General features: G+C 59.6%; 51 protein-coding genes, 2 tRNA genes and 2 pseudogenes (1 of these 55 running past the window's edge). 34 read left to right on the top strand and 21 right to left on the bottom strand.

Annotated features, from left to right (window positions below):
- The 12 genes from CKW38_RS27620 to CKW38_RS27565 form a co-directional block, all read left to right on the top strand.
- Positions 1–247 carry the final stretch of an NAD(P)/FAD-dependent oxidoreductase gene (locus tag CKW38_RS27620; protein ID WP_007912846.1) on the top strand. 740 nt of this gene lie to the left of the window's left edge, so only the last 247 of its 987 coding nucleotides appear in the window; the start codon falls outside the window, past its left edge; it ends in the stop codon at positions 245–247.
- Positions 244–462 (top strand): TIGR02450 family Trp-rich protein, encoded by a 219-nt coding sequence (locus tag CKW38_RS27615; protein ID WP_095114384.1) that lies wholly within the window; start codon positions 244–246, stop codon positions 460–462. The genes CKW38_RS27620 and CKW38_RS27615 overlap by 4 nt, the downstream gene beginning before the upstream one ends.
- Positions 463–644: 182 nt before the next feature.
- A complete protein-coding gene (locus CKW38_RS27610) occupies positions 645–1607 on the top strand; it encodes a DUF523 and DUF1722 domain-containing protein (RefSeq protein ID WP_095114383.1) in 963 nt (320 codons plus the stop codon).
- A complete protein-coding gene (locus CKW38_RS27605; RefSeq protein ID WP_007912849.1) occupies positions 1607–2548 on the top strand; it encodes a MerR family transcriptional regulator in 942 nt (313 codons plus the stop codon). Before CKW38_RS27610 ends, CKW38_RS27605 begins: the two co-directional genes overlap by 1 nt.
- A 20-nt stretch (positions 2549–2568) precedes the next feature.
- Complete coding sequence (gene phrB / locus CKW38_RS27600) at positions 2569–4014, top strand: deoxyribodipyrimidine photo-lyase (RefSeq protein WP_176472382.1); 1446 nt, start codon at positions 2569–2571, stop codon at positions 4012–4014.
- Positions 4007–4429, top strand: a complete 423-nt coding sequence (locus CKW38_RS27595; RefSeq protein ID WP_007912852.1) for a nuclear transport factor 2 family protein — start codon at positions 4007–4009, stop codon at positions 4427–4429. The genes phrB and CKW38_RS27595 overlap by 8 nt, the downstream gene beginning before the upstream one ends.
- Positions 4426–5208, top strand: coding sequence for an SDR family oxidoreductase (locus tag CKW38_RS27590; RefSeq protein ID WP_007912854.1), 783 nt, complete (start codon positions 4426–4428; stop codon positions 5206–5208). Before CKW38_RS27595 ends, CKW38_RS27590 begins: the two co-directional genes overlap by 4 nt.
- Complete coding sequence (locus CKW38_RS27585; protein WP_095114381.1) at positions 5205–6452, top strand: NAD(P)/FAD-dependent oxidoreductase; 1248 nt, start codon at positions 5205–5207, stop codon at positions 6450–6452. Before CKW38_RS27590 ends, CKW38_RS27585 begins: the two co-directional genes overlap by 4 nt.
- Positions 6449–7264 (top strand): DUF1365 domain-containing protein, encoded by an 816-nt coding sequence (locus tag CKW38_RS27580; protein WP_095114380.1) that lies wholly within the window; start codon positions 6449–6451, stop codon positions 7262–7264. Before CKW38_RS27585 ends, CKW38_RS27580 begins: the two co-directional genes overlap by 4 nt.
- Positions 7251–8516, top strand: coding sequence for a cyclopropane-fatty-acyl-phospholipid synthase family protein (locus CKW38_RS27575; RefSeq protein WP_007912863.1), 1266 nt, complete (start codon positions 7251–7253; stop codon positions 8514–8516). The genes CKW38_RS27580 and CKW38_RS27575 overlap by 14 nt, the downstream gene beginning before the upstream one ends.
- Positions 8509–9000, top strand: a complete 492-nt coding sequence (locus CKW38_RS27570) for a DUF2878 domain-containing protein (RefSeq protein ID WP_007912864.1) — start codon at positions 8509–8511, stop codon at positions 8998–9000. Before CKW38_RS27575 ends, CKW38_RS27570 begins: the two co-directional genes overlap by 8 nt.
- A gap of 53 nt (positions 9001–9053) precedes the next feature.
- The gene (locus CKW38_RS27565; protein ID WP_007912865.1) at positions 9054–9359 is read left to right on the top strand and encodes a YkgJ family cysteine cluster protein; all 306 of its coding nucleotides are present in this window, start codon (positions 9054–9056) and stop codon (positions 9357–9359) included.
- 95 nt (positions 9360–9454) lie between these two features.
- Here CKW38_RS27565 and CKW38_RS27560 read toward each other — a convergent pair whose 3' ends face one another.
- From CKW38_RS27560 to hemA, 6 genes are all read right to left on the bottom strand, one after another.
- A complete protein-coding gene (locus CKW38_RS27560; protein WP_095114379.1) occupies positions 9455–9973 on the bottom strand; it encodes an acyloxyacyl hydrolase in 519 nt (172 codons plus the stop codon).
- Between the two features lie 112 nt (positions 9974–10085).
- Positions 10086–10877 (bottom strand): glutamate racemase, encoded by a 792-nt coding sequence (murI, locus tag CKW38_RS27555; RefSeq protein WP_095114378.1) that lies wholly within the window; start codon positions 10875–10877, stop codon positions 10086–10088.
- A complete protein-coding gene (locus tag CKW38_RS27550; RefSeq protein ID WP_007912884.1) occupies positions 10870–11625 on the bottom strand; it encodes a molybdopterin-synthase adenylyltransferase MoeB in 756 nt (251 codons plus the stop codon). Before CKW38_RS27550 ends, murI begins: the two co-directional genes overlap by 8 nt.
- Entirely contained in the window at positions 11619–12449 is an 831-nt protein-coding gene (gene prmC, locus CKW38_RS27545; RefSeq protein WP_095114377.1) for a peptide chain release factor N(5)-glutamine methyltransferase, read from the bottom strand. The genes CKW38_RS27550 and prmC overlap by 7 nt, the downstream gene beginning before the upstream one ends.
- Entirely contained in the window at positions 12450–13532 is a 1083-nt protein-coding gene (gene prfA / locus CKW38_RS27540) for a peptide chain release factor 1 (protein WP_095114376.1), read from the bottom strand.
- Positions 13529–14815 (bottom strand): glutamyl-tRNA reductase, encoded by a 1287-nt coding sequence (gene hemA, locus CKW38_RS27535; protein WP_007912890.1) that lies wholly within the window; start codon positions 14813–14815, stop codon positions 13529–13531. The genes prfA and hemA overlap by 4 nt, the downstream gene beginning before the upstream one ends.
- Before the next feature lie 182 nt (positions 14816–14997).
- On the opposite strand from hemA, the gene CKW38_RS27530 reads away from it, so the two are divergent.
- The 8 genes from CKW38_RS27530 (at position 14998) to ychF (ending at position 21919) form a co-directional block, all read left to right on the top strand.
- Positions 14998–16722, top strand: a complete 1725-nt coding sequence (locus CKW38_RS27530) for a tetratricopeptide repeat protein (protein WP_095114375.1) — start codon at positions 14998–15000, stop codon at positions 16720–16722.
- A 3-nt stretch (positions 16723–16725) separates the two neighbouring features.
- The gene (gene lolB, locus CKW38_RS27525; protein WP_095114374.1) at positions 16726–17343 is read left to right on the top strand and encodes a lipoprotein insertase outer membrane protein LolB; all 618 of its coding nucleotides are present in this window, start codon (positions 16726–16728) and stop codon (positions 17341–17343) included.
- Between the two features lie 3 nt (positions 17344–17346).
- Positions 17347–18198 (top strand): 4-(cytidine 5'-diphospho)-2-C-methyl-D-erythritol kinase, encoded by an 852-nt coding sequence (gene ispE, locus CKW38_RS27520; RefSeq protein WP_095114373.1) that lies wholly within the window; start codon positions 17347–17349, stop codon positions 18196–18198.
- A gap of 36 nt (positions 18199–18234) precedes the next feature.
- Positions 18235–18309 (top strand) — tRNA-Gln (locus tag CKW38_RS27515).
- A gap of 45 nt (positions 18310–18354) precedes the next feature.
- Positions 18355–19296, top strand: a complete 942-nt coding sequence (locus CKW38_RS27510; protein WP_003171603.1) for a ribose-phosphate pyrophosphokinase — start codon at positions 18355–18357, stop codon at positions 19294–19296.
- A gap of 141 nt (positions 19297–19437) precedes the next feature.
- Positions 19438–20040: a 50S ribosomal protein L25/general stress protein Ctc gene (locus CKW38_RS27505; protein WP_007912900.1), complete on the top strand. Its 603-nt coding sequence runs from the start codon at positions 19438–19440 to the stop codon at positions 20038–20040.
- Positions 20041–20211: 171 nt separating this feature from the next.
- On the top strand, positions 20212–20796 hold the full coding sequence (gene pth, locus CKW38_RS27500) for an aminoacyl-tRNA hydrolase (protein ID WP_007912902.1): 585 nt from the start codon (positions 20212–20214) through the stop codon (positions 20794–20796).
- Between the two features lie 22 nt (positions 20797–20818).
- The gene (ychF, locus tag CKW38_RS27495) at positions 20819–21919 is read left to right on the top strand and encodes a redox-regulated ATPase YchF (protein ID WP_007912904.1); all 1101 of its coding nucleotides are present in this window, start codon (positions 20819–20821) and stop codon (positions 21917–21919) included.
- 185 nt (positions 21920–22104) lie between these two features.
- On the opposite strand, the gene CKW38_RS27490 is transcribed toward ychF, so the two are convergent.
- The gene (locus CKW38_RS27490; RefSeq protein ID WP_095114372.1) at positions 22105–23322 is read right to left on the bottom strand and encodes an MFS transporter; all 1218 of its coding nucleotides are present in this window, start codon (positions 23320–23322) and stop codon (positions 22105–22107) included.
- 421 nt (positions 23323–23743) lie between these two features.
- On the opposite strand from CKW38_RS27490, the gene CKW38_RS27485 reads away from it, so the two are divergent.
- Positions 23744–25801: a methyl-accepting chemotaxis protein gene (locus CKW38_RS27485; protein WP_095114371.1), complete on the top strand. Its 2058-nt coding sequence runs from the start codon at positions 23744–23746 to the stop codon at positions 25799–25801.
- A 115-nt stretch (positions 25802–25916) separates the two neighbouring features.
- Positions 25917–25993: transfer RNA gene (locus CKW38_RS27480), tRNA-Met, on the top strand.
- Between the two features lie 333 nt (positions 25994–26326).
- Here the strand turns inward: CKW38_RS27480 and CKW38_RS27475 are convergent.
- The 3 genes from CKW38_RS27475 to CKW38_RS27465 form a co-directional block, all read right to left on the bottom strand.
- On the bottom strand, positions 26327–26551 hold the full coding sequence (locus CKW38_RS27475; RefSeq protein ID WP_039761255.1) for a SymE family type I addiction module toxin: 225 nt from the start codon (positions 26549–26551) through the stop codon (positions 26327–26329).
- An 81-nt stretch (positions 26552–26632) separates the two neighbouring features.
- A complete protein-coding gene (locus CKW38_RS27470) occupies positions 26633–27025 on the bottom strand; it encodes a helix-turn-helix domain-containing protein (protein ID WP_224790100.1) in 393 nt (130 codons plus the stop codon).
- A 361-nt stretch (positions 27026–27386) separates the two neighbouring features.
- The gene (locus CKW38_RS27465; RefSeq protein WP_095114369.1) at positions 27387–28496 is read right to left on the bottom strand and encodes a DUF2817 domain-containing protein; all 1110 of its coding nucleotides are present in this window, start codon (positions 28494–28496) and stop codon (positions 27387–27389) included.
- Between the two features lie 260 nt (positions 28497–28756).
- Here CKW38_RS27465 and ggt point away from each other — a divergent pair, with 260 nt between their 5' ends.
- Positions 28757–30589 (top strand): gamma-glutamyltransferase, encoded by a 1833-nt coding sequence (gene ggt / locus CKW38_RS27460; protein ID WP_095114368.1) that lies wholly within the window; start codon positions 28757–28759, stop codon positions 30587–30589.
- 81 nt (positions 30590–30670) lie between these two features.
- On the opposite strand, the gene CKW38_RS27455 is transcribed toward ggt, so the two are convergent.
- The 4 genes and pseudogenes from CKW38_RS27455 to CKW38_RS30760 all read right to left on the bottom strand — a co-directional run.
- Complete coding sequence (locus tag CKW38_RS27455) at positions 30671–31303, bottom strand: LysE family translocator (RefSeq protein WP_095114367.1); 633 nt, start codon at positions 31301–31303, stop codon at positions 30671–30673.
- Positions 31304–31377: 74 nt separating this feature from the next.
- Positions 31378–31977 (bottom strand): flavin reductase family protein, encoded by a 600-nt coding sequence (locus CKW38_RS27450; RefSeq protein WP_007912933.1) that lies wholly within the window; start codon positions 31975–31977, stop codon positions 31378–31380.
- A 182-nt stretch (positions 31978–32159) separates the two neighbouring features.
- Positions 32160–32597 (bottom strand): annotated as a pseudogene (locus tag CKW38_RS30765) (methyl-accepting chemotaxis protein); the annotation flags it as partial.
- 102 nt (positions 32598–32699) lie between these two features.
- Positions 32700–33476: pseudogene (locus CKW38_RS30760) on the bottom strand (PAS domain-containing protein); the annotation flags it as partial.
- Between the two features lie 238 nt (positions 33477–33714).
- On the opposite strand from CKW38_RS30760, the gene CKW38_RS27440 reads away from it, so the two are divergent.
- Entirely contained in the window at positions 33715–35085 is a 1371-nt protein-coding gene (locus CKW38_RS27440) for a gluconate:H+ symporter (RefSeq protein ID WP_007912937.1), read from the top strand.
- Positions 35086–35124: 39 nt separating this feature from the next.
- On the opposite strand, the gene CKW38_RS27435 is transcribed toward CKW38_RS27440, so the two are convergent.
- Positions 35125–36438: an MFS transporter gene (locus CKW38_RS27435; RefSeq protein WP_007912938.1), complete on the bottom strand. Its 1314-nt coding sequence runs from the start codon at positions 36436–36438 to the stop codon at positions 35125–35127.
- 351 nt (positions 36439–36789) lie between these two features.
- On the opposite strand from CKW38_RS27435, the gene CKW38_RS27430 reads away from it, so the two are divergent.
- The 6 genes from CKW38_RS27430 to CKW38_RS27405 all read left to right on the top strand — a co-directional run bounded on the left by CKW38_RS27430 (position 36790) and on the right by CKW38_RS27405 (position 45621).
- A complete protein-coding gene (locus tag CKW38_RS27430; RefSeq protein ID WP_095114366.1) occupies positions 36790–38208 on the top strand; it encodes a short-chain fatty acid transporter in 1419 nt (472 codons plus the stop codon).
- Positions 38209–38393: 185 nt separating this feature from the next.
- Complete coding sequence (locus tag CKW38_RS27425) at positions 38394–40091, top strand: molecular chaperone HscC (RefSeq protein ID WP_007912942.1); 1698 nt, start codon at positions 38394–38396, stop codon at positions 40089–40091.
- Positions 40092–40102: 11 nt separating this feature from the next.
- Positions 40103–41830: a J domain-containing protein gene (locus CKW38_RS27420; protein ID WP_095114365.1), complete on the top strand. Its 1728-nt coding sequence runs from the start codon at positions 40103–40105 to the stop codon at positions 41828–41830.
- A gap of 98 nt (positions 41831–41928) precedes the next feature.
- Positions 41929–43623: an acid phosphatase gene (gene acpA, locus CKW38_RS27415; RefSeq protein WP_095114364.1), complete on the top strand. Its 1695-nt coding sequence runs from the start codon at positions 41929–41931 to the stop codon at positions 43621–43623.
- 120 nt (positions 43624–43743) lie between these two features.
- Positions 43744–44916, top strand: a complete 1173-nt coding sequence (locus CKW38_RS27410) for a hypothetical protein (protein WP_095114363.1) — start codon at positions 43744–43746, stop codon at positions 44914–44916.
- 180 nt (positions 44917–45096) lie between these two features.
- A complete protein-coding gene (locus tag CKW38_RS27405; RefSeq protein ID WP_007949698.1) occupies positions 45097–45621 on the top strand; it encodes an SET domain-containing protein-lysine N-methyltransferase in 525 nt (174 codons plus the stop codon).
- Between the two features lie 8 nt (positions 45622–45629).
- On the opposite strand, the gene can is transcribed toward CKW38_RS27405, so the two are convergent.
- Positions 45630–46274: a carbonate dehydratase gene (gene can, locus CKW38_RS27400; protein WP_007912954.1), complete on the bottom strand. Its 645-nt coding sequence runs from the start codon at positions 46272–46274 to the stop codon at positions 45630–45632.
- A 141-nt stretch (positions 46275–46415) separates the two neighbouring features.
- Between can and CKW38_RS27395 the strand changes: the two genes are divergently transcribed.
- Positions 46416–46820, top strand: coding sequence for a hypothetical protein (locus CKW38_RS27395; RefSeq protein ID WP_007912958.1), 405 nt, complete (start codon positions 46416–46418; stop codon positions 46818–46820).
- A 103-nt stretch (positions 46821–46923) separates the two neighbouring features.
- Here the strand turns inward: CKW38_RS27395 and rimI are convergent, their stop codons facing one another.
- Positions 46924–47376: a ribosomal protein S18-alanine N-acetyltransferase gene (gene rimI / locus CKW38_RS27390; protein ID WP_007912963.1), complete on the bottom strand. Its 453-nt coding sequence runs from the start codon at positions 47374–47376 to the stop codon at positions 46924–46926.
- A complete protein-coding gene (locus CKW38_RS27385; protein WP_095114362.1) occupies positions 47369–48115 on the bottom strand; it encodes an energy transducer TonB in 747 nt (248 codons plus the stop codon). Before CKW38_RS27385 ends, rimI begins: the two co-directional genes overlap by 8 nt.
- A gap of 218 nt (positions 48116–48333) precedes the next feature.
- Between CKW38_RS27385 and mksB the strand changes: the two genes are divergently transcribed.
- The 3 genes from mksB to mksF are packed head-to-tail and all read left to right on the top strand — an operon-like array spanning position 48334 to position 53139.
- The gene (gene mksB, locus CKW38_RS27380) at positions 48334–49611 is read left to right on the top strand and encodes an Mks condensin complex protein MksB (protein ID WP_007912967.1); all 1278 of its coding nucleotides are present in this window, start codon (positions 48334–48336) and stop codon (positions 49609–49611) included.
- Complete coding sequence (gene mksE / locus CKW38_RS27375) at positions 49601–50302, top strand: Mks condensin complex protein MksE (RefSeq protein WP_095114361.1); 702 nt, start codon at positions 49601–49603, stop codon at positions 50300–50302. Before mksB ends, mksE begins: the two co-directional genes overlap by 11 nt.
- Positions 50299–53139, top strand: a complete 2841-nt coding sequence (mksF, locus tag CKW38_RS27370) for an Mks condensin complex protein MksF (protein ID WP_095114360.1) — start codon at positions 50299–50301, stop codon at positions 53137–53139. The genes mksE and mksF overlap by 4 nt, the downstream gene beginning before the upstream one ends.
- Positions 53140–53321: 182 nt before the next feature.
- Here the strand turns inward: mksF and CKW38_RS27365 are convergent, their stop codons facing one another.
- Genes CKW38_RS27365 through CKW38_RS27355 form a run of 3 tightly spaced genes read right to left on the bottom strand, consistent with a single transcriptional unit; the run spans position 53322 to position 56887 of the window.
- Positions 53322–55625, bottom strand: coding sequence for an intermembrane transport protein PqiB (locus CKW38_RS27365; protein WP_007912970.1), 2304 nt, complete (start codon positions 55623–55625; stop codon positions 53322–53324).
- Positions 55618–56241, bottom strand: a complete 624-nt coding sequence (locus CKW38_RS27360; RefSeq protein WP_095114359.1) for a paraquat-inducible protein A — start codon at positions 56239–56241, stop codon at positions 55618–55620. Before CKW38_RS27360 ends, CKW38_RS27365 begins: the two co-directional genes overlap by 8 nt.
- Entirely contained in the window at positions 56228–56887 is a 660-nt protein-coding gene (locus tag CKW38_RS27355; RefSeq protein ID WP_007912972.1) for a paraquat-inducible protein A, read from the bottom strand. Before CKW38_RS27355 ends, CKW38_RS27360 begins: the two co-directional genes overlap by 14 nt.
- Positions 56888–57116: the final 229 nt, after the last annotated feature.

Genomic DNA, 57116 nt, shown 5'->3' with positions numbered 1-57116 from the left:
AGCGGTGATCGAGCAACTGCACGGTGCCTTTGCCGAATTGCTGCACAGCGCCATGCCTGCGCCGACCTTCAGCCTCGCCCACCGCTGGCTCTATGCGCGACCCGCGACGGGCCACGAATGGGGCACGCTGGCCGATGCCGATCTGGGCCTCTACGCTTGCGGCGACTGGTGCCTGTCCGGGCGCGTCGAAGGCGCTTGGCTCAGTGGCCAGGAAGCTGCACGACGCTTGCACGAACACCTGCAATGAACCGCATCAATCCGCAAAAATTGCTGCTGTCGAAATGGACAGCAGCTCAACCGCTGAATCGTGAAAAACATTTTCTGGTGACCGAACTGTTCCGAGATGAGGAAGGTACGGTGCTGGAAGTCGAATTGCAGGCGGTGTTGACCAAGCGTGCCGAACGACTCGATTGGCAAGCGCTACAAAACAGCACTCACTGGAAAATCGGTTGGCTCATGTAGGAGCTGCCGAAGGCTGCGATCTTTTGATTTTGCTTTACAACCACAACATCAAAAGATCGCAGCCTTCGGCAGCTGCTCCTACAGAAAGTTGTACAAATAATTTGACTTGTACACCCATGAATCTATGCTGACGAAAGTTGTACAGAGATCTACCTCTGTACAGGTATAGATTCGAGGTGCCCATGTCAGATACTTGCGTAGCCAAGCCAAAAATCGCCATCAGCGCCTGCCTGCTGGGTGCCGAGGTGCGCTTCAACGGTGGGCACAAGGAATCGCGACTGTGCAGCCGCACCCTCACCGAGCATTTCGATTTTGTCCCGGTATGCCCTGAAGTCGCCATCGGCCTGGGCATCCCGCGCGAACCGATCCGCCTCGTTGGCGAGGCCGAGCATCCGCAAGCGGTCGGCACGGTCAACCCGGCGATCAACGTCACCCAGCCATTGGCCGAGTACGGCACGAAAATGGCCGCCGAGCTTGATGACATCTGCGGCTACATCTTCATGCAGCAATCGCCGTCCTGCGGCCTCGAACGGGTCAAGGTCTACCACACCAACGGCGCCCCGATTAACGGCGGTGGGCGCGGTATTTACGCCCAGGCGTTCTGCGCGCGCCATCCGGATTTGCCGGTGGAAGAAGCCGGGCGACTCAACGATCCGGTGCTGCGCGAGAACTTCATCACCCGCGTGTTCGCCTACAGCGAATGGCAACACGTCCTTGCCGGTGGCCTGAGTCGTCGCGCCCTCACCGAATTCCATTCGCGCTATAAATATTTGTTGATGGCGCACAATCCGCCGCAATACAAAGCGCTGGGCAAAATGCTCGGCAACATGGCCGACACCGATCCCGCCGAACTCGGCCCGCGCTATTTCAGCGAACTGATGGCGGCATTGAAGAAATGCGCCACCCGTGGCACGCACTGCAACGTTTTGCTGCACATCAGCGGTTATCTGAAACAGGCAATCAGCGCCGAAGACAAACAGGAAATGCAACACGTCATCGGCCAGTACCGCCAAGGCATCGTGCCGCTGGTGGTGCCGTTGACGCTGCTCAAGCACCACTTTCGCCTCCATCCGGATTCGTACATCGCGCAACAGGTTTACCTGCAACCGCACCCGGAAAACCTCAGCCTGCGAAACGCAATCTAATGAACGACAAAATGGATACCAGCGCCCAGGAAGACCTTGGCGCTGATTTTAAAAAAGCCCTCGACGAGGGCTGGCTGCCGATCCGCGAAGTCGCCCGGCAGACCGGCGTCAACGCGATTACCCTGCGTGCGTGGGAACGCCGCTACGGGCTGGTCGTGCCGCAACGCACGCCCAAGGGCCACCGGCTGTATTCGGCCGAACATGTGCAGCGGATTCTGACCATCCTTACCTGGCTCAACCGTGGCGTCGCGGTCAGCCAGGTCAAACCTCTGCTCGACACACCACAGGCGTTCAGCGAAACCGTGGAAAACGACTGGCAGCGGTTGCGCCAGACACTGCTGACGGCCGTCACGCAACTCAATGAACGCAGCCTCGACGACAGTGTCAATCAGGCCATGGCGCTCTACCCGCCACGCACATTGTGCGAGCAATTGCTGATGCCGCTGTTGGCGGAACTGGAGCAGCGCTGGCAAGGCCAGTTCGGCGCACAGATGGAGCGGGTGTTCTTTTATTCGTGGTTACGCAGCAAATTCGGCACACGCATCTACCATAACAATCGTCAGTTGCATGGCGCCCCGCTGCTATTGATCAATCATTCCGACCTGCCACTGGAACCTCATCTGTGGCTGTGCGCGTGGCTGATCAGTAGCGCTGATTGTCCGGTGCAAGTGTTTGACTGGCCGCTGCCTGCCGCCGAACTGGCGCTGGCGGTCGAACATCTGCAAGCCCGTGGCGTACTGCTGTATTCCAGCAAAGCCATGAACCTTGCGCAGTTGCCCAAACTACTGAACGGAGTCGGTTGTACCAAGATGCTGGTCGGACCAACGGTATGCATCCACCACGCCGAGTTGTCCGTAAAAACCTCAGAGATGGCTGATGTGTTCCTGGCTGAAGACGCGCTTGTAGCGCACCAGGTGCTCGTTCAGCGTGGGCTGATCTAATGGACGCAGTGAGTTCCGACATGCAATTGATCTGGCTGCGCAGCGACTTGCGCCAACATGACAACACCGCCCTCGCGGCCGCCGCAGCGCGCGGCCCGACGGTCGCCGTGTACCTGTTGAGCCCGCAGCAGTGGCTGGAACATGACGATGCGCCGTGCAAGGTCGACTTCTGGTTGCGCAACCTGCGTGAGTTGAGCGCCAGCCTTGACCAACTGAATATCCCGTTGCTGATTCGCACTGCAAGCCATTGGGATCAAGCCCCGGCAGAACTGCTCAAACTCTGCCGGCAGCTGAAGATAGCGGCGGTTCACGCCAATGAAGAATATGGCGTTCATGAAAGCCGTCGCGATGCAGCGGTAGGCGAAACACTAAAGGCCGAGGGCATCACCTTTCACAGCTATCTCGACCAGTTGCTGTTCAAACCTGGCAGCGTGCTGACCAAGACCGAGAGTTACTTCAAGGTGTTCAGCCAGTTCCGCAAAGTCTGTTACGAACGCCTGCATCGCTCGGTGCCGGCGCTGGTCAAGGCCCCCGGCAAACAGGAAAAACTTGAGCTCAGCAGCGATCCGATTCCCGACTCGGTTAAGGGCTTCTCGACGCCGAGCCAGACCTTGCGCGATCTATGGCCCGCCGGCGAAAACGAAGCCCGGCGCCGTCTCGACACCTTCACCGACGCGCAGATCGACTACTACCAGAGCGAACGCGACTTCCCGGCCAAACCCGGCACCAGTCAGCTCTCGGCGTATCTCGCGGCCGGCGTGATTTCGCCGCGCCAATGCCTGCACGCCGCCCTGCAAAGTAATCAGGGCGAGTTCGAGAGCGGCAAGGTCGGTGCGGTCACCTGGATCAACGAGTTGCTGTGGCGTGAGTTCTACAAACACATTCTGGTCGGCTATCCACGGGTCTCGCGGCACCGTGCATTTCGCCCGGAAACCGAAGCGCTGGCCTGGCGTGATGCGCCGGACGATCTTGCCGCATGGCAAGAAGCGCGCACCGGTCTGCCGATCATCGACGCGGCCATGCGCCAATTGCTCGAAACCGGCTGGATGCACAATCGCCTGCGCATGATCGTGGCGATGTTCCTGACCAAAAACCTGCTGATCGACTGGCGCGAAGGCGAACGCTTTTTCATGCGCCACTTGATTGATGGCGATCTGGCGGCGAACAACGGTGGCTGGCAATGGAGTTCGTCGACGGGCACCGATTCGGCGCCGTACTTCCGCATCTTCAATCCGCTGAGCCAATCGGAAAAATTCGACAGCGAAGGCTTGTTCATCAAGCACTGGCTACCAGAACTGGCCGGCCTCAACAAAAAAGAAGTGCACAACCCGGCCAACCTCGGCGGCTTGTTCGGCGCCGCAGACTATCCGTCGCCGATCGTCAACCTCAGCACCTCGCGGCAACGGGCGCTGGCAGCCTTCAAGAATCTGCCTTCGCGTACGTCTTCAGGAGGTGATGATGAGTGAATTCCTGCGCCGCTTCGCCCGGCAATTTTCAGCGTTGAACAAAGACAACCTGCAAAGCCTGGGCGAGCTGTACAGCGATGACATTCACTTCACCGACCCGCTGCATGAGGTGCAGGGGCTGGCGCAGTTACGCGACTATTTCGGCGAGTTATACGCCAACGTCAGCGAACTGCGCTTCGACTTTCATGGTTTCGACCAGATCAGCGACTGCGAAGGCTATTTGCGCTGGGTCATGAGCTATCGTCATCCGCGCCTGGCGAATGGCCGCGTGATTCGCGTCAGCGGCTGCTCGCATCTGCTCTGGCGTGACAAGGTTTATCGCCACCGGGATTATTTCGATGCCGGGGCGCTGCTGTATGAACACTTGCCAGTATTGGGCCGGGTCATTGCCTGGCTGAAAAGGAGAATGGGATGAGTCGTACACCTCCACGGCGTTATTGGTTGACCGGGGCCAGCAGTGGCATCGGCGCTGCGCTGGCTGAAGAGATCCTGAAAACCGGTGCGCACCTGGCAGTCAGTTCCCGTCAGGTTGCTCCGCTCAAGGTCTTGTCGCAACGCTATCCGGGGCAGGTTCTGGTCGTGCCGGGAGATCTGACCAACAGCCAGACTGTGCGCGAAATCGGTGAGCAGATCGCCGAGGACTGGGGTTCGCTGGACTCGGTGATTCTCAACGCCGGCACCTGCGAATACGTGGACGCCAAGCAGTTCGACTCATCGATCATCGAACATGTGGTGCGCACCAACCTGCTCGCCAGCAGTTATTGCATTGAGGCCGCACTGCCGCTGCTGCGCAAAGGCACTGCGCCGCACCTGGTCGGCGTCGCCAGTTCGGTGACCTATCTGCCGCTGCCACGGGCCGAAGCCTACGGTGCCTCGAAGGCCGGTTTGCGTTACCTGTTCGAGTCGTTGCGCATCGATCTGGCCGACGAAGGCATTGAAGTCACCGTGGTCAGCCCCGGTTTTGTCGAAACACCGCTGACCGCCAAAAACGATTTCCCCATGCCGTTGAGCTGGCCTGTGGATAAAGCCGCGCGGCACATCTTCGCCAAGCTCAAGGATCGGCCGCTGGAGATCGCCTTTCCGGCGCTGTTCATGGCCGCGCTGTGGCCGCTGTCGAAACTGCCGGCACGGGTACAACTGGCGATCGGCAAGCGCATGGTGCGCAAGTCGCCTCCACTGACGGATCCGACATGAAAATTGCCATCGTCGGCAGCGGCATCGCCGGGCTTACCTGCGCTTACCTGCTCAATCGTCGCCATGACATCACGGTGTTCGAGGCGGGCGATTGGGTCGGTGGCCACACGCACACCGTGGACGTTACGGTCGCTGGACGGCAGTACGCCGTGGACACCGGTTTCATCGTCTTCAACGACTGGACCTACCCGAATTTCATCCGACTGCTCGGCCAGCTCGGCGTGGCGTTCAAGCCGACGGAAATGAGTTTCTCGGTGACCGACCCGGACACCGGTCTGGAGTACAACGGCAACAACCTCAACAGCCTGTTCGCCCAGCGCAGCAACCTGTTGTCGCCGGGGTTCTGGGGCATGTTGCGCGATATTCTGCGCTTCAACAAAGAAGCCCAGCGCGATCTTGTCGAACTGCGCATTGCCGCCGACACCACCCTCGACGACTACCTCAAGGCCGGTGGTTACGGCGAACGTTTCATCCTGCATTACATCGTGCCGATGGGCTCGGCGATCTGGTCGATGCCGATGGCGGAAATGCTCAACTTTCCGCTGCAGTTTTTTGTGCGCTTTTTCAAAAACCATGGCCTGTTATCGGTCAGTGATCGTCCGCAGTGGCAAGTCATCGAAGGCGGTTCCAGTGCCTATATCGCGCCGCTGACGGCTGCGTTCAAAGACAGGATTCGGCTCAATTGCCCGGTCACTCGGGTTGATCGCGATGTGCATGGCGTAGTTATCCACAGCCCGGCAGGCCTTGAGCATTTCGATCGGGTGGTGTTCGCCTGCCACAGCGACCAGGCGCTGAAACTGCTGGCAGTCCCCAGCGATGCCGAACGCGCGATCCTCGGTGCCCTGCCCTACGCCGACAATGAAGTGGTGCTGCACACCGATACGCGTTTGCTGCCGACGCGCAAACTGGCCTGGGCCAGCTGGAATTATCGGCTCAGCGGCGCCGGTCACACCCACGCCGCCGTCACCTATGACATGAACATTCTGCAGGGCATTCAGAGCGACACCACGTTCTGCGTCAGCCTCAATCAGAGCGCCGGCATAAGCCCGGACAAAGTGCTCGCCCGCTACACCTACGCCCACCCACAGTTCAGCCTCGCAGCAGCGGCCGCACAGCAACGCTGGGGCGAACTTGATGGCGCGCAACACACGCATTATTGCGGCGCCTACTGGGCCAATGGTTTTCATGAGGACGGTGTTGTCAGCGCCTTGCGCGTGGCCGCCGCGTTCGGGGAAACCTTATGAACAGCGCCCTCTACAGCGGCTGGATCGGTCATCGGCGCTTCTCGCCGCGCCGCCATGAGTTCCGCTACCGGATCGGTTTGCTCTACCTCGACCTCAGCGAACAGGACGCGGTGCTTGCACTGTCGCCGCTGGCCGGACGCAGTCGCTTTGCGCCCTTCTCGTTTCGCGAGACGGACTATCTCAAGGCATTCACTGGCCGAGGCATACGCCTGATCGATGCCGTGCGTCAGCAGGTCGGCATCGCCATCGGCCACGAACCGCAAGGCTCGATTTGCCTGCTGACCCAGGCGCGCAGTTGGGGATTGTCGTTCAATCCGGTGAGTTTCTTTTACTGCCATGAAGCCGACGGGCAACTGGCGGCGATTGTCTGTGAAGTCACCAACACGCCGTGGCGCGAGCGTTATCACTATGTGCTGCCGGCGCGTGCGCCCGCCAATCTGCAGGATTTTCACCAGCACTTCGCCGTGGCCAAGGCCTTTCACGTTTCGCCGTTTTTGCCGCGCGATCTCGAATACCGCATGAGCTTCAGCCCCGCTGCGCAGAACCTCGGCGTGCACATGGCCGACTGGCAAGGCGAGCACAAACTGTTCGACGCCACGCTCAATCTGCAACGCGAAAGTCTCGATCGTCGCAGCCTGCACCGCTACTTGCGGCGGTTTCCGTGGATGACCGCAAAAACTGCCTTGGCGATTTACTGGCAAGCGCTGCGACTGCTGCTCAAACGCGCACCGATCTTTGCTCATCAGACTGCCGACGGCAGCTTTCAAACCGCCACTGTGCTTCCCAAGGAGCAGCGCCATGAAATCCTCTAGTCTGTCGGTCAGTCGGTTCAGCGCCAACGGTTTGACCGGATCGCTGCTGCGCCGTGGCGTGTTGCGCCAATTGGCTCAACTCAAACACGGGCAATTGCTGGTGGTCGAGGACGGCGAACGGCTGATGTTCGGTACGCCGGGCAGTGCGTTGCTGGGGGAAATCCATGTGACGGATGCGGCCGTCTGGGGCATGGTCGCCGGCAATGGTTCGATTGGTGCCGGCGAGGCGTTTATCCACGGCTATTGGAGCTCGCCGGATCTGACAGCGGTGGTGCGTGTGTTCGTCAGCAATCTCGACGTGCTCGACGCCATGGAGGGTGGCCTGGCCCGCCTCGGCCGGCCGTTGGTGCAAGGTCTGCACTGGCTCAATCGTAATACGCGCAAGGGTTCGCAGAAAAACATCGCTGCGCATTACGACCTTGGCAACGATCTGTTCGAACAGTTTCTCGACCCGACCATGATGTATTCGGCGGCGCAGTTCCTTACGCCCGAAGACAGTCTGGAGCAGGCGCAGTTGAACAAACTGGAGCGGATCTGCCAGAAGCTTGCGCTCAAACCCGATGATCATTTGCTGGAGATCGGCACCGGTTGGGGCAGCATGGCGCTTTACGCCGCCCAGAATTACGGTTGCCGGGTCACCACCACGACGCTGTCGAAAGAGCAGTACGCGTTTACCGCGCAACGCATCGAACAACTGGGCTTGCAGGATCAGGTCACGCTGCTGCTCAAGGACTATCGCGACCTGACCGGCGAATACGACAAACTGGTGTCGATCGAAATGATCGAAGCGGTCGGTCACCGCTTCCTGCCGACCTATTTCAAACAATGCGCGCACCTGCTCAAGAGCAACGGTCTGATGCTGATCCAGGCGATCACCATCCGCGAGCAGCGCTATGAACAGGCCAAGCGCGGCGTCGATTTCATCCAGCGTTACATCTTCCCCGGCGGCGCCCTGCCCTGCGTGCAGAAAATGCTCGAAGTGGTCAGCCGCGACACCGACATGAACCTGTTGCACATGGAAGATTTCGGCCTGCACTACGCCCGCACCCTGCGCCTGTGGCACGAGAACTTCCGCCGCGCCCACGGCCGCTTGAGCGAGTTGGGTTACGACGATTATTTCCTGCGGCTGTGGGAGTTCTACCTGTGTTACTGCGAGGGTGGCTTCCTCGAACGCACCATCGGCACCGCGCAATTGTTGCTGGCCAAACCGGCGGCGATGACCGCGCCGCTGCTCGGACGCTTCGATGCTTGAGCGTGTCGCCAATGCCGTGCTGTTCCAGATCGGCTGGCTGACCTGCGTGCTCGGCGGCAACAGTTTGTGGTTGCTACTGGCGTTGGCGGTGCTGGTGATTCATCTGCGCTGGATCAGCAGTTGGGCGGCTGAGGGTCGCCTGGTGTTGAGCGTGGTGATTGTCGGCACGGCGGTGGACAGCGTTTTGCGCGCGCTGGGTGTATTCGAGTTTCAGGATCTGTCGCCGCTGATTCCGTTGTGGCTGATGCTGCTCTGGGCGTTGCTCGCGACCACGTTGCGTCACTGCCTGGCCTGGAGCGCGCGGCCGTGGTGGCTGGCGAGTTCGCTGGGGGCCGTCGGTGGCGCAATGTCGTACTACGCCGGCGGGCGGCTAGCCGGCGTGCAATTTCCCTATGGTGAACTGCCGACACTGATCGGTATCGGCCTGCTCTGGGCGCTGCTGTTTCCGCTGTTGCATACGATGGCGCGGCGACTGACGCACTGAGCGTCTGTCAGACCTTTCACACGCATGCCGGCCACTGCCTTACACTGCCGGCCATGAAGACCATTCCCCACCAACAAATCACGGAACCGGCGGTCACTTGTTCGACCTGCGCGGCGTGCTGTTGCCAGCTCGAAGTGATGCTGATCACCGACACTGGCGTGCCTGATCGCTTTATCGATACCGATGAGTGGGGCGGCGAAGTGATGCTGCGTCTGGACGACGGCTGGTGCGCGGCGCTGGATCGCGACAGCATGATGTGCACGATCTATGAGAAACGCCCGTTGATCTGCCGCGAATTCGAGATGGGCGCGCCCGAGTGCATTGAAGAGCGCAAAGGCATCACCACGGCTTACCGGTGATCCCAAAAACAAAAGATCGCAGCCTTCGGCAGCTCCTACATGGGAATGTGTTTCACCTGTAGGAGCTGCCGAAGGCTGCGATCTTTTGATCGTGCTTACAACGGCATCGTGTAATGCAGCGAGTAACTTTCTACGCCGTCGTTGTCACTGGCCAAGCCAGCGTTGGAATAGTGCGTCGCACGAATCCCGACTTCATGCCCGCCATTGAAACGCAGACCAAAACCGAAGCGGTCTTCAAACTGGAAAGAACCGCCGAGGTTGTTGGATTCGTACTTGGTATTGGAGAACGCCGCGACGCCGATCCCCGCTTCCACATACGGTTTGACCGATTGACCGGCGAACTCGTAAACAAATACCGGCGAGAACGACAGGCTGTTGTTACTGGAAGTCTTGTCACCTTCCCAGTAGGTGTACGCCCCGCTCCAGTAACCGGTCAGGCGACCGACGTCACTTTGCAGCCAGCTCTTGTCCCAGTCGAAATTCATGCCCAGGCGGTACGTCATGGTCGAGTCGCTGGTGGCCCCCACGGCGAACTCAACACCTGCCGCTTGCGCAGTAATACTTTGCCCCATCAATGCGGCCGCAATCGCGGCCAAGCAGAATAGTCGCTTCACGTTGAAACTTCCTTTTCCGGAACGATCGTTTGGTTTTCTAGGTAACTCTTCGCTATAGAAGCTAGCGCCTACTCAGAAGTTCAGCTGAAGTTTTAGTTATTTCACAATTTTTTTACAAGCTGAAGTTTTGCACTTCGCCAGCACTTTGCCCCAGTAGCGGCAGGATGTTTTTGAAGTACGCAGGATCGGCGCTGGTCCAGAATCTGACCGGCTGGTTCGGGCCGCCAGCGAGCAAATCGCGCTCCGCCAAAAGCCGCTGAAGTTGCCGTGCTACAGCCGCGCCAGTATCGATCAGACTTATGTCCGCTGGGATCATCGACTTGAGCATCGGCTTGAGAAAGGGATAGTGGGTGCAGCCCAAAATGATCGTGTCGCAACCGCTGGCCAACAGTGGCTCGACATACCCTTGCAGCAACTGGCGCAACTCGGCGCTGTGCAGATCGCCGCTTTCAATCAGCTCGACCAGGCCGGGGCATGGCTGGGTAATCACGCGAACGTCGGTGGCAAAGCGATCAAGCAGCGCGGCGAACTTGGCGCTCTGCAACGTGCCAGTGGTGGCGAGCACGCCGACCACACCGCTGCGGGTCGCGGCAGCGGCAGGTTTGACCGCAGGCTCCATACCGACAATCGGCCAGTCGGGAAAATCACGTCGTAAATCGGCAACGCCTGCGACCGTCGCGGTATTGCAGGCCAGCACCAACGCCTTGGCGCCCTGCTCACGGAAAAACCCGGCCATCACGCTGCAGCGCTGACGGATGAATTCAGGGGTTTTCTCACCGTAGGGAATGTGCCCGCAATCGGCGACATAGAGCAGTGATTCATTGGGCAGCAAACGCTGGATTTCCGCCAGCACCGACAAGCCGCCGACGCCGGAGTCGAACACGCCGATCGGCGCTTCACGCATGGCGCGAACCACAGACACTGCAACCCGGATCGCGCTTGACGCGCAACTCACGGAAACGCGAACCAAGGGCATCGATCAGCAACAAGCGGCCCACCAACGGCTCACCGAAACCGACCAGAACCTTCAAGGCCTCGAGCGCTTGCAGGCTGCCGACCAGCCCCACCAAAGGCCCGACCACACCGGCCTCACTGCAAGTCAGTTCGGCTTCACTGCCATGCCCGTATAAACAGTGGTAGCACGGGCTCTCGGCGCGACGCGGGTCGAACACCGACAACTGCCCTTCCAGCCGAATCGCCGCGCCGCTGACCAACGGTTTACATGCGGCCACGCACGCCGCGTTGACTGCCTCGCGCGTGGAAAAATTATCGGAACAGTCGAGCACCAGATCCACCGCCGCCACGGCTGCGGCGAGAGAATCCTCATCCAGCGCCTGACGGTGAGCGATCAGTTGGATCTCAGGATTGATCGCACCCAGACGCTTGAGCGCCGAGTCGACCTTGCTCATGCCGACGCTGTCGGTGTCATGGATGATCTGGCGTTGCAGGTTGGTCAGATCGACCGTGTCGAAATCCGCCAGATGCAATTCACCGACACCCGCCGCTGCCAGATACAAGGCAACCGGTGCACCGAGACCGCCAAGGCCGACGATCAGCACGCGACTGTCCTTGAGCTTCAGTTGCCCGTCGATGTCGATGTGTTGCAGCAGAATCTGCCGGCTGTAGCGCAGCAATTCCTGATCATTCAGCACGGCAGGCGCCCCAGACTGATGCGTTGATGACCGCCCAGATCGGTGCGGCTGTGGACTTCTTCGAAACCACGCGTCAGCAACAAATCGCGTACGGCTTCGGCTTGATCATAGCCGTGTTCGAGCATCAGCCAGCCACCTGCTTGCAGATGATCCGGGGCTTGCGCAACGATCAGACGCAGATCGTCCAGACCGTCTTCACCGGCCACCAGCGCACTCGCCGGCTCGAAGCGCACATCGCCTTCGACCAGATGCGGATCGGCCGCAGCGATGTACGGCGGGTTGCTGATGATCAACTGGAAACGCTGACCTTCCAGCGCGCTGAACCAATGGCTGCTCAGCACGGTGGCGTTGTTCAAATGCAGGCGCTGGCGATTGCGTTCGGCGAGAGCCACGGCTTCGAGTACGCGATCTACGGCGGTGACTTTCCATGCCGGGCGCTCGCTGGCCAGGGCCAATGCGATTGCGCCGCTGCCGGTGCCGAGGTCGAGCACTTTGGCCGGGGTCGCGGGCAGCAATTCCAGCGCCGCTTCCACTAGCAATTCAGTGTCCGGACGCGGGATCAGCGTGTGCGGCGCGACTTCAAGATCGAGTTTCCAGAAGCCCTGCTGCCCGAGAATATAAGCCACCGGTTCACCGCTACGGCGGCGTTGCAGGTATTCAGCAAAGGTTAGCGCCGCTTCACTGGGTACGATGCGCTCGGGCCAGGTGTGCAGAAAGCTGCGTGATTTGCCCAGTGCCGCCGCGAGAAGCAACTCGGCGTCCAGATGCGCGGTGGGCGAGTCCGGCAATTCGGCGGCGCGCAACAGGCTGGCAATGATGGTCATTTATTCACCTATCGCAGCGAGTTGGTCAGCCTGATATTCGGCCAACAACGGCTCGATCACCGCTTCAACGCCACCGGCGAGGATTTCATCCAGCGAGTACAGGGTCAGGTTGACGCGATGGTCGGTAACCCGGCCCTGAGCAAAGTTGTAGGTGCGAATCCGCTCGGAACGGTCACCGGAACCCACCAGCAATTTACGCTCGCTGGCAATCGCATTGGCCGCCGCGGCGGTTTGCTGGTCGTTGAGTTTGGCCGACAGCCAAGCCATCGCCCGGGCACGGTTCTTGTGCTGGGAACGTTCTTCCTGACACTCGACGACGGTGCCGGTCGGTATGTGGGTGATGCGGATCGCCGAGTCGGTGGTGTTGACGTGCTGACCACCGGCCCCGGAGGAGCGGTAAGTGTCGACGCGCAAATCCGCCGGGTTGATCTCGATGGCTTCGCGCTCGTCCGGCTCGGGCAACACCGCCACGGTGCAGGCCGAGGTGTGGATACGGCCCTGGGATTCGGTGGCGGGTACACGCTGTACGCGGTGCGCGCCGGATTCGAATTTCAGCTTGCCGTAAACGTTGTCGCCTTCAATGCGCGCGATGACTTCTTTATAACCGCCGTGTTCGCCTTCGTTTGCCGAAAGGATCTCGACACGCCAGCCACGCCGTTCGGCGTAACGCGAGTACATGCGGAACAGGTCGCCGGAGAAGATCGCCGCCTCGTCGCCACCGGTGCCGGCGCGAATTTCGAGATAGACGTTGCGGCCGTCATTCGGATCCTTGGGCAGCAACATGCGTTGCAGATCGCCTTCCAGGGTAATCAGCAATTCCTTGGCTTCACGGACTTCTTCCACGGCCATTTCACGCATGTCCGGGTCGCTGTCCTTGAGCAGCGCCTGGGCGCCTTCAAGATCGCTTTGTACGCTGAGCAGCTTTTTATAGGTTTGCACGACCGGCTCGAGTTCGGCGTATTCCTTGGAATAGGCGCGGAATTTGGTCTGATCGGCAATGACTTCGCCGTCGCCGAGCAGCGCGGTCAGTTCCTCGAAACGGTCCTGGAGGATGTCCAGCTTATTGAGCAGTGACGCTTTCATTGCGATTTTTTATCCGAAAAGCTATCCGGTGAGCCCTCAAGGGCAAAGAGTTCCTGGGCCATGGCCAGCGCATCGAGGCGGCCTTCGGCAGAAAGCTTTTTCAATTGCACGCTGGGCGCGTGCAACAGTTTATTGGTCAGGCCACGGGCCAATTGTCCGAGCACGTCTTCAGCGTTGCCGCCGTTGGCCAGCAGACGCAGGGCTTTTTGCAGCTCTTCGTCGCGCAGGCGTTCGCTCTGTTGACGATAGGCCTTGAGCACATCGACCGCCGCCAGTTCGCGCAGGCGCACCATGAAATCATCGGCGCCGACCGAAACCATCTCTTCCGCGGCCTGGGCTGCGCCCTGACGACTCTTGAGGTTCTCGGCGACCACTTCGTGGAGATCGTCGACGCTGTAGAGGTAAACGTCGTCCAACTCGCCGACTTCCGGCTCGATATCCCGGGGAACGGCGATGTCGACCATGAAGATCGGCTTGTGCTTGCGTAGCTTCAGCGCGCTTTCCACCGCACCCTTGCCGAGAATCGGCAACTGACTGGCGGTCGAACTGATCACGATATCGCTGCGCACCAGTTCTGCCGGGATGTCCGAGAGCAACACCGCGTGAGCGCCGAACTGTTCAGCCAACAGACTGGCGCGTTCCAGCGTGCGGTTGGCGACGACGATGCGCTTGACCCCCAGCTCGTGCAAATGGCGGGCGACCAAAGTAATGGTCTCGCCGGCGCCGATCAGCAAAGCCTGACTACGCTGCAAATCGCTGAAAATCTGTTTCGCCAGGCTGACCGCGGCAAATGCCACGGACACCGGGTTTTCACCGATCGCCGTGTCGGTGCGCACCTGTTTGGCGGCATTGAACGTGGCTTGAAACAGTCGTCCCAGCAGCGGACCAATGGTGCCGGCCTCGCGGGCCACGGCGTAGGCCGATTTCATCTGGCCGAGAATTTGCGGTTCGCCGAGCACCAGCGAGTCGAGCCCGGAGGCGACGCGCATCATGTGACGAACTGCCGCATCATCTTCATGCACATAAGCACTCGCGCGCAGCTCATCAAGGCTTAAATGGTGATAGTCGGCCAGCCAGCGCAGCACGATATCGGCAGAAAGCTGATCCTGTTCTATATAAAGCTCACTGCGATTGCAGGTCGAGAGGATCGCAGCTTCGCGGCTGTCGGTCAGTCGGCAGAGCTGCTGCAAGGCTTCCACCAGCTGCTCAGGGGTAAAGGCCACGCGCTCGCGGACGTCTACTGAAGCAGTCTTGTGGTTGATACCGAGTGCAAGGAAGGCCATTCAAGGTCGCTGATGGTGACGTGAAGCCGGCAATTGTCCACCTTCGAAAGATTCAGAACAACTACCGCTGACTATTGTCCCAATCGTCAGCCCCTATAATGGGCACAATTGAGTCTCGGTTATGTTTGGCCGAAGGCTTGTGTCATGATGATCCGACCGCAGGTTAGTCGTCCTCTTCCTATATGAATAGATCTTCCGCGTTGTTCCTCGCTTTTGTCTTCCTCAGCGGCTGCCAGGCCTTGGCTCCCGTTTCGCCAGACGGTACGCCGTCGGTTGAAGACACCACGCCCGCGCCTGAAAAGCCCAAGGTTTACAGCTCGTTCAGCGAGGAAACCGTTTTCAGCCTGTTGAGCGCCGAACTCGCCGGCCAGCGCAATCGTTTCGACATTGCCCTGGACAACTACGTGACCCAGGCCATCAACACCCAGGATCCGGGCGTCTCCGAGCGCGCATTCCGTATCGCCGAATATCTGGGCGCCGATCAACCGGCCCTTGATACCGCGCTGATCTGGGCGAAAAACGCCCCGGACGACCTCGAAGCGCAACGCGCCGCTGCCGTGCAACTGGCGCGCGCCGGGCGTTATGACGACTCGATGGTCTATATGGAGAAAGTCCTGCAGGGCAAGGGCGATACCCATTTCGACTTCCTCGCGCTGTCGGCAGCGGATACCGATCAGGAAACCCGCAACGGCCTGATGAAAAGTTTTGACCGTTTGTTGCAGCGTCATCCGAACAACAGCCAGCTGATTTTCGGCAAGGCCCTGTTGTTGCAACAGGATGGCGACAACAAAGCGGCACTGGCATTGCTTGAAGACCATCCGCCGGAAGAAGGCGAGATTGCGCCGATTCTGCTGCGCGCACGCCTGCTGCAATTGCTCAACCGCGGCGACGAAGCCCTGCCCCTGCTGCAAAAAAGCATCAAGAAGTACCCGGACGACAAACGCCTGCGCCTGACTTACGCACGCATGCTGGTTGAGCAAGACCGCATGGACGACGCCAAGGCCGAGTTTTCCAGCCTTGTTCAGCAATATCCTGAAGACGACGAACTGCGTTATTCGCTGGCACTTGTATGCCTGGAAGCCAAGGCCTGGGATGAGGCCAAGGGTTACCTGGAAGACTTGATCGCCCGGGAAAGCCATGTCGATTCGGCGCACCTGAACCTCGGTCGCATCGCCGAAGAACGCAACGACCCGCAAGGCGCGCTCATCGAGTACGCCCAGGTCGGCCCGGGCAACGATTATCTGCCGGCGCAATTGCGTCAGGCCGATATCCTGATGAACAACGGCAAAACCGCTGAAGCGCAAAGCAAACTCGCCGCTCAGCGCGACGAACAACCGGACTACGCGATTCAGTTGTACCTGATCGAATCGGAAACCCTGTCGGCCAATAAACAGGACGACAAGGCCTGGAAAGTCTTGCAGCAAGCCTTGCTGCAATACCCGGACGATCTGAATCTGCTCTACACCCGGGCCATGCTCGCGGAAAAACGCAATGATCTGGCACAGATGGAAAAAGACCTGCGCCTGATCATCAAGCGTGATCCGGACAACGCTATGGCCCTTAACGCGCTGGGCTATACCCTGTCCGACCGCACCACTCGCTACGCTGAAGCCAAAGCGCTGATCGAGCAGGCACACCAGATCAATCCGGAAGACCCGGCCGTACTCGACAGCCTCGGCTGGGTGAATTACCGCCTGGGCAACCTGGATGACGCCGAGAAATATCTGCGTCAGGCGCTGGAGCGTTTCCCTGATCACGAAGTCGCCGCACACCTGGGCGAAGTGTTGTGGACCAAGGGCAACCAGCGTGAAGCCAAACAAATCTGGGGCAAATTCCTCAAGGATCAGCCCGACAGCACCATTCTGCGCAGCACCATCAAGCGCCTGACCGGATCCGAGACTCTTTAACTCATGTTTTTGCGCCACGTTATTGTTTTCAGCTTCATCGCCCTGCTCGCTGGCTGCTCGGGTTTTGGCACTCGCGAATCGGTCGAGGGCCACGGCAGTCCGGCTCAATGGGCCGCGAACAAACAACAACTGACCGGCCTCGATGGCTGGCAGATCGATGGCAAGATCGGCATCCGCGCACCGAAAGATTCCGGTAGCGGCACGCTGTTCTGGCTGCAACGTCAGGACTATTACGACATCCGTCTGTCCGGCCCGCTGGGTCGTGGCGCCGCGCGCCTGACCGGGCGGCCGGGCAAAGTGTCGCTGGAAGTCGCCAATCAGGGTCGCTACGACTCCGAGTCGCCGGAAGCGCTGCTCGAAGAACAGCTCGGCTGGAAACTGCCGGTGTCGAATCTGGCCTGGTGGGTGCGTGGCCTGCCGGCGCCGAACAGCAAAAGCCGCCTGAACCTGGATGCGGAGAGTCGTCTGGCCAACCTGGAACAGGATGGCTGGAAAGTCGAATACACTGCCTACACCGAACAAAACGGTTACTGGTTGCCCGAGCGCATCAAGCTGCACGGCACCGACCTCGACGTCACGCTGGTGATCAAGACCTGGCAACCGCGCAAGTTGGGGCAATAACGCATGACCGCTGCACGCCTGACCCTGCCCTCGCCGGCCAAACTCAACCTGATGCTGCACATTCTCGGTCGTCGTGAAGACGGTTATCACGAGTTGCAGACTTTGTTTCAGTTTGTCGATTACGGCGATGAAATCACTTTTGCCGTGCGTGATGACGGCGTGATTCAACTGCACACCGAATTCGTCGGCGTGCCGCATGACAGCAACCTGATCGTGCGCGCGGCAAAAATGCTGCAGCAACAGTCCGGCTGTTCACTCGGCATCGATATCTGGATCGATAAAGTCCTGCCTATGGGTGGCGGCATTGGTGGTGGCAGCTCGAACGCGGCGACCACTTTGCTCGGTCTGAATCATTTGTGGCAGCTGGGTTGGGACGAAGATCGCCTGGCTACTCTGGGCCTGACGCTTGGCGCTGACGTGCCGGTTTTCGTCCGTGGCCATGCGGCGTTTGCCGAGGGCGTGGGGGAGAAACTCACCCCGGTGGATCCCGAAGAACCGTGGTATCTGGTGCTCGTGCCGCAAGTCTCTGTTAGTACGGCAGAAATTTTTTCCGATCCTTTGTTGACACGTAACACGCCGCCCATTAAAGTGCGCCCCGTTCCCGAGGGAAACAGTCGAAATGACTGCTTGCCGGTGGTTGCAAGGCGTTATCCAGAAGTACGTAACGCATTGGATTTGTTAGGTAAATTTACCGAAGCAAAACTCACCGGAACTGGAAGTTGTGTGTTTGGGGGCTTCCCAAGCAAAGCTGAAGCTGATAAAGTCTCGGCCCTTCTGACAGAGACCCTTACAGGGTTTGTAGCCAAAGGCAGCAACGTTTCGATGTTGCACCGAAAACTGCAAAGTCTGCTCTAAAGGAACCAGGTGCTCGGCACTTGATGCAACAGATACAGGGGCGTCGCCAAGCGGTAAGGCAGCAGGTTTTGATCCTGCCATGCGTTGGTTCGAATCCAGCCGCCCCTGCCATTTTCTATACTCATCCAGGTTACCCTCAGCCTCTAGGTACTGCGCGTGTCCAAGATGATGGTCTTTACGGGGAACGCTAACCCCGATCTGGCTCGGCGTGTTGTACGTCAGCTGCATATCCCTCTCGGTGACATCTCTGTCGGTAAGTTTTCCGACGGCGAAATTACAGCCGAGATCAATGAAAACGTTCGCGGTAAAGACGTTTTCATTATTCAGCCGACTTGCGCTCCGACCAACGATAACCTGATGGAACTGGTAGTGATGGCTGATGCCTTCCGCCGCTCCTCGGCTACTCGTATCACTGCTGTTATTCCTTATTTTGGTTATGCCCGTCAGGATCGCCGTCCGCGTTCCGCACGTGTAGCTATCAGCGCGAAAGTCGTTGCTGACATGCTTACCGTAGTCGGCATCGACCGTGTTCTCACGGTTGATCTGCATGCTGACCAGATTCAGGGCTTCTTCGATATTCCGGTAGATAACATCTACGGCTCCCCGGTTCTGGTGGATGACATTGAAGATCAGCGCTTCGAAAACCTGATGATCGTGTCCCCGGACATTGGTGGCGTCGTGCGTGCACGTGCTGTTGCCAAATCTCTGGGCGTGGATCTCGGGATCATCGACAAACGCCGTGAGAAAGCCAATCACTCTGAAGTGATGCATATCATCGGTGATGTCGAAGGGCGTACCTGTATTCTGGTCGATGACATGGTCGATACCGCCGGCACTCTGTGCCACGCGGCGAAGGCCCTGAAAGAGCATGGCGCAGCCAAGGTCTTTGCCTACTGCACACACCCTGTGCTGTCGGGTCGGGCCATCGAGAATATCGAAAATTCCGTGCTGGACGAGCTGGTGGTGACAAATACCATCCCGCTGTCCGCTGCAGCACAAGCCTGTGCACGTATCCGTCAACTGGATATCGCACCGGTTGTTGCCGAAGCGGTTCGCCGCATCAGCAATGAAGAATCGATCAGCGCGATGTTCCGTTAAGGGCCCTGCCCTTCGCGAAATGTCTCGTTGACGAAAAGCGCCCCGCCCCGGCATTCCTGCCGGGGCGGGGCTTTTTTGCCCATACCGTGTTCGGCGCTGGTCGCAAACGCCACTCGGTCATGGCTATTTTGGAGATACAAAATGAACGATTTTACTCTGAATGCTGAAGTGCGTTCCGACCTGGGGAAAGGTGCGAGCCGCCGCCTGCGTCGTCTCGCCGCTCTGGTTCCAGCTGTTGTTTACGGTGGCGAGAAAGCCCCTGAATCCATCAGCATGCTGGCCAAAGAAGTTGCCAAACTGCTCGAAAACGAAGCGGCTTACAGCCACATCATCGAGCTGAACGTTGGCGGCACCAAGCAGAACGTCATCATCAAAGCTCTGCAACGTCACCCAGCCAAAGGCCACGTGCTGCACGCTGACTTCGTACGCGTTGTCGCTGGCCAGAAACTGACCGCTATCGTTCCTGTGCACTTCATCAACGAAGCTGCTCCAGTGAAGAAAGGCGGCGAGATTTCGCACGTTGTTGCTGAAATCGAAGTGACCTGCCTGCCGAAAGATCTGCCTGAGTTCATCGAAGTCGACCTGGCTGACGCTGAAATCGGTTCGATCATTCACCTGTCGGACCTCAAAGCCCCTAAAGGCGTTGAGTTCGTTGCTCTGGCACACGGCGATGACAAGGCTGTTGCCAACGTCCACGCTCCACGTGTTGCTCCAGAAGCTACCGAAGAAGGCGCAGCAGAGTAATTCACTCTGTCATGCCTGAGTGAGCAAGGAACATCGCGGACTGGAACGTAGCGAGAAAGCGGGCGAGAACGCGGAGTTTACATCCATGGTAAATGAGCATTTTTCGTCCACTTTCGCCGCTTTTCCTGATCGCGGCGATGTTACTCACCACTCAAAGGAAGGGCCCCTATCGTGACTGCCATCAAACTGATCGTTGGCCTGGGAAATCCAGGCGCTGAATACGACCAGACCCGGCATAACGCAGGGGCCCTTTTTGTTGAGCGCATCGCTGACGCACAAGGTGTCAACCTTGTCGCCGATCGCAAATATTTCGGCCTGACCGGGCGCTATTCGCATCAGGGTCAGGATGTTCGTCTGCTGATTCCCACCACGTACATGAACCGCAGCGGCCAGGCCGTGGCGGCACTCGCCGGTTTCTTCCGCATCAAGCCTGAAGAAATCCTCGTGGCGCACGACGAACTCGATCTGCCTCCGGGCGTTGCCAAGCTCAAACAGGGCGGCGGCCATGGCGGTCACAACGGGTTGCGCGACATCATTGCGCAACTGGGCAATCAGAATACGTTCTACCGCCTGCGGCTTGGCATCGGCCACCCGGGCGTCGCCAGTATGGTTTCAAATTTCGTCCTGGGTCGTGCGCCACGCGCCGAACAGGAAAAACTCGATGCCAGCATCGACTTTGCCCTCGGCGTGCTGCCGGATATCCTCGCCGGTGAATGGAACCGCGCGATGAAAAACCTGCACAGCCAGAAGGCCTGACTCTTATCCGAGGGGAAACACCATGGGATTCAATTGCGGCATCGTCGGCCTGCCTAACGTCGGCAAGTCCACCCTGTTCAACGCCCTGACCAAATCCGGTATCGCGGCCGAGAACTTCCCCTTCTGCACCATCGAGCCGAACAGCGGCATCGTGCCGATGCCGGATCCGCGTCTGGAAGCACTGGCGGCCATCGTCAATCCGAAGCGCATCCTGCCGACCACCATGGAATTCGTCGACATCGCAGGCCTTGTGGCCGGCGCCTCGAAAGGTGAAGGCCTGGGCAACAAGTTCCTCGCCAACATCCGTGAGACTGACGCGATCGCTCACGTCGTGCGCTGCTTCGAAGATGAAAACGTGATTCACGTTTCCAATAGCGTTGACCCGAAGCGCGACATCGAAATCATCGACCTGGAACTGATCTTCGCCGACCTCGACAGCTGCGAGAAGCAACTGCAGAAAGTCGCGCGTAACGCCAAGGGTGGTGACAAGGACGCTGTGGTTCAGAAGGCATTGCTTGAGCAACTGATCGCACACTTCACCGAAGCCAAGCCGGCGCGCAGTCTGATGAAGAACATGAGCGCTGACGAAAAAGCAGTGATCAAGGGCTTCCACCTGCTGACCACCAAACCGGTCATGTACATCGCCAACGTTGCTGAAGACGGTTTCGAGAACAACCCGCACCTGGACGTGGTTCGCGCCATTGCCGAAGAAGAAGGCGCGATGGTCGTTCCGGTCTGCAACAAGATCGAAGCGGAAATCGCCGAGCTCGATGACGGCGAAGAGAAAGACATGTTCCTTGAGGCCTTGGGCCTGGAAGAACCTGGCCTGAACCGCGTGATCCGCGCCGGCTACGAAATGCTGCACCTGCAGACCTACTTCACCGCCGGTGTTGAAGAAGTCCGCGCCTGGACCGTCAAAGTCGGTGCCACCGCACCTCAGGCTGCTGGCGTGATCCACACCGACTTCGAGAAAGGCTTCATCCGCGCCGAAGTGATCGCCTACAACGACTTCATCCAGTACAAGGGCGAAGCCGGTACCAAAGAAGCCGGTAAATGGCGTCTGGAAGGCAAGGATTACATCGTCAAGGACGGCGACGTGATGCACTTCCGCTTCAACGTGTAAGCGACACGCCCAAGAAAAAGCCGCGTTTGATACGCGGCTTTTTTGTGCCTGAAATATTTTCCGCCACACCACCAATCCCTTGTAGGAGTGAGCCTGCTCGCGATAGCGGAGTGTCAGTCAATTCAACCGTAACTGACACACCGCTATCGCGAGCAGGCTCACTCCTACAATGGGAAATGTGTGAATCAGGGCTTTTTGGTGCGCGGCAAGAAAATCGCCAACACGCCAAACAGCGGCAGGAACGAACACAGGAAATACACGTACTCGATCCCGTGAATATCCGCCAAGTGCCCCAGCAACGCCGCGCCAATCCCGCCGAAACCAAACATCAAACCGAAGAAGATTCCGGCAATCATCCCGACATTGCCCGGCACCAGTTCCTGCGCGTACACCACAATCGCCGAGAACGCCGAAGCGAGAATGAAGCCGATCACCACGCTGAGAACGCTGGTCCAGAACAGATCAACGTGAGGCATGAGCAGCGTGAACGGTGCCACGCCGAGGATCGAAAACCAGATCACCGCTTTACGGCCGATTTTGTCGCCAATCGGCCCACCAAAGAACGTCCCCGCCGCTACCGCGCCAAGAAACAGGAACAGGTGCAACTGCGAACTGGCCACCGACAGGTCGAACTTCTCGATCAGGTAAAAGGTGAAATAGCTGGTCAGGCTGGCCATGTAGAAATACTTGGAGAACACCAGCAGCCCCAGCACCACCAACGCACTGGTCACCCTGCCCTTCGACAGCCCGTGAGTCGCTGCCTGACCGGCCTTGAGCTTGAACAGATTGAGGTGATGGGCGTACCAGCGACTGATGCGGTACAGCACGAACAGCGCAAACACCGCGAACAAACCGAACCACGCCACGTTACCCTGACCGAACGGAATGATGATCGCCGCCGCCAGCAATGGACCGAACGCGGAACCGGCGTTACCGCCGACCTGGAAGGTCGATTGCGCCAGACCGAAGCGTCCACCCGAAGCCAGCCGCGCAATCCGCGAGGCTTCGGGGTGGAACGTCGAGGAACCGATACCGATCAGCGCCGCCGCCAGCAGGATCAGGGGGAAACTGCCAACCATCGACATCATCACGATGCCAATCAGTGTGCAAATCGAACCGGCCGGCAACAACCACGGTTTCGGATGCCGATCGGTGTGATAACCGACCCACGGTTGCAGCAGCGATGCCGTCAGTTGAAAGGTCAAAGTGATCAGACCAACCTGAGTGAACGTCAGGCCATAGTTGGCCTTGAGCATCGGGTAGATCGAAGGCAAAACCGATTGGATCAGGTCGTTGATCAAATGCGCCAGCGCCACCGCGCCGATGATACGCATCACCAATGGGCTGCTTTGCGGAGCAGCGGGCGCCGAGGCAGCGGCGTTCTGAACGTTGCTGATAGCCATGGAAGTTTCCGGACAGCAGATGGGTGCACGCAGGCAGGTGCATCAATGTGCCATTTTTCGGTGCGTTAGCGCCATCCCCTTAGCCAGCTAACTAACTGACCTGACCGAATCATGTAGGAACTGCCGCAGGCTGCGATCTTTTGATCTTGCCGTTAAAAACACAGAGCAAAAGATCGCAGCCTTCGGCAGCTCCTACAAGGGATAGGTGATAGCGCAACGCCATGGTCTGAATCTTGCCTTGCTTCTCCCCTTGAACGCGGCGCCCTTACAAAGGGCACCGACAATGGGAAGTTTCGCTACAGAGCCGGCCTACAGAGCGGGCGAGAGTGAACTTTCGAGGCCTTTTAGCAGGGCACAACATCAACGTCGAGCGACCGCGATGCACGCCAATGGTGCGTGGTGTCCAGAGGAGTCATGGGGCATGCAGGCTTTCCTTTCACCGGGGATCAAATTGCTGGGGCGGTTTGGCTTCGCAGGTAAATTCCAGTTGTTGTTTCTGCTGTTCATTCTGCCGTTGGCCGGCAGCCTGTTGATGATCGGCCAGGACTATCGCGACAAGCTCAATCTGATTTCCGGCGAACGTGCCGGCGTGCGTCAGTTGCTCGCGCTGGATGCGCTGGACAACCTGCTCGCCGCGCAACGCGACCGCGCCGCCCGTTGGCGTGCGACGGAAACCAATCGTCAGCCGACGCCGGCCACCCTAGCCGCCATGGGTGCATTCGACGCGGTACAACCTGCAGTACTGCAAGCCACCACGGACTTGGGCAACGCCCTGAAGAATGAAGGTGCTGAAGGCGAAACCCTCACGCGCTATCAGGCACTGCAAACCGCACTCAATGGTCTGGATTCGAAAAGCCTCAGCGGAGTCGGTTGGTGGCCGGACGGTTATGACCGTTTCACCAATGCCCTCAGCGCTCTGCAAGCGTTGCGCGAGCAGATCGTCATGGACAACCGCCTGACCCTCGCACCGTGGCTGGAAACCTACCTGCTGACGCAGATATCAACGCAACACGCACCCGACCTGATCGAACGGGTCGGACGCCTCGCCGCAGTCGGCCAGGCCTCGGTGGTCTCCGGTCAATTCACCCTGCAAAGCCGTTTGCAGTTGCGCGACTTGCGCAGCCGCATCGGTGATGCCCGCGAGCAACTGGTGAAAACCGCCACGCTACTTGAGGCACGCCTGCCGAACGATCAGCAGAGCTGGGCCAGCCAATACCACGACAGCCTGAAACGCCTTGATAGCGGCCTGAAGGTGCTGGATGACGGCGTGTTCGGCGGCAGCATCACGCTCAAACCGGAAGACTTCGAACGCAACCTTGATGCCCTGCTGACTGACCTCGCCGCCCTGCGCCAACAGTCACTGGTATCGCTGGATCAGCGGCTCGATGCCTACCACAGCTCGGCGATCCGTCAGTTCATCATCGTCGCGGCCATTTTCGGCTGCCTGCTACTCGCGGCGCTGTATCTGTTTGTCTGCCTGCAAGCCTCGATCCGTCGCAGCGCCAGCGGCATCACCCTGCTCGCCGAAGCCCTGCGCGATGGCAACCTCAGTCTGCAAGTACCGGTGGAGGGCCGCGATGAGCTGGCAGCGATCAGCACCGCGCTCAACGTTGCCGTGGTGCAACTGCGCGCGAGCATGCTCGGTGTCGATCACGAAACCTCGCAGTTGAGCCATGCCGTGCGCAGCCTCAACGAACACTCCAGCGGCGCTCTCGGCGAAGTCGAGGCGCAACAGTTGCAGATCAGCCAGATCGCCGCTGCTGCCACGCAACTGGCCGCGACGTCGCAAGGCGTGGCGCAGAGTTGCGAGCAGGCCTCCGGCAGCGCCCAGCACACCCGACGCATCGCGGCCGACAGCAGCCGCGACAGCCAGCGCACCACGGCGAGTATTCAGCAGCTCAATCAGCGTTTGAACGAAACTGCAGCAGCACTGGGCCGGGTCAGTGAACAAGGTCAGCAGATTCAATTGGTCGTCGACACCATTCGCGGTGTTGCCGAACAGACCAATTTGCTTGCACTCAACGCCGCCATTGAAGCTGCGCGTGCCGGTGAACAGGGCCGTGGCTTCGCCGTGGTCGCCGACGAGGTGCGCAGCCTTTCGCAACGCACGCAGTCGTCCACCGCGCAGATCGCCGGCACGGTCGATAGCCTGCGCGCCACGGTCAACGAAGCCGTGACGCTGATGGAGGCCGCGTGCGGCCAGGCGCAAACCGATGCTGAGTCGGTCACTGGCCTCGGTGAACGTTTGGGCGAAATCGCCAGCGCGGTGCAGAGCGTCACTGATACGTTGGCGCAGATCGCCACAGCGGTTGAGGAACAGGCCAGCACCGCCGACGAGGTCAGCGGCAATATCCAGCAGGTTGATCAGGCGGCCGTACGGTTGCTGGCAGGCGCGCGGGCGGTGAACCTTGCGGCGGACACCCTGAGTCAGGGCAGCCATGCCTTGAGCGCCAATACGGCAAGATTTCAGCTGCGCTGATGCCCTGCCCGGCCCGGATTTTCCGGGCCGGAGGATAAGCGGTTGAAAATAAGAAGAAATATTTTAAATTTACGCTTGACGCTTTTCCATTTCAGGGGAATAATGCGCGCCACTTGGCTACATAGCTCAGTTGGTTAGAGCATAGCATTCATAATGCTGGGGTCCGGGGTTCAAGTCCCTGTGTAGCCACCAAGTACTAAAAACGGCTTACCGAAAGGTAGGCCGTTTTTTTATGCCTGCAATAATCCCCCCTCCGGTTCCCCACCTACAGAAGGCCTATCTTTAGCCCTTTCGATTGGATCAGTGCTTACAGTTTGCACTTCGCCTTTTTTCACATAAGCCAATATCAAATTCAAGATAATGCCTTCCTCACAACCAGGCTTTTAGCCAGATATTACAGGCCTCGCCCGCCATAAAATTCAAGATAATCAAAAGCGCTATTTGAGAAAGAACGCCGCTATCCCTTGAGGATTAGCGGCGTTTTTTCTATGCAAATAGCGTTGCGGCTTTACTCGGACGAATCATCTATTCCGCTGTAATCACCAGACACCCTTTCATCACACGCACTTTGACGTTCTCGTTCACCTCGAATCCCGCTTGCCTCAACCACAGTCCGCGAAGCCTGATCCAGGGCACCGGTTTGGCGGGGCTGTAGGTTTTTTCCTTGGTGTGAACCGGGTAAAAATCAGCGGCGATTTTCAGCCGGCGTTCAGTGATGGGGGTTGATGTCGTATGATTGGTTTTAGCCATGGTTCAGCTCCTTTTAAGCTGCTTTGTGGTTAGCGGGGCCAGGGTGTTGTCGCACCTTGGTTCCGCGTTCTTTGGGTTACTTCAAATTTCTTTTTCTTCGTCGCTCGCTTTGGTCGCTGCCTGTGCGATCAGGGCGTCGAGCATCTGCGCAATGACCTTCTGTTGGACCTTCGAAAGCTCATTGATGGACTGCAGCCGTCGATACCACGCCGAGGTCAAGCTGCGTCTGGGCGTCTCCGTGTAAGAGGGAACCCCGAGCAGGTCTTCAACGGGCACGCGAAGCGCAAATGCCATCTTCACCAGTGTCGTGACCGGCATGCTGCGCGTGCCCTCCTCGTAGCCCTGAAAGGTTTGCCGGGAAAGACCTAAAGCCCGTGCAAACCGAGTCTGTGTGATCTCGTGCACTGTGCGTAAGTGAGCAATGCGACTGCCCATCGCCACCAGAAAATCGCGATCCTCATTGGAAATACTCATGACAATGGCCGACTGAAAATAGAGTTGAATGGCAACGGACTCATCCTTTTCATCTGAAATCCATCCTGGAAAAAACAGCAGAAAATATCCTCAGGTAAAGGCGCGTAAGTTGTCGACCTGAAAGGTTTGTAGGAGAAATGTGGAGCAACCGCTAGGTCGGGGGCGAGGTACTACAGGCGCGAAATGCCTTTTCATTCGACTAAATCGGTACCGACAGATCAGGTTGAAAAACCGCTGTAGGAAACGTGTTCGATCCAGGTATGAATTAGATCGCGCAGCACGGATACAAAAAACGGCTTACCGCAAAGTGAGCCGTTTTTTGTGCCCGGAGGAAAGTGCCGGCAGCAAAGACACTGATGATTTACCGCGACCAGTTACCCAACGCCGACAACCCTTTCGCCCAGATTTGCCGAGTGCGCAAACCGACCATCGTCCGCCAATCCGGATCAGCTGGATAGAACTGCTCGAGCAGATTCAGTTTGATCTCGCGCCCTATCGCATCCAGTGGATTACCATGCAAATGCAGCCAATGGTCATCGCGCAAATGCCGATGCACATCCGGCCCCGGATACGTCCCGCACTCGATCACGAACGGCATCAACTGCACGTCCGGTAAAGCATTGAGCAATGCCTGCGAGGTGTACCCGGTGGCCGTCGCTGCCACTCCGGTTTCGCTCAAGGTGTCGGCGCCGGTGTGCAGGGTGTAAAGCCATGGGCCATAAATTGCCTGGGCCTGCGCGAGTGCCGGGTAAGGCGCCTGGGTGATGGTCAGCAACATCGGATGACCGTACTCGCCAGCGCCGGTGTGCAGGTCAAAACACATCACGGTTTCAGCGCCAGCCAGATGCGTTTCGATGATTTGGTGCAAGGTGCGATTCGACCAGCTCGGCGCACGGCCACCGTAAAACAGTCCGTCGGGATGGCTGTGTTGACCACCCTCGACAATCGACATCACCGCTGGCCAGCCGTATTCGTTGATCTGCGCATCGAGCAAGGCATCGGCGCGTTGGCGCTCGGGGCCATGCAGATCGGTGCAGGCGTAGATTTCGTGGAGTGCGGCGTACGCGCGGTTATCCGGTAGCGGCCGGGTGAAATCGAGGTGATTGCGGTTGAGGTCGATGTTGTCTTCGTTGACCCGGCGTAACCACGCTGTGCCCCATGGGTTGATCAGGTGAACCATGACCACCGCGACATCCTTGGGCAGCGATCCGGGTGCGAAGGTTTTCAGCCAATCGATCTGACAGTCCGAGCCGTAATAGCCCTCGACTCCGTGCGTACCGCTGAGCGTTACCAGTCGGCGTTTGGCCTGTGGATCACCGAGCACGGCGACGTCGGTGCTCAGCGGTTCGCCGAATGGCCCGCAACGCGGATGTGCGTAGGAAGAGAGCGTGGCGCCGGCGGCATTGGCGGCGGCGATGAACTGTTCGCGTTGATCGCGGTAGCTGGATTCGGCGGGGAACTCGCTGTGCATATCAGCCTCTTGTTGATCTTGTAATTGTAGGAGTGAGCCTGCTCGCGATAGCGGTGGTTCAGTCAGCAATGATGTTGAATGTGATGACGCTATCGCGAGCAGGCGAAGGCCTACAAGGGGACGTGTGCGGTCGATCGATTGCGGTTGACCCTAGCGAACATCCGCCCCGAAAAGAAAGACAAAAATGCCCATCGGTTTGCGTCGCGACCGAGCGGTCGATAAAGTCCCTGAGACTTTTATCCCACGGACGGAGAGCCCGCGTGTTTTCAGCCTTGCCCTTGAGCCGCTTTCGCCTGCCTGCCCTGACGCTGATCATCAGCGCCCTGACCCTCACTGCGTGCAACGCCCCGCCCTCCTCGACTTTGCCGCTGGCACCTGAAGCTGCTTCCGGTTACCGCACCGATCTGCAAACCCGTCACGCCAGTAAACACATGGCCGCCGCTGCCAATCCACTGGCGGCCGAGGCTGGTCGCGAGATGCTGCGTCAGGGCGGTTCGGCGATTGATGCGGCGATTGCGATGCAAGCGGTGCTGACCTTGGTTGAGCCGCAGTCTTCCGGGATCGGTGGCGGCGCGATGATCGTGTTGTGGGACGGCAAACAGGTGCGCACGTATGACGGTCGCGAAACCGCACCGGCTGGCGCCACCGAGAAGCTGTTCTTGCGCGCTGACGGCCAACCGATGTCGTTCCCGCAGGCGCAGATCGGCGGTCGCTCAGTCGGTACACCGGGCGTGTTGCGCGCGCTGGAAATGGCACATAAACAACACGGTCGCCTGCCGTGGGCGAAGCTGTTTGAACCGGCGATAAAACTGGCCGAGCAAGGCTTTGCGATCTCTGCGCGTTTGCACTCGCTGCTGGAATCAGATCCAGTCATCCGCCAGTCGCCGGACATGGCCAAGTATTTCCTCAACGCCGATGGCAGCGTCAAAGCCGTCGGCACGCGTCTGCAAAACCCGGCATTGGCCGCAGTGCTCAAACGCATCGCCAACGAAGGCGCGGACGCGCTGTACAAAGGCCCGATCGCCGAAGAAATCGTCGCCAAGGTGCAGGGCCACGCCAACCCCGGCAGCCTGTCGCTGAATGATTTGCAGCGCTATCAGGCCAAGGAACGCGCGCCGCTGTGCACCGATTACAAGCGCTGGCAGGTCTGCGGCATGCCGCCGCCGTCGTCGGGCGGGATCGCCGTGGCGCAGATTCTTGGTACGTTGCAGGCGCTGGAAACCCGCGATCCACGCCTTTCCCTGACGCCGCTCAAACCAGTGAAAACCGACAAACCGGCTGGCATCGAACCGGCGCCAGAGGCTGTGCATTTGATCGCCGAGGCCGAACGTCTGGCCTACGCCGACCGTGCGCAATACGTCGCCGACACCGACTTCGTGCCGGTGCCGGTCAAAGGCCTGGTCGATCCCGGTTACCTCGCCAGCCGCGCCAGCCTGATCGGCGAACGCAGCATGGGCAGCGCCAAACCAGGCACGCCACCGGGTGTGCAGGTTGCCTACGCCCCGGACCGCTCGCCGCTGCGCATCTCCACCTCGCAAGTGGTCGCGGTGGATGACCTCGGTGGCGCGGTGTCGATGACCACCACCATCGAGGCCGCGTTCGGCTCGCACCTGATGGTTCAGGGTTTTCTGCTGAACAACCAGATGACCGACTTCTCGTTCATCCCGGAAGAGAATGGCCAGAAAGTCGCCAACCGCGTCGAACCCGGCAAACGTCCACGCTCGTCGATGGCGCCAACGTTGATCTTTGATCGCCACAGCGGCGAATTCGTCGCCACCGTCGGCTCGCCCGGCGGTTCGCAAATCATCGAATACGTGGCGAAAACCACCGTCGGCCTGCTCGACTGGAACCTCGACCCGCAAAGCGCCATCAGCCTGCCCAACTTCGGCAGCCGCAACGGCCCCACCGAACTGGAACAAGGCCAGTTCAGCCCGGCGCTGATTCAGGCACTGAAAGACAAAGGGCACGCAGTGAATGAAATCGACATGACCAGCGGCACCCAGGCCATCGTGCGGGTCAAGGATGCGCAGGGGAAAGCGTCGCTGGAAGGTGGCGCGGATCCACGGCGTGAAGGCGAAGCGTTGGGGGATTGAGGCTAGAACGCAAACAAAAAAGGCTTACCGCGAGGTAGGCCTTTTTTCATGCAACTGATTTAACTTGGAAGATCAGTCGGCTCAGCGATTAGCCAGCAGATGCACCCCAAACAGCAAATAACAACCACCGGCCAAGCGATCCAGCCATTGCCGCGAACGCTCATACACACCAGCAATCCGGCGACTGGCGAAGAACAGCGCTACGCAGCAATACCAACTGAACGACAGCGTCGCCATGGTCAGCACCGCCAGCGCCAGTAACAGTGGCGGGATGTGAGCCGGCATGGCGGTGGCGAAGATTGTCGCGACGAACAGAGCTGACTTAGGATTGGTCATGTTGCCCAGAAAGCCGCGGCCATAAGCGCCGAGCAACGTTTGCTGCGAGTCATCCAGCGTACCCGGGACGATCGGCGCCTTTCGCTTGAACTGCTTGAGTCCGAGGTAGATCAGGTAGCAGCCACCGGCAATCTTGAAGCTCAAGTACAGCGCTGGTGCGGCGCTGAACAGCGACTGAATGCCCAAGCCTCCCGCCAGCCCCCACAACACGGTTCCGCTGGCTACGCCCAGCGCCGCGACCACGCCATGACGGCGGGAACGGCTGACCGCGAGTTGCGCGATGTTGAAGAAGTTCGGACCGGGCGTGACCACCGCGACTGTCCACAACAGGGCCAACGACAGCAGCGGCGCCAGATAACTTGAAAAGGAAAGATCCATGGGGCATGCGCCTGATAGGTTTGACGATGCTCTCCACATTGCAACATCCGGTAATGTTTTGCCATCAGCCGTATTCAAACCGCTAACGTCTTGCCATCCACCGCGTCACCAATCTTCAGGAAATGCCCGCCCGCCACGTGGTGCAAGGTGCGCAAGCCATCGTGCCCTTCGAAATGCCAGCGTCCGTCGCTGAACACACGCTCATCGGCATGGGCGGCGATGACTTCGGCGAGGAACAGGTCGTATTGCTCGTGATTGCGCGGCTCCGGGAGCAAACGGCATTCCAGCCAAGCCACGCAGCCGTCGAGCAGTGGTGCTTCGACTTGTTCGCCGGTAAACGTCTGCAAGCCGTACGCCTGAAACTTGTCTTGCCCTTGGGTTTGGCTGATTTCCAAGCCCGAGGTATTGCCGACGGTTTGCACGATGTCGGCCTGATTGACGCAAGGTACATTGAGCACGAAGGTGCCGGACGCTTCGAGTAACTGGCGGGTCCAGGTCGATTTGTCGAGGACGACGGCAACTTTCGGTGGTTCGAAATCCAGCGGCATCGCCCAGGCGGCAGCCATGATGTTGCGCTGGCCGTCATGGGCGGCGCTGACCAGAACGGTCGGCCCGTGATTGAGCAAACGGTAGGCTTTGTTCAGGGGCACCGGGCGGCGGTGGGAATCGCTCATGGAGTCAGCTCCGGGGGAAAAGGAGCCGATTGTAGCGCCAGCATCGAAATACAGGCAGGTGAAAACTCTGTAGGAGCTGCGGCACGCTGCGATCTTTTGATCATGATGTTGATCCTCGGAATCAAGATCAAAAGATCGCAGCCTCGTTTCACTCGACAGCTCCTGCAGGGGTTGGGTGCAGGTCAGTGGGAGAGTTGATTGGCGAACTGGCCGACGGCATTCACGACTTTCTGCGCACCGTCCTGAATCTCGACGATCACCGTGCCCGCCTCGGCCGCCAGCGCCAGCCCTTGTTCGGCCTGAAGCTTGCCGTCGGTCATCAGCGCCACGGCGTTGCGCGCCATTTCCTGGTTCTGCCGCACCACAGTGACGATCTCTTCGGTCGCCTGACTGGTGCGCGAGGCCAGTTGTCGCACTTCGTCGGCCACCACCGCAAAGCCTCGGCCCTGCTCGCCGGCACGGGCCGCTTCGATGGCAGCGTTGAGCGCCAGCAGGTTGGTCTGTTCGGCAATGCCGCTGATGGTTTTGACGATGGTACCGATCACCTGCGACTGCTCGTTCAGTGCCTCGATGCCCTCACCGGCAGCCTGCATGTGCCGCGACAGATCTCGCATTACGTTGACCGCTTCAGTCACCACCGTGGTACCGCGCTGGGCGGTGCTGTCGGTTTGCTGCGAGGTGCTGTAGGCGATGCTGGCTGCGTCGGCGACGGCTTGCTCGCGGTTGACCTGATCGGTGATCACCGTGGCGAACTTCACCACTTTGTACAGTTTGTCGTTGGCATCGACCACCGGGTTGTAGGACGCCTCCAGCCAGACCGTACGACCGTGGCTGTCGACACGCTTGAAGCGATCAGCCACGAACTCACCGTTGTTCAAACGGCGCCAGAAGTTTTGGTACTCGGCGCTGTTGTACTCCTCCGGCGTGCAGAACATGCGGTGATGTTTGCCCTTGATCTGCGCCAGGCTGTAACCCATGCCGCTGAGGAAGCGATCGTTGGCGTTCAGCACATTGCCGTTGAGGTCGAACTCGATCACGGCGGTCGAACGCACCAACGCACCGATCAGGTTTTCGTGTTCACGAGAAGCTTCGATGGTGCGGGTCAGGTCGCTGGCGAACAGCGAAATGTGCTTGATCCGCCCGTCCGAAGAACGCACCGGTTGCACGATCGAACGCAGCCACGCTTCTTCACCATTGCCGCGCAGCAGGCGCACGGCACCGGCGAAATGTTCGCCGCGGTTCATGGCGTTTTTGAAGCGGTGATGGAACTCGTCAGTCTTCACATGCGCCGGGACGATGTCTTCAATCGCCCGCCCGATCAGGTCCTGACTCTTGTAGAGCATCTCGGTGAGGAAGTTCTGGTTGACCGATTGAATGCGCCCGTCGGGCTCAAGGTTCAGCACCAGCATCTCGCTTTCCAGGCTTTCCTTCACCTGCACGAGGCTGGAGAGTTCTTCACGAAGAGCGGCCAGCTCTTGCTTCAGGCGTTTGTTGAACATGGGAAAGTACCGATGGGCAGGATAGAAAGCGGGATGCAGCCTAGCCATCGGCCTTGAAAATCTTTTCTGAAGAGCGTCTGCGACCGGTCAGTCAAAAATAATCTCGATAGGCCACTGGTCTGTTCTGTTCCCCACCGAGCGACTATAAAACCCAGCGCTCTGGCCCGGCCATATCGGGTATCCTCAAGGCAAATTGCAACAATATGTTGCAGCTATCCGCCCGATAAGGAGTTCCGTTTTGGATTTATCGACCGCTGCCTGGATGGTTCACGACACCCGCCTGATTCTCTGCTGTCTGCTGGCCATTGCGACGATTATCGTGTTGATCAGCGCGACTAAACTGCCGCCGTTTCTATCGATCCTGATCGGTACTTTCATTGCCGGTGTCGGCGCTGGTTTGCCGCCCGAAGACGTGGCCAAGGCGTTCAGCAAGGGCGCCGGAGCGATTCTCGGTGAAGCGGGGATCATCATTGCGCTGGGGTCGATGCTCGGTGCGCTGATGGCCGAATCCGGCGCCGCCGACCGCATTGCGTCGACCTTGCTCGGGTTGGGCAAAGGCAAGTCGTTGCCGTGGGTCATGGCGCTGGTGGCGATGGTGATCGGCCTGCCGCTGTTCTTTGAAGTGGGCCTGGTGATGATGGTGCCGATCATTTTCGTCATGGCTCGCCGTTCGGGTCAGCCGCTGTTGAAAATCGCGATTCCAGCGCTGGCCGGGATGACCACGCTGCATGCTCTTATGCCTCCGCATCCCGGGCCGTTGATTGCTGTCAGCGCGTTGCATGCCGACCTTGGGCTGACCATGCTGCTGGGTTTCAGCATTGCCATCCCGGCGGTAATTCTGGCCGGGCCGCTGTACGGCAATTGGCTGTCGAAACGCATGCACATTGATGAGCCGGCAGAACTCGGCGCGCTGTTCAGTGCGCCGCCGAAAGCGCCGCGCCAGCCGAGTTTCGCCATGTCGCTGCTGATCATTCTGTTGCCGGTGCTGCTGATGCTCGGCAGCACCCTGGCGAAAGTCGCGATGAGCCCGCAAAGCAGCGTCGCCCTGAGCCTGAAGTTTCTCGGCGAACCGTTGGTGGCGCTGAGCATTGCGGTGATGGCGGCGGTGATCTGCCTCGGTTGGGCCAACGGCATGCCCCGTGAAGACGTCGGCGGCACCCTGCGCAAAAGTCTGGCGCCGATTGCCGTGCTGTTGCTGACCATCGGCGCCGGCGGCGGCTTGAAGCAGACATTGCTGGATGCCGGCGTCAGTCAGACCATCAGCAAAGTCGCCGAAGGCGCGCACATGCCGTACCTGTTGCTGGCCTGGTTGATCGCTGTGGCATTGCGTCAGGCCACAGGCTCGGCGACGGTGGCCACGACCACGACGGCGGGGATTCTGGCGCCGATGATGGCGGGCCTCGCCGCGACGCAAAGTTCGTTGGTGGCATTGGCGATTGGTGCCGGCTCGGTGTTCTTCTGCCACGTCAACGACGCCGGCTTCTGGATGGTTCGCGAGTATTTTGGCTTGCAACTGAAACAGACGATCTGGGTCTGGTCGATCCTGCAAACCATCGTCTCGGTGGTGGGTCTGGCGGGGACGTTACTGTGGTGGCACTGGTTGACGTAACGGCCTCCGCGGGTTTGCGCTGAGGCCGTTAACTCGCCTTCAGGAACAAGGCGCCACGGATTGGCTGCCGACTCGGGGCATGCGCGCGCCGAAATACGCCGCGCTGACGATGCCGACCATGCCCATCACCGCGCAGAACATCACACAAATCCACGGGCTCCACGGCATCAGACCGATCAGCAGCAGCGGTGTGATGCTCGCCCACGCGGCGTAGGCGATGTTGTAGGTGAAGGAAATGCCTGACACGCGGATACGCGCAGGGAACAAACCGACCATCACCGACGGCACCGCACCGACCACACCGCACGCCAGACCGGCGACGGCGTAAGCCAGGCCAATCCATTCGCCGCCCATGATCAAACAGCCATACAGCACGCCGATGCCCAACGGTAGCAGCAGGCTATACAGCATGACCGTGCGCCAAGCGCCAATACGATCGACCAGCAACCCGGCGATCACGCAGCCGATATTGAGAAACACGATGCCCAAGGCACTGAGCGCGAAGGTGTGGCTGGCGGTCATGCCGAAAGTTTTCTGCATCATGGTTGGGGTGATCACTACGAACACCACCACCGCCGAGGTCAGCACGCAGGTCAGCAACATCGCCGGCAACATCGCCAGCCGGTGCTCGCGCAGCACCGTGCGCAGCGGCAGCTCGACCCGTGCCTCGCGCTGCGCTTCCATGGCCATGAACACCGGGGTTTCGCTCAGCCAGCGGCGCAGATACACGCCAATCACGCCGAACACGCCGCCGAGCAGGAACGGATAGCGCCAGGCGTAATCAAGGATTTCAGCAGGTGTGAAGACTTGCGCGAGAAAGGTCGCGGTCAATGCGCCGATCAAGTAACCGAACGTCAGCCCGGCCTGCAAAAATCCCAAGGCATACCCGCGATGACCGGCCGGCGCGTGCTCGGCGACAAACACCCAGGCGCTCGGTACTTCACCGCCGACTGCCGCACCCTGGAGGATGCGCAGCGCCAGCAACAGCAAAGGCGCGAAATAACCGATCTGTGCATAAGTCGGCATGATGCCGATCAGCAGGCACGGCAGCGCCATCATCAGGATGCTCAGGCTGAAGACTTTCTTGCGCCCGAGTTTGTCGGCGAAATGCGCCATCAGAATCCCGCCCAGCGGCCGCGCCAGATAACCGGTGACGAAGATGCCGAAGCTTTGCAGCAGACGCAGCCATTCGGGCATTTCCGGCGGGAAGAACAACTGGCTGAGGGTCAGGGCGAAGAACACGAAGATGATGAAATCGTAGATTTCCAGCGCGCCGCCCAGGGCCGCAAGGCCGAGGGTTTTGTAGTCGGAACGGCTGAACGGCGCAGGTTTGGCCGGGGATTGGGCAGTCATGGCAAAGAACTCGGAAACAGGCAAAAAACCAAGGCGCCCATGGTCTACGCAAATGGGCTGGTGGACAACCCGTTAGACCATAGTCCCGGTTTTGCAAAACCTGCTCACAAAGCATCGGCAGTTGAATTACTGTTAATGCCTGTCCAGCGGGACCACGCCAACGCCGGCCAACCGCCGTAAACCCCATGTGGGAGCGAGCCTGCTCGCGAAAGCGTCAGTTCAGGCAACTTCAATGTTGAATGTGCCGACCTCTTCGCGAGCAGGCTCGCTCCCACAGGGATCTCTGTGTTGTCGAGATCGGCGAGCGTTCCCGCGGACCACAATAACCATAAAAAATCCGAGGTACTCCCTGTGGCCGTTGATATCGAAGATAGCCGCTCCGCACGCTTTGCCCTGCGCTGTTCAAGTTTTGCCGAACGCTGGTTTCCCGACTCCTGGGTATTCGCCGCGCTGGCGGTGATCATCGTCGCCCTGGCCACACTGGCCATGGGCGCCAAACCCACCGATGCGGCGATGGCCTTCGGGGACGGCTTCTGGAGTCTGATTCCGTTCACCATGCAGATGGCCTTCGTGGTGATCGGCGGCTACGTGGTCGCCAGTTCGCCGCCTGCTGTAAAACTGATTGATCGCCTGGCACGCATCCCGAAAAACGGCCGTTCCGCCGTGGCGTGGGTGGCGCTGATCTCGATGGTTGCGTCCCTGCTCAACTGGGGCTTGTCCTTGGTATTCGGCGGTTTGCTGGTGCGCGCCCTCGCCCGCCGCACCGATCTGAAAATGGATTACCGCGCTGCTGGCGCCGCTGCCTATCTGGGCCTTGGCGCGGTGTGGGCGCTGGGCTTGTCGTCGTCGGCTGCGCAATTGCAGGCCAACCCCGCCAGTCTGCCGCCGTCGATCCTGTCGATCACCGGGGTGATTCCGTTCACCGAAACGATTTTCCTCTGGCAGTCCGGCGTCATGCTGCTGGCGCTGATCGTGATCTCGATCATCATTGCCTACGCTACCGCCCCCGGGCCGAATTCGGCACGTGACGCCGAGGCCTGTGGGATCGACCCGGCCTTCAACCTGCCACCGCTGCAACCGCGCACGCGGCCGGGTGAATGGCTGGAACACAGTCCGCTGCTGATCATCGTGCTGGTGCTGCTGGCGGCGGGATGGCTGTTCCATGAGTTTTCGACCAAACCGGCGATCACCGCGATTTCCGGGCTCAATACTTACAACTTCCTGTTCATCATGCTCGGCGCATTGCTGCACTGGCGTCCGCGCAGTTTCCTCGATGCCGTGGCCCGCGCGGTGCCGACCACCACGGGCGTGTTGATTCAATTCCCGCTGTATGGCTCGATTGCCGCGCTGATGACTACGGTCAAAGGCACCGACGCGCAAACCCTGGCGCACCACATCTCGACGTTCTTCGTCAGCATCGCCTCCCACGACACCTATGCGCTGCTGATGGGCGTGTATTCAGCGATTCTCGGTTTCTTCATTCCGTCGGGTGGCGGCAAGTGGATCATCGAAGCGCCGTACGTGATGCAGGTCGCCAATGATCTGCAATATCACCTCGGCTGGGCGGTACAGATCTACAACGCCGCCGAAGCGTTGCCGAACCTGATCAACCCGTTCTACATGCTGCCGCTGCTGGGCGTGCTGGGGTTGAAGGCGCGGGATCTGATTGGTTTCTCCTTCGTGCAACTGCTGGTGCACACACCGCTGGTGCTGCTGTTGTTGTGGGCGCTGGGGACGACACTGGCGTATACGCCGCCAGTGATGCCGTAACAAAGCGGGCGCGGTCATGCTGGCCGCGCCCGCATTTTTCTCCTGAAACAGCCGTGTGTCGGGCTGCCTGTCGCAAATAATGGCTCAGAGCCATCATCCTGCTTTACCGCATCGCACCCTCGGTAATATTCTGCGCGCCCATAAATGTTTCCATTTTTTACCAAGCGCAAAGGGAGTTCGTTGCAATGATCGTAGGGATTGACCTGGGAACCACCAACAGCCTGGTCGCCGTCTGGCGGGGCGATGCCACCGAGTTGGTGCCCAATGCCCTGGGCCAGTTCCTGACACCAAGCGTCGTCGGCCTGGATGATCAAGGCCGGATTCTGGTGGGTCAGGCGGCGCGCGAGCGTCTGCACACGCATCCGCGCCTGACCGCTTCGCTGTTCAAGCGCCACATGGGCAGCGCCACGCAAACGTACCTGGCGGACAAGGCGTTTCGCCCGGAAGAACTCTCCGCCTTGGTGCTCAAGAGTCTGAAAGAAGACGTCGAGCGCGCGTTTGGCGAAACCGTCACCGAAGCCGTGATCAGCGTCCCGGCCTACTTCAGCGACGCTCAACGCAAAGCCACGCGCATCGCCGGCGAACTGGCCGGGCTGAAGGTCGAGAAGCTGATCAACGAGCCGACCGCCGCCGCCCTCGCCTATGGACTGCATCAACGCGACAAGGAAACTTCGTTCCTGGTCTTCGACCTCGGTGGCGGCACGTTCGACGTGTCGATTCTGGAGTTGTTCGAAGGCGTGATGGAGGTCCGCGCCAGTGCCGGTGACAACTTCCTCGGCGGCGAAGACTTCGACACCGTGCTGCTGGAGCACTTCATCAGCCAGCACCGTTCCGCCGCAGACTTCCCGGAGCGCAGCAGCGTCATCCAGCCGCTGCGTCGCGAGGCCGAGCGCGTGCGCAAGGCGCTGGGTCAGGACGACAGCGCCGAATTCCGCTTGCAACTCGGTGAGCGGCAGTGGACGCACACCATTACTCAGCAACAGTTGGCGACGCTGTACATGCCGCTGCTCGAACGTCTGCGCGCGCCGATTGAACGGGCGCTGCGCGATGCGCGCATCCGCGTCAGCGATCTCGACGAGATTCTGCTGGTCGGCGGTACCACGCGCATGCCGCTGGTACGCAAACTCGCTGCCGGGCTGTTCGGCCGGTTCCCGTCGATCACCCTCGACCCGGATCAGGTTGTGGCCCAGGGCGCGGCCATTCAGGCGGCACTCAAGGCCCGCGCTGCAGCGCTGGAAGAAGTGGTGTTGACCGATGTCTGCTCTTACACGCTGGGCATCGAGACCTCCACGCAAGTCGGCCGCAACTATGAAAGCGGCCACTACCTGCCGATCATCGAGCGCAACAGCATCGTGCCGGTCAGTCGGGTGAAAACCGTGTACACCCTGCACGACAATCAGGAACAGGTGGTCGTGCGCATCTTTCAGGGCGAAAGCCGTCTGGTCAAAGACAACGTGGCACTCGGCGAACTGGACATCAAGGTGCCGAAACGCAAGGCCGGCGAAGTTGCCCTCGACGTGCGTTTCACCTACGACAACAACGGTCTGCTCGAAGCCCAGGTGAAAATCCCCCTGACCGGGCAACAGCATTCGCTGGTCATCGAGAACAACCCAGGCGTGCTGTCACCCGAGGAGATCCAGCAACGCCTGGCGAACCTCGCACAACTGAAGATTCATCCGCGCGAGCAACAGGTCAACACGCTGCTCAGTGCACGTCTGGAGCGCCTCTATCAGGAAAGCCTGGGCGATCTGCGTGATCTGATGGGCGATTGGGCCAAGCAATTCCAGATCGCGCTCGACTCTCAGGATGAGCGCCAGATCCGCGAAGTGCGCACCGATTTGAGCCGACGCCTGAGCGAACTCGACCGCACCCCGTGGCAATAAGGAGTCTGGCCATGGATTGCTGGTCGGTGCTGCACCTGCACGATGACGCCGAAGCCCGCGACATCAAGCGCGCCTATGCGCGGCTGCTGAAAACCTTCCGCCCCGATGAGGATGCCGAAGGCTTCCAGCGCCTGCGCGAAGCCTACGAGCAAGCGCTGGCGATTGCCCGGTGGCGCCTTGAAAACGCTGAACCCGAGGAGGAACAAGACACCGACGTCGCCACGGCGTCCAGCGCCTTTGCCGCGCTGGCGTTCGATGCTGCGCTGGCAAACAAACACAGCCACCGGCAAAACCAGCCGTGGGAATTTGCCGATCTCGACTTTCCGCCCGTCAACCCGGCAGCCCCAGAGCCTTTTGCGCCGCTGGCGAAGGATGATGTTTTGCCTGTCGAGCCCCTGACGGCGGCCCCGGACACAGAAGCGTATGTGCTTGAAGCGCAGGCCGCACGGCAACTGCTTGAGGGACTGTCGCCAGAAAATCTCGGCGAGCGTTGGGATCAGGCGCAACAGCAAGGCTGCGCCAAGGCTTACGAAAGGCTGTTGCTGCAACGGTGTTTTGACCAGCCACATCTGCGCAGCCCAGTGCTGCACTGGGCCGTCGAACACCTCGGATGGCTAGGGCCGTGGCAAGACGTGCTGATGAATGATCGCCAGCGCGACCTGCTCGCCGAAAGCCTGATGGCCGATTATCGAAACGCCCTGCAAGCGCTGCTCGAAAGCCAGAGCGAACGCGAATTTCTCAACGTGCTCAAACGCTACAGCGCTCAACCGTGGCTGCAGGTATTCGATCGCCGCGAACAATGGCAGCAAACCCTGCTGCACGTGCTCAATGACACTGAGTGGAGCGTGCCGCTGTTCGACCGCATCGGCCAACTGTTCGGCTGGGATCACAACAAAGGCCTGCACCCGCAACCGGACTGGCTCTGGGACACCTTGATCGAACGCTGCGAGCAGGAAAGTTTCTACGACAATCTGCGCGCCAAGGCTGAAAGCGACCGCACGTGGGCGGCCGATGTTCAGGCGGCGCACTTGTTGATCAACCCGCTCAAGCCTTTGCAGCAAAAGAAAATCATCGACGGCTTTGGCCAGAATGAATGGCAGGCCTGCCATGACTTGTCGGAAAAGCTTACGTGGCGCTTCCCCGAGCTGCTCGCACGTTTGCCCTATGCCGATGTTTTTTACTGGCGACGGTTCTTTCCACGACCGATTGCCGCCGAAACCTGGGTGTGGGTCTGGACAGCGATTGCCTTGGCGCTGTTCCTGCAACATCTGTCCTCCCAAGAAAAAACGGCCATGCACCTCGTCTTCATGCCGATGTTGTTTGCCTGCGTGCCGGTATGGTTTTTCCGCTTTGCCCTGAGTTGGTGGGTGGTGCTCACGTCCTATGTCATCGTGCCGGACCTGTGGCTCACCGAATGGCTGATACCGCGCAAATGGAACCCTGACACGCGCTGGCTGCTGATACGCCACGGAGTACCGCAAGGGATGATGGTGCTGCTGTTTTCGCTGATGCTCGGGCCGCTGGGCGCGCTCACTTATGTCGGCACGCTCCTGATCGGGCTGGTGCACAAACGCCGTATCGGTTCGCTCGATCCGGAACTGAGCAGCCGCCGCCCGTGGCTGACCGCATTGCACTGGGCGCACTTCAGTCCGCTGCAATTGCTGTTTCTGGTGGTCATGACCGCCGTAACAGCGGCCAGCAGGCTCGGCTATTCGCTCACCCAGCTCATGCCCGGCTAGGAGCGCAACGACAAAACGCTCTGTCACCCAACCGTCACATTGCCTTGCTAGCGTCCGCCCGAAACATACTGAAACAATTAAGCAAAACGGGCTGACAGATGAAAGACGACACAGACGGCACTGACGCACCTGAATCCAATCAACCTACCGACACCAGTCGCCGCCGCTTTCTCGGCGGCGTCGCGGTGCTCGGTGTCGGAGCAACACTGGCCGGGTGTGGCAGCGCAGGTGATCAACCGGGCAAACCGGCCGAGCGCCCGCTGACGCCCGCCGAACTGGACAAGTCCCTGCGCGATCAGGTGAAAACCGTGGTGGTGATCTACGCCGAGAACCGCAGTTTCAATAATCTGTTCGGTGATTTCCCCGGTGTCGAAAAGCCGCTGGCCGCACTCAAGCCCGGCGACTATCAACAACGTGATCGCGACGGCTCGCTGCTGCAAACCCTGCCACCCGTTTGGGGCGGCGTGCTGCAGATCGGCCCGCAAACCCTCGATGGCGTGACCTACCCCAGCGCCACGCAATTTCAGGACAACCTGCCCAATGCACCGTTCGCCCTCAAAGGCCCGAATGGCGAAGACTTGCCATTCGGTCTGGTGACCCGCGATTTGTGGCACGTGTTCTATCAGAACCAGATGCAGATCAATGGTGGCAAGAACGACGGCTTCGTCGCTTGGGCCGACTCCGGTGGTTTGACCATGGGTCATTACGCGCAGAGCCGTTATTCCCTGCGCCTGTGGGACGTCGCTCAGGAGTTCGTGCTGTGCGACAACTTCTTTCAGGGCGCCTTCGGTGGCTCGTTCCTCAACCACCAGTACCTGATCAGCGCCACCGCGCCGTTCTATCCGGACGCAGCCAATTCGGTGGCCAAGTCGCAGATCGCCGCGCTGCAAAGCGATGATCCGGCCGATCCGCGCCTCAAGCCGCTGGACGCATCGCCGGCCAGCGCCATGAGCGGCCCGCCGCAGTTCGGCCCGAGTGCGCTGACCCCGGACGGCTTTGGCGTCAACACCCTCGCGCCGCCCTATTGGCCCACCTGGATTCGCGACCCCGAGCGCCCGGCGTATTCGAAAGCGGATCTGCCCAACGTCATGGTGCCGCAGACCCACGAGCATATCGGCGACAAGTTGTCGAAAAAGAACATTGACTGGGCGTGGTATGCCGGTGCGTGGCAGGCGACGCTGGATCAGTACAAGGATTCCGGCGGCATTCCGAAAATCCCCAACTTCCAGTATCACCATCAGCCGTTCAACTACTTCAAGCAGCAAGGTCCGGAGAACCCCGCCGAACGCAATAAACGCTTGCGCGATGCCGGTCTGGGCGATGAGTCGAGCACCAACAGGTTTTTCGCCGATGCCGAAGCGGGCAAGTTGCCGGCGGTGAGCTTCTACAAACCGCAAGGCAACCTGAACATGCACGCCGGTTACGCCGACGTGGCCTCCGGGGATCGGCATATCGTGCGTGCGTTGAAAGTGCTGCGCGAAAGCCCCCAGTGGAAAAACATGGTGGTCATCGTCACGGTCGACGAGAACGGCGGTTGGTGGGATCACGTCGCGCCGCCCAAGGGCGACCGCTGGGGGCCGGGGTCACGCGTGCCGGCGCTGGTGGTGTCGCCGTTCGCGCGCAAAGGCACGGTGGATCACACGGTCTACGACACCGCGTCGATCCTGCGGCTGATCACCCGTCTCTTCCAGTTGGAGACCCTTGACGGCCTCAAGCAACGGGACGAGGCGATGATTGCCCGGGGTCAGAAACCCATGGGCGATCTGACCAACGCCCTGCATTTTCAGGCTTGAAAACCCGCCCTGCGAGTTTGCGCAAAAATCTGCCGATGACGGCTTCTCTGTCAAACGCGGCTGATCCACTATGAGGCGCCCCCGATACGCGGGGGAACCCACGCTGAAAAGGATCTGAGCATGTTCAAACTCGCAGGACTCACACTCGCCGCGCTCACACTGAGCGCTGCCGCCCACGCCGATGTCGATCTGAAACTGGGCAGCACCGAACGCGTCACCCGTCTCTTCGCTTACCCCAACAATTGCAGCGTGATCTGCTTCCGCAACTGGACGCTGGAACAGACCGTCGCCCATTACCTGAGCCAGAGCGTGCAACGCGATGGTTATGCCGATGCCAAGGTGTTGGTAAAAACCGACAACGGCCAGCTCTACGCCGAAATCACCGGCGTGCCAAAGGATTACGACAAACCGCTGTCGGCGCTGCTGGACGCCGGGGATCTGGCCTACACCGGCGCCAGCAAGCTCAACGCCGATGGCAAATGGGCCTACAGCTGGTACCTGTTCCTGCCGCTGGGCATGGCTCTGGAAAACCGCAAAAGTGTCGAGTTGCTGCATTTCCCGCCGGATTACTCGCTGACGCAAGCGCAGGATTATCTGCGTTCGAACACCACCGATCGTTGGGCGACTCTGTTGACCGACAACGGCCTCCCCGCCGCCCAGACACCAGCGTTCCAGACCATTATCGACATCGCCCCGATCGCGGCACCGTCCAACGCCGGCAGTGATCTGGAAGGCGTGTATGACTATTTCAAGGACTACCAGACCACCCTGGTCAAACAGTTCAGCCAGACCGCCAGCGGCACGACGCTGCCAATGGTCGCGTTCGGCGCACCGGTGCGTAACTGGATCAAGCAGCAATACGGGCCAACCGTGAATGTCTTGGGCCTGGCGACGATCAGCCCGAGCGAAGGCGTGAAAGTGCCGGTGCTGGGGTCCAACCATCCGAGCTATATCTGGTACGCCGCTGACCCGAAAAGCTACACCGGCGACGACGCCCAGGCCAAGGCTGATGCTGCGGGTCTGAAAGTCATGGGTCAGGATTTGAGCGCGGCCTGCTGGCAGGCTGGCATGGGCAGCAAACCGGGCAGCGATGCGCAGGCCACCCTCAACAGTTGCACACAGACGTGGCAGGTGACGCAGAAGGTCAAAACCTGCGAGTTGTTCTACACCTCGATCCGCAACCTGACCCCGGAACAGGCCGTCGCCAAGTGCGCGACCACCCCGATCAAGGCGCAACTGAAGCAATTGCAGACACCGCTGCCGGCCACCGCCGTTCCCGCCCCGCACCTGTAATCGCCGAAAGCGCTCCCGTGTCAGCCAATGCTGACGCGGGAAAGCGTCTAAATCGCCTGTCAGATCTGACAGTAGACCGGCTATACCTAATACGACACGATTGGATCCAAACAGAAGTGTTGCAGTGCTGACAGGACGTCAACCCAAAGAAGTCGCAAAACCTTTGCGACAAGGACTGTTATGAATATCCACGCCATGGCGCAATCGGCGCCACGCGATACTGAGGGTATTTACCCCTTCGCCGGTTTGCCCGTGCGACTGGGGTTTCCCGCCAGTGCCGACTTCGAAATCATCCACGATGCGCACGGCAGCCCTATGGCGGTCGCAGCGCGAAGCGAGTTTGTGCAAAGTCATCGGATATGCCGGGTGTCCGGGCAGCTACTGCCCTATCGCTGCCGACAGACCCGACAAATGCTGACGGGCATCCACATTTACGATCCGCGCTTTTGCGGTTTGATCGAACACGCGTGCGACCCCAACGTATTTCTCGACATGAGCGAGCTGTGGTTGTGGGCGTTAAAAGATATCCACAGGGGGGAGCGGCTGACCATGGACTACGCCGCCACCGAAGACAAACTGCTGCATCAGTTTGCCTGCGGCTGCGCAGCCAAACGCTGTCGAGGGTGGATCACCGGTCACGACGAGCCACCCAGTATCGAGGGCCAGCACTTTTTACAGCGCTGGCGGCTCTCGGGTTTGCGCTGACAGCCCGGTTACAAAGCGCCAACCGGACGCAAACGATACTGCGGCGGCAATTGCTCAAAACCGCTGATGGTGGTGTTCAGGCTTTTCCAGCGACCATCCTTGATGCCGTAGATGCAACCGTGGATCGACAGGCTCTGCCCACGATGCCAGGCGTTCTGGATGATGCTGGTGTGCGCGACGTTGGCCACTTGCTGGATCACGTTGAGTTCGCACATCCGATCAACCTGCTCTTCTTCGGTCGGCAGCTTGGCCAGTTCTTCGCGTTTCTCGTAGTACAGATCGCGAATCGAACGCAGCCAGCCATCAATCAGGCCAAACTGACGATCCTGCATTGACGCGCGCACACCGCCACAGCCGTAGTGGCCAGTGACGAGGATGTGTTTGACCTTGAGTACGTCGACCGCGTACTGGATCACCGACAGGCAGTTGAGGTCAGTGTGTAGCACCACGTTGGCAACGTTGCGGTGCACGAACAGATCGCCCGGCAGCATGCCGACGATTTCGTTGGCCGGCACACGCGCATCGGAGCAGCCGATCCACAGATATTCCGGCGTTTGCTGGCGCGCCAGTTTGGCGAAGAAATCCGGGTCTTCCTTGGTGATCGCGTCAGCCCAACGCTCGTTGTTATCAATCAGGTCTTGTAAGTCATGCATGCTGTAAGGCCTCAAGAAAGATGCGCTGGTATGACAGACGACCGCCCGTCGGGGTCACGCCGCCAACGCAAGTGATTTCATTGGAATTCTCGTGTGCCCGGCGAGTCCACCTAAGTAAGGCCCACAGTATGAGGAATTGCCATGACTGATTCACGACGCCCTTACGATGCGGTGCAACCAGAACCCATTGATGATAACGAAGACCGCATGGGTTCGGTGCATGAGCTGGATTTCGATGAAGACCAGCCCAGCGCGAAAATCGGTGATGAGATCCCGGAGCGTGAGCGCGAGCAGTTGATGCCGCGTGAGCGGGTGCGCGAGGCCGGTTTTACCGGTGCATCGACCGCTGACCATGAACCCACCGACGATGACTTGAGCCCGGAAACGCTGATTCACGAAGACGGTGCGCGGGATGCCGAAGAGGCCGGGGAAGGCAATCAGGCGGATTGGGATTTGAGCATTGTCGATGAAGATGACATCGGCGGTGGTAATGGGCTGGATGAGGCGGAGCTGGCGCGGCGTGATCCGCTGGATGGCAACCGCTAGCAGACGCGCCCCCCTGTAGGAGCTGCCGAAGGCTGCGATCTTTTGATCTTGGTCGTAACATCAAAATCAAAAGATCGCAGCCTTCGGTAGCTCCTACAGGTCATCAGTCAACGAGGGTGCAGGCCATGACCACGGCATCCTCGCGCCCGCCCACCGCCGGATAATAATCCCGACGCCGGCCAATCTCATTGAAGCCATAACGCTCATACAACTTGAAAGCGCCGGTATTGCTGTCACGCACTTCCAGAAAACATTCCCGCGCCGAAGCCGCATACGCCCGCGACATCAAGTGCTCAAGCAACGTCAGCCCCAGCCCACGCCCCTGATTCTCAGGTTTGACGGTAATGTTGAGCAGATGCGCCTCATCCAGAATAATCTGCACCACCCCGTGACCAACCTGCTGCTCACCCTCGAACATCAGCCAGATCTGGTACTTGCCCAGCCCATCAAGAAAAATCCCCCGAGTCCACGGGTGGCTGTAAGCGGCGTACTCGATTTTCAGCACGGTTTCCAGATCCGCCTCGGTCATCGGGCGGAACGATACAGCGTCACTCATTCGATTCTTTCCAGCGCGCCATCAGCCGACGCATGGCTTGCCACACAGCGGCCTTGCGCTGTGGCTCTTCCATTAACAATTCCAGACCGGGAATGGCCCAGGCCGAGCCCAGACCTTCGATCTGCAATTCACGATTGAATGCTTCGGCATCCGCTTCACCGGCAAAACGTACCGCCGGCAGGCCGATCAGCCACAGGCAGGCGCACGGAGCGGCTTCCATTTGCACCGAAAGGAAACCCTGAACGAAGTCGCGCGCCGCGTCCGGGCCCTGATCCATGGTGCCGCGATTGAGCCACGGCCAACGCACCGGTTCGCCGACGATTTGCGGCGCATCCGGCAGACCGGCGGCGCGCAGCATGTCCTTGAGCAACAGATAAGCCGGATCACGGTTCTGGAACGGTTCACCTGTGGGTAACTCGACCAACAACAGGCAGCGCCCGGCACGAAGCAATTGCAGGGCGAAACGCGGAGGTGGCACTGGCGCCGGCTTGGCGACAACCGGCGTGTCGTCGGCCTCTTCCACCGGTTTGGCGTTGGTCCGGGTGCTGGCCAACGAAGGACGCGGCACTTCGATCTTCGGCCGTTCGGCCGGACGAGCGGCAGGCTGCGCGGGCGCTTCGACCGCAGGCGCAAGCACCACCGGCGCCTCTACCTCGGGCTCGGGCATGTCCAGCAGCTCGGGCCGTGAAGGCGCGGCGAAAGGCAATTCGGTGCGCGGCAGCCAGTTGACCACCTGCATGGCGTTCAAATAGGCGCGGCGGCGGGACTCGATTAGCAAGGGTCGGCCACTTGTGGATAACTGAAGTGCGCTGATTCTACCGCCGTTCGCTCAAGATCGCCCGTTGTTGATCGATAGACTTGGTCTAAAGAAAGCGACAGTCCGTCCCGAGAGTGAATCGCATCCTTCGTGATGCAGTACAATCGCCGCTTTTCATTGCCAACCAGCCGGGCATTCCGATGATCGAACCCAAGCGCGTCTTGCGCGCCCTCGCTGAACACTGGGCATTGCTTGAGCCACTGTGTGAGCATTTCGACCAAGGCACATTGAGCCTCAACGAACTGCGCTCGCAACTGGCCGCCCAACAACTGGACAGCACACCGCAGGACATCACCAGCCTGCTCGACGTGTGGATTCGCCTCGATATTCTGATTCCGGTGGCAAAAAGCCCGAACCGTTTCGAGCTGAATGCGCAGATTCATGACTTCCTCGCTTACCTGCGTCGTGAGCACCGGCTGGGCCTGTGCCTGGAAATCGAAGCCTATCTGCGTCACCTCGAGCGTCTGGCCGGTTACATCCAGGACGCGTTCGAAGTCCGTGACGGCCACGACCTTGCCCGCCAGTTGCGCCTGCTCGACATGCGCGTGCGCGATGTGCTGAAGAAGCTCGACAACGACGAACAGGCCCTGGTCGCCGTCGCCGAGCGCGCGAAGACCAGCGATCGACAAATTCCGCTGCGTCAGCGTTACGCCGAAGTGCTGGCGACGTGGGACGAATATGTCGAGCCGATGATCGATCTGGTGAACGCCGACGGCGCCTTCGAACAAGGCGTGCGCAAGGTCGAAACCGTGCTGCTGAAGATGCTCAGCGAACAGCAGCGCCTCGGCCATCTGGTCGATGACGACATGCTGCTGCGCACCCACGCGCGCATCCTCGAAATGCAGACCAGTGCCCAGCTGACTTTGCGTCATGCCCGTGAACTGCTGCTGCCGCTGCGTGAAGAAGCGCGTCGGCACAACGCCGTGACCCGTGGCGCCGCGTTGGCGTTGGCAGCGATTCGCCGCAAAGGCATCGACGCCGTGCCGCAAGCCGCGATGCCGCTGTTTACCCGCCCGCAGAGCACCTTCCTCGGCAGCGCCAGTCAGGTCGAAGCCTACGTTTATGCCTTGGCGCGATTCGAGCCAAAACCGGCGCGCTTCCCGAAAGCGCACAAAACGCAGAAAGGCGAAGCCCCACGCGCGCCACGCACCGTTCGCGAGATGGTCGACCGCTGCGAAGAAGCCCTGCCGATGCCGGATCTGATGACCTGGCTGCTGGAGCAGGAACCGGACGGCGCGACCGACGAATTGCTCTACTGGTTCTCGCGCCTGTCGCGGGAAAAACGCTTCAAGCGCGAGCGTCTGGAACGCCGCGAATACCACACTCACGAGCACCAGGTCAGCCTGCGCTCCTTCGCCCTGCTCTCGGCCAGCGACAGCGCCGCCGAGAATTCTGCGAGCATCCCCAATGCATCTTGATCTTTCCGAACTGTCGCAACTCGCGCCGATTTTCCGCGAGCTGTTCAAGGGTTACCACGTCAGCCGCCGCGACCCGGAGCTGTACACGCAACTGTCGAACTTCCAGGATCAATACCGCACACTGTTCAAGGCGCTGGGCTTTGAACTGGTCTGCGATACCCGTGGTTTCTACTACTTTGTGCCGGACATGGCCGCCGCGGCGGTGAACAAGACTGCCCAGCGTCTGGCGCTGTTCACCTTCATCCTCGTCGAGCACTTGGCCGATCAGGGCCGCGACCCGATTGCCGTGCTCGATGGCGGCAGCCTCGGCCGCGAAGAGTTGCCGTCGCTGCTGGAGAAATACCGCGACCTGTTCATTCAGGCCGAAGTGCAGACCGTTGAAGAACTCGAAGAAAAGATCATGCGCCGCATGACTCAGCTCGGTTTTGCCAGCGAAGAAAACGGCGTGTACCGCTTCCTGCCGCCGATGCACCGCTTCCTCGACGTCTGCCTGTCGGTACAGCAGGACCGTGATCTGGCGGCCAGCGTGCACAGCGTGCTGCCGTTGCCAGCACCGGTGCTGATCGACGAAGCGGCCGAAGCCAAATTCCTCGAAACCGACGACCCGCTCGATCTTTCCGAATTTGAAGAAGAGAGCGAAGAAGACGCACTGGCCCGCGCCATTGCCGAAGAACAGGAGTCCGACGCATGAGCCAGGAACGCTACGGCATCCGCCGCTTTGCCCTTTTGAACACCGCCGGTTACAGCCTCGGTCTGTTCCCGCTGGAAGAACCGCTGTCGGTTTACGGCGCAAACAACCTCGGTAAATCGGCATCGATCAACGCCTTGCAATTCCCGATTCTGGCGCGCATGTCGGACATGAGTTTCGGCAAATACAGCCTGGAACAATCGCGGCGCTTCTACTTCGCTTCCGACACAAGCTACATCCTTGTCGAAGTGAATCTGCCCCACGGCCCGCACGTGATCGGCGTGGTCGGTCGCGGCCCGGGCGGCGGTTTCGGTCACCAGTTCTTTGCTTACGCCGGCAAGCTCGATCTGGCGCATTACCAGAAGAACGACACCTGCCTGCGCCAGAAAGAGCTGTTCAGCAACCTTGAAAAAGAAGGCCTGAAAGCCTACGAACTCAAGCCGGACGAACTGCGTCGCTTGCTGGTAGGCGGTCATACGTCGATTCCGCTCGACCTGACTTTGATTCCGCTGCGCTCCACCAGCGAACAGAGCCTGAAGACCTTCCGTGCGCTGTTCATCAACCTGCTGCACATGCGCGAAATCACCGCGGCCAAGCTCAAGCAGTTGTTCCTCGATGCCTTCGAACACAGCCTGCGTTCCGGCAGCGTCGATTACATCGCCGCCTGCGAAGAGGCCTTCCGCGACGTGCGCCGTATGGAACAGGACTACAACTCGCTGGTCGCGGCCGGCCCGTTGGTTGAGGCCTTGGCCAACGGCGTGAAACAGCGCGACGTGCTGCGCGGCAAACTGCATCGCCTGTCGCCACTTCTGGATTCGTTGCTCGGCACCTGGTCGGATTACGCCAGTGCGCGCAAAGAAGAACTGACGATTCAGGCCGACCACTACCGTGGCGAGCAGGACAGTCTGCAAAACGATCAGCGCGGCGGCACTCAGGAACTGATGCGTCTGGAGCGGGAAATTTCCGGTATCCAGCGCTGGCTCGGCGAATTGTCGGTGCTGAAAAATCGCTTCGCCCTGGTCGATGACGTCAAAGTGCTCGAGCAACAATTGCTCGCCGCCAAAGACGCCCACGACGAACTGGCCGGTGCCTTGGCGCAATCGCGTCAATTCAGTGCGGAAGATCTGGAAGAGCGCGTACGCGATCTGGAAAAACGCCTGAAGTCGGTGAAGCAGCAACTCGATCACGCCGACAACAACAGCTACGCCCGTCTGCGCGAGGAGTTCTCGCAACAGGACGTCGAGCGCTTGATGCGTCTGTTCAACAGCGCGCTGTTCAGCCTGCCGCTGGGCGAACACGGCATCACCCTCGACGACGATGGTGCGTGGGTCAAATCGGTCGAGCTGATTCTCGATGGTTTCAAAGGCGAGCGCTTCGAAGTGCCGGGCCTGTCCATCGACATCTCGCACATCGAGCCGCCGGCCCTGCAAGCACTGGCCGACCGTGCCGCGTTGCGCGATCAGAAAGAGCGTCTGGAAAAAGAGCTGAAACAGCTCAAGACCCAACAGGCCGTTGCTGCTGACCGCGCCGCGAGCAAGACCCAGACCGAAGCGCTGTACCAGCAAGTGCTGGACGCGCAGAAAGCCTTGGAAGATTTCCGCCGCACGCAGACTTTGAGCGCTGAAGAAAGCGACAAGCTCGAGCAACTGGCGCAGATGGAAGGCGCGCAGGACGAACTCAAGCGTTCCAGCGACGCGTTCACCGAACGTGTCCAGCAACTGTCGGCCAAGCTGCAACTGGTCGGCCGCCAGATCGCCGATATGGAAGCCAAGCAACGCACCCTCGACGATGCGCTGCGTCGTCGTCAGCTGTTGCCGGCGGATCTGCCGTTCGGTACGCCGTTCATGGATCCGGTCGACGATTCGATGGACAACCTGCTGCCGCTGCTCAACGACTATCAGGACAGCTGGCAAGGTCTGCTGCGCGCCGATGGCCAGATTGAAGCGCTGTACGCGCAAGTGCGCCTGAAAGGCGTGGCCAAGTTCGACAGCGAAGACGACATGGAGCGCCGCCTGTCGTTGCTGATCAACGCTTACGCGCACCGCACCGATGAAGCGCTGACACTGGGCAAGGCCCGTCGCGCGGCAGTCACCGACATCGCCCGGACCCTGCGCAACATTCGCAGCGACTACGACAGCCTCGAACATCAACTGGCGCTGTTCAACCGCGAGATCAACAAGCGTCAAGTGTCCAACCTGCAGAGCTTCCGCATCGTCCTTGCACCGAACAAGGAAGCGCTCAAGCACATCGACCAGATCATCCACAGCGCCGGTCAGTACGAAGAAGGCGAAACCCTGTCGGTGTTCGACCTCAGCCAAAGTGCCGAGCAGGACAACAAGAACGAAGAGGCCAAGGAATACCTGGCGCGGCTGGTGGCGGCGAACCACAACCAACTCGGCCTCAAGGACTTGTTCGAACTGGCCTTCGAGATCACCAAGGTCAACGGCCAGCCGGTGATCCACACCGACATCGATGGCGCGGCGTCCAACGGTACGACCATGACCATCAAGGCGCTGACCAACATGTACTTGTTGCTGCACTTGATGGATCGCGACCAGGCCGGTCGCGTGCGTCTGCCGTACTACCTCGACGAGGCCGCAGACATCGACGAGAAGAACCAGGCTGCGCTGCTGGAAACCAGTCTGCAACTGGGCTTCGTGCCGATTCTGGCGAGTGTGAAGCCGCAGGTCTGCGCCAGTGTCGCGATCGACCTGGAAGGTGGCAGCGGCCCGGCGGGGATCTACATTGATGAGGCGGACTGGAAGTACATCCGTCGCCATGATGTGGTGAAGGCTACGGTCAATGTTGAAGCGGATGAGCCAGAGCTGGATACGGTTTGATCGGCATTAACTGAAGGCAAAAAAAGGGCCGCGATCTGTTTGGATCGCGGCCCTTTTTTATGGCTTGGGATTTGTGCTGATTTTGCGGGCCCTATCGCGAGCAGGCTCACTCCTACAGTTGGAATGCACTCCCCTGTGGGAGTGAGCCTGCTCGCGATGGCGCCACTTCAGACACCATAGAATCACTTACCGAGGGAAATCTTCGGCGCCCAGGTCAGCCACTCATCCTCAAACTTGTCGAACAGCGGAAACGTCTGCTCAGCTCGCGCCGGGTTACCCATGCGCTCGCCATCCGGCGTGGCGAAGGCAATCCCTCCCTGAATCGCCGTCTCCAGCGACTCGGTGCGCACCGTCAGCCCGTTGAACAAACCGATATCAAACCCGACACCGCTGGTGTTCCAGAACCGGCTACCGCTGCGCACCAACGGCGCGTATTTCGGCTCGATCAGAATGTGCACCAACACGCGATCAGCTGTCTGGCCCAGTTCATAACCGGTGACCTTACCCACGGTAATTTCACGGTAAGTCACCGGCACACCCGGCTTCAGCGAACCACGACGGGCCGCGCTCAAGACCAGACTCAGACCGGCCTCTTGCTTGGTCACTTCCGGCGCATTGGCCAAGGCCACAAAGTTCTTCTGCGGGCCGAGGTTCTTCGCCGCCGGTTGCACTTCGATGTACTTCCCGGTCACCAGGGTTTCCAGATTTTCTGTCTTGATCAGGCCGAGCTCCGGTTTTACCACCCAGAACTGGCTACCAACCCGGGCGATCTTCTCCGGCACTTCAGTGATGCGCGCCGTGAGGATCACCGATTGCAGATCGTCAGTCAGATCAACGCTTTCAATCTTGCCGACATCCAGGCCCTTGAAGCGAACTGGCGTGCCGCTGCGCAAACCATCGGCGCGATCGACCTTGATCGTGACCACGGCACCCTTCTGATTAGCGTCATCGTGGTTGGCGAACAAACGGAAGCGCGGAATGCGCTTCTGTAACGGCGCCTTGGCTTGCGGTGTTTCGAAAGCGATACCGCCGGCCATCAGGGTTTGCAGCGACTCGCTCTTCACTTGGATTCCGCCGGTCAACCCGCCGGTCAGCGTGACACCGCTGACGTTCCAGAAGCGTGTCGAGGCGTTGACCAGGTTTTCGTACTCCTTCTCGATGTGCACACCGATGACTATCTGCTTGCGAGTCTTGGAGAACTGGTAGCTCTGAACCGAACCGACCTTGACCTGTTTGAACAGAATCGGACTGCCGACATCAATCGAGCCAAGTGTATCGGTGAACAACACCAGGTGCAGGCCCGGCGAACGCAGATCCAGCGGCGGCGCCTTCGGCCGTGCCTCGAACTCGCGTTTCGGCGGCGCGCCTTTATCACCCGGACGCACAGCGATGTAGTTACCTTTCACCAAGGCTTCCAGACCGGTAATGCCCGCCAGGGAAATCGACGGCTTCACTACCCAGAACTGCGTGCCGTCCACCAGATAGTCTTCAGCCAACGGATCAAGAGTCAGTTCGGCAGTGGCGCTGTTCAGGTCCGGATCGACCTTCAGCGCCTTCAGGTTGCCGACCTGAATACCTTTGTACATAACTGGTGTACGGCCAGCCTGCAGACCTTCGAAATCGCTGAGTTTGACCTTCACACGGATCCCGGCAGCGGCCGCATCGAAGTCTTCGTACAGACGAAATGGCAGGCTTGGATCGGTCGGCGGGCTGTCCTTGCGATTTTCGGGTGTGGCGAAAGCGATACCACCGGCGACGATGCTGGCCAGCGATTCGCTGCGCACTTTCACCCCGGACAGGTTGGCGTCGATGCTGATGCCGCTGGCGTTCCAGAAACGCGTGTGTTTGCGCACCAGTTTGGCGTAGGTCGGCTCAATGAAAACCTTGAGCTCGACGGTACTCTGGTCTTCCGAGAGCAGGTAGCTTTTGACCTGGCCGACCTTGATCTGCTTGTAGAACACGGGGCTGCCACGGTTCAGTGATCCGAGACGATCCGCCTTGATAGTCAGGTGCAGACCGGGCTTGGCGTCCGACAACGGCGGCTCTTCGGCCAGCGCTTTGAACTTGCGCGTCGGTTCGCCTTCGCCGGGGCTGATAGCGACGTAGTTACCCGAAACCAGAGTTTCCAGGCCGGTGATACCGGCCAGGGTCACGCTCGGTTTGACCAGCCAGAAACGCGTGCTGGTCTTGAGGTATTGCTCGACGTCCTTGTTCATCTCAACGGTGGCGATCACACCTTTTGAGTTGCCTTCATCGTCGAGCTTAAGCGCCTTGACCTTACCGACCGGCATGCCTTTGTACATGACCTCGGTCTTGTTGGCCTGGATGCCTTCGCCACTTTCAAAGCGGATCTGAATCTCGATACCGGTTTCGGAGTAGGCACGCCAGCCGAGCCAGCCGCCGATGATCAGCGCGATCAGAGGCAGAACCCAAATGGCAGACCAGTTCGAAGCCGGTCGGGTTTTCGCTACGGGCAAATCAGTCATGGTCGTCGTCCGACTCCGTGTTATCCCAAATCAGTCGGGGATCGAAAGTTACTGCGGCGAGCATCGTCAGAATCACCACACTGGCGAAGGCGATGGCGCCAAGATTGGCTTCGACACTGGCAAGCCGGCCGAAGTTGACGACCGCCACGAGAATGGCGATCACAAAAATATCGAGCATCGACCAGCGGCCGATGAACTCGATAAAGCGGTACATCCAGATACGCTGACGCGCGGACAACGGTTGGCGTCGTTGTACCGAAAACAGCAACAGCGCAATACCCACCAGTTTGAAGGTGGGCACGAGAATACTGGCGATAAACACCACAGCCGCGATCGGAATCATGCCGTGCTGCACCAACTGGATCACGCCGGACATGATAGTGCTCGGATCACCCTGGCCCAAAGAACTGACAGTCATGATCGGCAGCACGTTGGCTGGAATATAGATAATCGCTGCCGTGATCAGCAGTGCCCAGGTACGGGTGAGGCTGTCAGGCCTGCGAGCGTGGATCAATGCACCGCAGCGGGTGCAGGTCTGCTCGTCGGTGTCCGCTTCCTGCCTGTTCAACTCATGACATTCGGTACAGACCAGAATGCCCGCATCAATCGCCCGCATGAGCGTCCTCTCCTGATAACGCCTGCCAGATCTGGTGCGGTGACATCACCACTTCCAGCCAGACCTGAACCAACAACAAGCCGATGAAACACGCCAAACCCAGGCCTACGGTAATGGCTGCCATGTCTGCCAGTTTGACGATCGCCACCAGTACGCCCATGAGGTAGACCTCGAGCATTCCCCAGTCTTTGAGGTGGTGATAAATGCGATAGAGCAGCAAGCCATAGCTGCGTCCGACATTGAAGCGGATCGTCAGTAACACGAACAACTGGCACAGCAACTTGAGCAGCGGTATGGCCATGCTGCACAGAAATACGACAATCGAAACGCCCTGCATGTCCGTATTGAACAGGCCGAGCACACCACTCCAGACCGTATCCTGCGAGGATTGTCCGAGGATATTGAGTTGCATGATGGGTAAAAAGTTTGCCGGGATATACAGCAATAAGGCTGCGATCACCAAGGCGAGGCTGCGCTGCACCACGTTGTGACGGTGAGCGTACAACTCGTAACCGCAGCGTGGGCAGAGCGCTTTTTCGCCGTGGGCAAGTGTGGGCTTGCGCATCAGCAGGTCGCACTCGTGACAGGCCACCAAGTCTTCCAGCGGTAAATCTGACAGCCCGGGGGCGTCAACCGACTCTGACATAAAGGCTCTGGCTCCGAATAAGGTGGGGCTATTCTAGTGTTCTGATTCGAAAATAACTGTGCAAATTTGTTCGCTGTCGCGAGTAAAAACTTTTCTACAGGCAAAACAAAACCCCAACTGCTTTCGCAATTGGGGTTTCGGAATTTAATCTTGACGATGACCTACTCTCACATGGGGAAACCCCACACTACCATCGGCGATGCATCGTTTCACTGCTGAGTTCGGGATG

Source organism: Pseudomonas sp. Irchel 3H7, assembly GCF_900187605.1.
Taxonomy (GTDB): domain Bacteria; phylum Pseudomonadota; class Gammaproteobacteria; order Pseudomonadales; family Pseudomonadaceae; genus Aquipseudomonas.
The sequence above is the reverse complement of the archived record's forward strand: the minus strand, read 5'-3'. Positions and strand labels throughout refer to the sequence as shown.

Excerpts from the sequence above, each read along its gene's own strand:
- CKW38_RS27615 (WP_095114384.1), top strand. The coding sequence starts at position 244 with ATGAACCGCATCAATCCGCAAAAATTGCTGCTGTCGAAATGGACAGCA.
- CKW38_RS27610 (WP_095114383.1), top strand. The coding sequence starts at position 645 with ATGTCAGATACTTGCGTAGCCAAGCCAAAAATCGCCATCAGCGCCTGC.
- CKW38_RS27605 (WP_007912849.1), top strand. The coding sequence starts at position 1,607 with ATGAACGACAAAATGGATACCAGCGCCCAGGAAGACCTTGGCGCTGAT.
- phrB (WP_176472382.1), top strand. The coding sequence starts at position 2,569 with ATGCAATTGATCTGGCTGCGCAGCGACTTGCGCCAACATGACAACACC.
- CKW38_RS27595 (WP_007912852.1), top strand. The coding sequence starts at position 4,007 with ATGAGTGAATTCCTGCGCCGCTTCGCCCGGCAATTTTCAGCGTTGAAC.
- CKW38_RS27590 (WP_007912854.1), top strand. The coding sequence starts at position 4,426 with ATGAGTCGTACACCTCCACGGCGTTATTGGTTGACCGGGGCCAGCAGT.
- CKW38_RS27585 (WP_095114381.1), top strand. The coding sequence starts at position 5,205 with ATGAAAATTGCCATCGTCGGCAGCGGCATCGCCGGGCTTACCTGCGCT.
- CKW38_RS27580 (WP_095114380.1), top strand. The coding sequence starts at position 6,449 with ATGAACAGCGCCCTCTACAGCGGCTGGATCGGTCATCGGCGCTTCTCG.
- CKW38_RS27575 (WP_007912863.1), top strand. The coding sequence starts at position 7,251 with ATGAAATCCTCTAGTCTGTCGGTCAGTCGGTTCAGCGCCAACGGTTTG.
- CKW38_RS27570 (WP_007912864.1), top strand. The coding sequence starts at position 8,509 with ATGCTTGAGCGTGTCGCCAATGCCGTGCTGTTCCAGATCGGCTGGCTG.
- CKW38_RS27565 (WP_007912865.1), top strand. The coding sequence starts at position 9,054 with ATGAAGACCATTCCCCACCAACAAATCACGGAACCGGCGGTCACTTGT.
- murI (WP_095114378.1), bottom strand. The coding sequence starts at position 10,877 with ATGCGTGAAGCGCCGATCGGCGTGTTCGACTCCGGCGTCGGCGGCTTG.
- prmC (WP_095114377.1), bottom strand. The coding sequence starts at position 12,449 with ATGACCATCATTGCCAGCCTGTTGCGCGCCGCCGAATTGCCGGACTCG.
- prfA (WP_095114376.1), bottom strand. The coding sequence starts at position 13,532 with ATGAAAGCGTCACTGCTCAATAAGCTGGACATCCTCCAGGACCGTTTC.
- hemA (WP_007912890.1), bottom strand. The coding sequence starts at position 14,815 with ATGGCCTTCCTTGCACTCGGTATCAACCACAAGACTGCTTCAGTAGAC.
- CKW38_RS27530 (WP_095114375.1), top strand. The coding sequence starts at position 14,998 with ATGAATAGATCTTCCGCGTTGTTCCTCGCTTTTGTCTTCCTCAGCGGC.
- lolB (WP_095114374.1), top strand. The coding sequence starts at position 16,726 with ATGTTTTTGCGCCACGTTATTGTTTTCAGCTTCATCGCCCTGCTCGCT.
- ispE (WP_095114373.1), top strand. The coding sequence starts at position 17,347 with ATGACCGCTGCACGCCTGACCCTGCCCTCGCCGGCCAAACTCAACCTG.
- CKW38_RS27505 (WP_007912900.1), top strand. The coding sequence starts at position 19,438 with ATGAACGATTTTACTCTGAATGCTGAAGTGCGTTCCGACCTGGGGAAA.
- ychF (WP_007912904.1), top strand. The coding sequence starts at position 20,819 with ATGGGATTCAATTGCGGCATCGTCGGCCTGCCTAACGTCGGCAAGTCC.
- CKW38_RS27490 (WP_095114372.1), bottom strand. The coding sequence starts at position 23,322 with ATGGCTATCAGCAACGTTCAGAACGCCGCTGCCTCGGCGCCCGCTGCT.
- CKW38_RS27485 (WP_095114371.1), top strand. The coding sequence starts at position 23,744 with ATGCAGGCTTTCCTTTCACCGGGGATCAAATTGCTGGGGCGGTTTGGC.
- CKW38_RS27475 (WP_039761255.1), bottom strand. The coding sequence starts at position 26,551 with ATGGCTAAAACCAATCATACGACATCAACCCCCATCACTGAACGCCGG.
- CKW38_RS27470 (WP_224790100.1), bottom strand. The coding sequence starts at position 27,025 with ATGAGTATTTCCAATGAGGATCGCGATTTTCTGGTGGCGATGGGCAGT.
- CKW38_RS27465 (WP_095114369.1), bottom strand. The coding sequence starts at position 28,496 with ATGCACAGCGAGTTCCCCGCCGAATCCAGCTACCGCGATCAACGCGAA.
- CKW38_RS27455 (WP_095114367.1), bottom strand. The coding sequence starts at position 31,303 with ATGGATCTTTCCTTTTCAAGTTATCTGGCGCCGCTGCTGTCGTTGGCC.
- CKW38_RS27450 (WP_007912933.1), bottom strand. The coding sequence starts at position 31,977 with ATGAGCGATTCCCACCGCCGCCCGGTGCCCCTGAACAAAGCCTACCGT.
- CKW38_RS27435 (WP_007912938.1), bottom strand. The coding sequence starts at position 36,438 with ATGACTGCCCAATCCCCGGCCAAACCTGCGCCGTTCAGCCGTTCCGAC.
- CKW38_RS27425 (WP_007912942.1), top strand. The coding sequence starts at position 38,394 with ATGATCGTAGGGATTGACCTGGGAACCACCAACAGCCTGGTCGCCGTC.
- CKW38_RS27420 (WP_095114365.1), top strand. The coding sequence starts at position 40,103 with ATGGATTGCTGGTCGGTGCTGCACCTGCACGATGACGCCGAAGCCCGC.
- acpA (WP_095114364.1), top strand. The coding sequence starts at position 41,929 with ATGAAAGACGACACAGACGGCACTGACGCACCTGAATCCAATCAACCT.
- CKW38_RS27410 (WP_095114363.1), top strand. The coding sequence starts at position 43,744 with ATGTTCAAACTCGCAGGACTCACACTCGCCGCGCTCACACTGAGCGCT.
- CKW38_RS27405 (WP_007949698.1), top strand. The coding sequence starts at position 45,097 with ATGAATATCCACGCCATGGCGCAATCGGCGCCACGCGATACTGAGGGT.
- can (WP_007912954.1), bottom strand. The coding sequence starts at position 46,274 with ATGCATGACTTACAAGACCTGATTGATAACAACGAGCGTTGGGCTGAC.
- CKW38_RS27395 (WP_007912958.1), top strand. The coding sequence starts at position 46,416 with ATGACTGATTCACGACGCCCTTACGATGCGGTGCAACCAGAACCCATT.
- rimI (WP_007912963.1), bottom strand. The coding sequence starts at position 47,376 with ATGAGTGACGCTGTATCGTTCCGCCCGATGACCGAGGCGGATCTGGAA.
- CKW38_RS27385 (WP_095114362.1), bottom strand. The coding sequence starts at position 48,115 with ATGCAGGTGGTCAACTGGCTGCCGCGCACCGAATTGCCTTTCGCCGCG.
- mksB (WP_007912967.1), top strand. The coding sequence starts at position 48,334 with ATGATCGAACCCAAGCGCGTCTTGCGCGCCCTCGCTGAACACTGGGCA.
- mksE (WP_095114361.1), top strand. The coding sequence starts at position 49,601 with ATGCATCTTGATCTTTCCGAACTGTCGCAACTCGCGCCGATTTTCCGC.
- mksF (WP_095114360.1), top strand. The coding sequence starts at position 50,299 with ATGAGCCAGGAACGCTACGGCATCCGCCGCTTTGCCCTTTTGAACACC.
- CKW38_RS27365 (WP_007912970.1), bottom strand. The coding sequence starts at position 55,625 with ATGACTGATTTGCCCGTAGCGAAAACCCGACCGGCTTCGAACTGGTCT.
- CKW38_RS27360 (WP_095114359.1), bottom strand. The coding sequence starts at position 56,241 with ATGCGGGCGATTGATGCGGGCATTCTGGTCTGTACCGAATGTCATGAG.
- CKW38_RS27355 (WP_007912972.1), bottom strand. The coding sequence starts at position 56,887 with ATGTCAGAGTCGGTTGACGCCCCCGGGCTGTCAGATTTACCGCTGGAA.